Here is a 41885-nt window from a genome sequence, read left to right on the forward strand (position 1 = left end):
GGTGCACCCGTTCCTGCTCACGCAGAACTGGACGCTGGCCCCGGCCTCGGCCCTGCAGGATCCGATGACGCTGTCGATGATGGGCGAAGGCGCGGTCCGCGCGGCCTGCTACATCGTGGTCGGGCTGTCGATCGCCTACGGACGCCTCGTCACCCGGGACGGCTGACCTGGGGGTTCAGCCCACTACGGCGATCCCGTCCGGATCCGGCTGAAGCCGGACGGGATCGCCGGCCCGGTAGTCCGCTCCGGCCGGGGCGATCGCGTCCACAGTGGACTCTCCGCAGCGGACGACCAGTCGCAGATGCTCCCGACGGTGCACCGCGGCGGTCACTTCGCCGGACACGCCTTCTTTAGCGACTTTCAAGCCGTGCGGGCGCAATCCGAGCCTCACCGGGCCGTCGTCCACTCCCAGCGCAACGGTGCCCAGCTCGGTCCGCACCACGCCGTCGGCCGCGGTGCCGTCCAGGAACGTGGTGACGCCAAGGAAGCGCGCCACGTTCTCGTCCACCGGTTTGTTCCACACCGACCGGACCGCGCCCTCCTGCCGGATTTCCCCGGCGTCGAGCACCGCCACGCGATCGGCGAGCGTGAACGCTTCCTCCTGATCGTGCGTCACCAGCAGCGCGGTGATCTTGCTGCGCCGCAACAGATCCGCCAGGTCGATCGCCAGCTGCTCACGCAGTCCAGCGTCCAATCCGGACAGTGGCTCGTCCAGCAGCAGCAAGCGCGGTTCCGGAGCCAGCGCGCGAGCCAGCGCGACGCGCTGCGCCTGCCCGCCGGACAGCTCGGTCACCCGTCGCCGTTCGTAGCCTTCAAGGCCGACCAGCTTCAGCAGCTCCTCGACGCGCGCTGCGTGCCGTTCGCGAGGCACGCCGTGCATCCGCAGGCCGAACGCGATGTTCGCGGCGACATCGCGATGCGGAAACAGCTGTCCGTCCTGGAACACCAGACCGAATTCGCGCTTGTGCACCGGCACCGCGGCGAGATCAGCGCCGTCCCAGGACACCGAGCCGGACGACACCGGCTCCAGCCCGGTGATCGCGCGCAGCAACGTCGACTTGCCCGAACCGGACGGGCCCAGCAACGCGAGCACCTCGCCGTCGGCGATGTCCAGCTTCGCATCGCGCACCGCGGCGAACGATCCATAGTGGACAGTCAGATCCCGTACCGTGAGCGCCATCAGAACTCCCCGACCGTGCTGGCGCCGCGGACCGAGCCGAACCGGTCGATCAACGCCACCGCCACCACAGTCACCACCATGAGCAGGGCGCACGCGGCGTACGCCATTTGGTTGTTCAACTCCCCCGGCCTGCTGATCAGCGTCGCGACGGCCACCGGGAGCGTCGGCGCGTCCGGCCGGGCGAGGAAGCTGGTCGCGCCGAACTCGCCGAGCGCGACGACGTACCCGAAGCCCGCCGCGGCCACCACCGAGCGCGCGACCAGCGGAAAGTCGATCTCCCGCCACACCCGCGCCGGGCTCGCGCCGAGCGTCGCGGCGGCCTGGCGCAACCGGACGTCGACCGCGCGCAGCACCGGCAGGATCATCCGCACCACCAGCGGCATGATCACCAGCGCCTGGGCGAACGGCACGAGCAGCGGCGACGTGCGCAGGTCGCCGGGCAGCGCGTCGAGCGTCACGAGGTAGCCGAAGCCGACGGTCACCGCCGAGACGCCCAGCGGCAGCATCAACGCGACGTCCATGGTCTCGCCCATCCCGCGCGCGAGCCCTCCCGGCGAACGGCGGAGCGCCACCAGCACCACGCTCGCGATCAGACCGACAGCCATCGCCAGCAGCGTCGCATCAGTGGCCGCGGCGAGCGAATTCTGCGCCGCGATCCAGCCGGACACCTGCAGCGCGCCGTTCTGCCCGACGGTGTTCAGCGCGCGATATCCGGCGAGGCTCCATCCGTCCGAAGTGGACACCGACTCTAGGAGCAGCGAGACGATCGGTGTCAGCAGCAGACCGAGCACCACGACCGCGGCACCGACCGTCCACCACTCCCCGCCGCGCGGCCGACGCGCCGTGACCTGCGCGGACCGCAGCTTCACCGCGTTCTCTCGCTTCCGGCGCGCCATCGCGCCCAGCACCAGCGCAGCGACGACAGCCGCGAACTGGATCAGCGACAACGCGGCCGCACCGGAGAGATCGAGCAGGTCGACCGTCCGGAGGTAAATCTCGGTCTCGAGCGTCCGGTAGCTACCGCCGCCGAGAATCAACACCACACCGAAGCTGGTGGCGCAGAACAGAAACACCACTGCGGCAGCCGAAGCGATGGCCGGGCCGAGCGCAGGCAACGTCACCGACCGGAACGCCCGCCACGGCGAGGCACCCAGCGCCCGCGCGGCCTCGGTCGCTCGCGGATCGAGATGCGACCACAGCCCGGCGACCGTGCGCGCGACGACGGCGACGTTGAAGAACGCGTTGGCCAGCACGAGCGGCAGCACGCCGCCGTCCGGCCAGATCGCCCGGAAAGCCAGGCCGACGACAACCGTCGGCAGGACGAACGGAACCAGCACGATCGTCCGCGCCAATCCGACACCCGGCAGCTTTACGCGGGCGAGCAGGTACGCCACCGGCAGCCCGGCGAGCACCGCGACCACCGTCGACGCGGCCGCGCTGGCCAGCGTGAACCCGGCGAGCCGCCACGTCTGCGGGTCGCCGAGCACGGTGTCGACGCCGCCCGCGGAGAACCCCCGGCCGACAATCGCCACGACCGGCCAGGCGAAGAACACCACCAGGAACGCGACCGGCAGCAAGCCGAGCAGCGTGAGCCCGATGGTGCGCGCGGGGATCACGCGCCCATGAGCGAGCGCCATTCCCCGATCCACTTCTCCCGGCCAGCCTGCACCTTGTCCGCGGGCATGGTGGCCGGCGTCTGCGGCTGCGGCGCCGCGGTGGCCCAGCCCGCGGGCAGTTCGACGCCCTGGCGCGCGGGGTAGACGTACATGTTCGCCGCGACCGTCGTCTGGAACTGCTGCGACAGCAGGAAGTCGACGACCTTCTGGGCCTGCGGGATCTGCTTGCCGTTAGTGAGCACGCCCGCGTACTCGACCTGGCGGAAGCAGGTGTCGAGCAGCGCCTTGGTGCGCGGCTTGCCGTCCTCGCCGACCTCGGCGGCGGGCGACGAGGCGTAGGACACGACGATCGGCCGCGGGCCCTTGCCCGACGAGCCGGAGAAGTCCTTGGTGTAGGCCTCCTCCCAGCCGCTGACGGTCTTGAGGCCGTTGTCCTTCAGCTTCTGCCAGTAGCCCTGCCAGCCGCTCTCGCCGTACTTCGCGACCGTGCCGAGCAGGAAGGCCAGCCCCGGCGACGCGGTGGCCGGGCTTTCGGCGACGGTCAGGTCCTTGTACTTGGGGTCGGCGAGGTCGTCGTAGGTCTTCGGCTCCGGGAGGCCCTTGCTCGCGAAGTAGGCCGGGTCGATGTTGACGCAGACGTCGCCGAGGTCGACCGCCGCCAGCCGGTGCTGCGGGTCGACGGAGTAGCGCTGCGGGCCGCGGTCGGCCTCCGGGCTGGTGTAGGGCTGGAAGACGCCCTCGCTGAGCGCGCGCGAGGCGAAGGTGTTGTCGACGCCGTACGCGACGTCGCCGATTGGGCTGCCCTTGGTGAGCACGAGCTTGTTCGTGAGCGCGCCGGCGTCGCCGGACTTCAGGATCTTGAGCTTGATCCCGGACTGGCGCTGGAAGGCGTCGAGCACGTCCTGCGGGGCGGCGAACGAATCGTGCGTGACCAGCGTGACGGTCGGCGTCTTCTGGTCCGGGTTCGCGGACGACCCGCCGGAGTCGCCGCCGGAGAGCGAGCAGGCGCTGGCGAGCACCGAGACTCCTGCGAGACAGGCCACCGTGCGGACGGTCCGCGACATCATTCTTCCCCTCCTGCACTGCGCCGGATGAGGGAGAGCGATACGGCCTCCCTACGCCGGCATGATCCGGATCCAGGTGCGAACGGTCGCGGGTGCGAGGCCCGCCTCTCAGCCCGGCGTACCGGACTCCCGTGGCAATGCCGCAGCGTAGCCGACACCATGGAGTGATGACTCAGCTATTGAACGACTCGGCAGTGGACCAGGCCCTCGGCACCGTCCCGGAGTGGCGGCGCGAGGACGACAGCATCGTGCGGACGGCCGAACTCGCGTCCTTCCCGGCGGCGATCGAGGCGGTGGACCGGGTGGCCGTGCTCGCCGAGGCGGCCGACCACCATCCCGACATCGACATCCGCTGGCGCACGCTGACCTTCCGTCTCAGCACCCATTCCGAAGGCGGGTTGACCGATCGCGACTTCGCACTGGCCAGGCAGATCGACGAGGTGCTGGCAGCCCGCTGACCAGGTGTGACGTCCGCAACCCTGGCATAACAACCGGCCCCCTCGCGCGTCTCCCGGACAGACGCGACGGAAGGAGCCGGGATGGTCCAGGCACTCGTGGTAGGGATGGGTTCGTTCGGCCTGATGGTGGCCGCCGCGGGCGGGGTGCTGTGGCACACCGCGCGCAATCGGCGTGACCTTGATCACAAGCGGTAACAGTGAGCTAGATCAAGGCGCTATCCCAGCGGTAATCATCGGCACTCGCCCCGCTAGGACCCGCCATGAACAGCACATCCGCCCAGCTCACCGCCGCACAGCGCACGTGGGTCGCGGTGTTCTCGACCGCCGTCGTCCTGCTGTCGATGATCGTGCTCGGCCTGCTCGGCTGAGCGTTACGGCAGCGGGAACATCCGGATGAACCAGAACATGGCGAACCCGATGAGCCCGAGCACGACCGACGCGCAGCCGATCATCCGCATCCCGGTCGGCCCCTCGGGGACCGATTCGGCAGGGTCCTCCGGGTTCACCGCCACCTGAAGCGTCGCCCTCGCCCCCGGCGAGCTGTCGCTGACGGTCTCGGAAAGGCCCTGATAGACGCGCCCGTCAGGGCCGCGGTACTCGTACCGCGGGTAGTAGAGCGCCGCGTCGCTGTCGTCGGCCCCGCGCCGCTTCCTCTCGTACCCGGTCACCACCGCCTGGGCCCTCGGCCACGTCGCCAACGCCACCTTGCGCCGCCGGGCTTTCCTCGCCTGCACCACGACGCTGACCACGAGGGCGATCATGAGCGCGCCCCAGATGGCATAAAGAACGATCCGCACCGGGGCATCTTGGCCGGGCGAGCGGCGCGAGAGGGACGTTTCGCCGAAAATGCCCCGCGTGGGTCAGGTCACCGCGTCCCCGGGCGGCAAGGCCGGGACTCTCCGGTGCCACTGCGCGTGCTCGACCCAGCCCGGCGGCAGCCACTGCCCGGTGACGAGCTGCGGATGCCGGGGATGCACGGCGTTCGCCCACATCACGAAGAGCAGTTCGGCCCACTCCGACTGGAACAACCAGGACACCGGGCCGTTCTTGCTGTTTCCCGTCACGTGCACGACCGCCGGGGCCACCATCGCCGCGCCGGTGATCGCTTCCCAATGCCACGAGAGCACCCGCGGCGTGTAGAGGTGAAAGCCGTGCGCGCTCAGATACAGCCCGCCCTGCTCGATCGGCACCCAACGCGGAACCGCCGCCGCGGCCGCCTGCTGCCGGGCCCGGGACCGGGCGATCGCCCCGCCCACCAGCGAACCGGCCACGAGCCCAACCCCCAGCGCCCCCGTCCCGGCCACGAACGGCGTCGAGACGCTCCAGCTCCCGTCCCCGAGCGCCCGGAAATCCGAAACGACGACCGACCCGGTGGCCAAGAACCGTTCGCCGGGCACGTTCCGTCCGGGAAACGGCGCGAGCACTTCCTCGACCTGGCTGAGCTCGGCGTCGTCCGCCATCAAGCCCGCCAGGTAGCAGGTGTAGCTCAGCACGTCGTCGCGATAGGTCCAGGGCGGCGCCATCGGGGACGGCTGTTTTTTCGCCATTCAAACCCCCTCGCTGAATGAGGAGGCGATCGTAGCGAAGTGTTCAGCCGGGGGAATGTGCTGTCGCGTGGAATATTCCGCCGTTTCCGCTAACCGATCCGGAACCGCTCCCGGTATTCGTGGGGCGTCGCATTCAGCGTCCTTCGAAAAGACCGAGTCAACGTCGAAACAGTGCCGAATCCGCAGTTTTTGGCAATCCGCGACAATGTTTCGTCAGTCGTCTCCAGCCGATGCCGCGCCGCCTCGACCCGCGCGTGCTCGACGTAGGCGGCGGGCGTCATCCCCAGCTCCGCCTTGAAAACCCGCGTGATCTGCCGATCCGTCACATGGGCATGCGCGGCCAGATCGGCGACGGTCAACGGATCCGCCAGATGCGCGGCGATGTGCTGCCGCAACTCATCCACCCGCCGAGTCGCGGACGCGGGTTCCAGCGACACGCTGAACTGACTCTGCCCGCCCGGCCGCCGCAAGAACATCACCAGCTGACGAGCCACCCTCGACGCCAATTCCGGACCGAAATCATCGGCCACCAACGCCAGCGCGAGATCAAGGCAAGCACTCAGCCCAGCCCCGGTCCACACACTGCCGTCGCGAATAAAGATCGGATCCGCGTCGACAGTCACCTCCGGATGCTCCGCGGCGAGCTGCCGAGCCGTCGACCAGTGCGTGGTGGCGCGCTTGCCGTCGAGCAGCCCCGCCGCCGCGAGGATGTGCGCACCGACGCAGACGGACGCCACCCGCCGCGTCTGCCCAGCCAGCCGACGCACCTCCTCCACCACCGCCGAGTCGCAGCGCGCGACGATCTCCCCGTTCTCCCCCGCCGTCACCGCGCCCGGCACGATCAGCGTGTCGATCGCCTTCCCGGACAACTCCGCGAAAGTCACGTCCGGCAACACCCGCACCCCGGCCGAGGTGGTCACCGGGTCCGTCGTTCCGGCCGCGAGCACCACCCGGTACCCCGTCGGCTGGTCCATTTCCCGCTGCAGCAACGAAAACACCTCAGCGGGCCCGGTCACGTCGAGCAGGTCGATCCGATCGAACAAGACGACGACCAGCAGCCTCTTCATCGCGCTCCTCATGTCGGTTTCTGCGTCTTGCATGTCATTGCCGACATCCGCTGGCGAGTCTAGCGTCGATCGAGCGAACCAGAAACGAGAGGAAAACCCCACCATGGCAAGGAAAACGCTGCGGGAGCTGAACGGTCTCGACCAGACCCCGGCGACGCTGGCCGACGCGACGCTGATCATGGTCGACTACCAGAACACCTACACCCGCGGCGTAATGGAACTGGACGGCTGGCGCCCGGCGTTGACCGCGGCTCAAGGTTTGCTGGCCAAGGCCCGAGCCGCCGGAACAACGGTGATCCACGTAATCAACGACGGCGGCGAGGGCACGCCGTACGACATCCGCGCCGAGATCGGCAGCATCCACCCGGACGTCGCCCCGATCGAGGGCGAGGCTGTCGTCGTCAAGGGCGCGCCGAATTCCTTCGTGAACACTGACCTGGGCGCGCGGGTTGACGAAGCCGGGCACAAGAACGTGGTGATCGCCGGGTTCATGACCAACATGTGCGTCACGTTCACCACCGAGGGGGCATTTTTGCGCGGCAACCACCCAACCGTCGTCGCCGATGCCTGCGCTACCCGGCCGCTGCTGGCTCCCGCTGGGGAGGTTAGCGCTGAGCAGCTGCATAACAGCGCTTTGGCGACCATCGGGGATCTTTACGGCGTGGTCGTTCCCAGGGTGGCCGAACTGAACTGACTTTCGGGCCTCGGCAGGTCCGCCGTCCCGCCGAGGCTCAAAAGTCGATGAACCCCGCGACGACCTCGCGCACAATCCCGTCGGCTCCCGGGGTGCCGTAAAAGTAGACCGACCCGTATCCCCAGAGGTACTCGTCGATGACGTCCTCGAGTTCCCCGTCGACCGGCCAGCCCTCTTCGTTGACCTGAAACAGAAACTGATGCCCGTCGGCCCGCACAGCGTCGGCGTAGCTGGGTTCGTCCTGGATCAGGACCGGCTCGTCCGCGATCCGGACCAACGCGATCGAGCCTTCCTCGTCCGGCATCTCGACGAGCGCCGCCGAACGAAGCCCCGGCCACCCCAGGTCGATTCGCTCGCCGCGGGGTGCGGGCGCGTGCACCAGGGCGCGCATCGCCATGTCCGGGTATTCGAGGTCGCTGTCGCCGATGCTGAATCCGTTGCGCAGCAGGACCGAAATCTCGCTGTCGGACGCTGTGGGGATGGTCAGCAAATAGCGGTGTGTCTCGAGAAGCGGATGCGCCTCAATCGCAACCGGCGGCGCGCCACCGAGACGTCCCCCGTCCTCGCGATCCGGCAGGGACGGGGTGAAGAGCACTGGCATAAGCGGATCATACGAACTAGGACCGACAAATCGGCTTACCGCGGCGTTCCGGCCGGATCTTCACCGTGGTCCAGCTTCCCCGGCGATCCGTCACCGGGGAAGCCCTGCCGCGAGGTCAGACGTTGAAGCGGAACTCCACGACGTCGCCGTCCGCCATCACGTAGTCCTTGCCTTCCATGCGGACCTTGCCCGCCGAGCGCGCGGCCGCCATCGAGCCCGCCTCGACGAGGTCCGCGAAGGACACGATCTCCGCCTTGATGAAGCCGCGTTCGAAGTCCGTGTGGATGACGCCGGCGGCCTGCGGGGCGGTCGCGCCCTGCGGGATCGTCCAGGCGCGGGATTCCTTCGGGCCTGCCGTGAGGTAGGTCTGCAGACCGAGCGTGTGGAAACCGGCGCGGGCCAGGGCGTTCAGGCCCGGCTCCAGCTGGCCGACGGACTCCAGCAGCTCGCGCACGGACTCCTCGTCGTCCAGCTCCAGCAGTTCGGCTTCAACCTTCGCGTCGAGGAACACCGCGTCCGCCGGGGCGACGAGCTTCGTCAGCTCCTCGCGGCGCGCCTCGTCGGTGAGCACAGCTTCGTCGGCGTTGAAGACGTACAGGAACGGCTTCGTGGTGAGCAGGCTCAGCTCGCGCAGCGCCTCGCCGTCGATGTCCTTCTGCGCTTGGAACAGCGTGCGCCCGGAGTCGAGGATCTCCTTGGCCTTCTGGGCGTTTTCGAGCGCCGGCCGCGCTTCCTTCTTGGTGCGCGCCTCTTTCTCCAGCCTCGGCAGCGCCTTTTCGAGCGTCTGCAGGTCGGCGAGGATCAGCTCGGTGTTGATCGTCTCGATGTCGGACATCGGGTCGATCCGGCCGTCGACGTGCACCACGTCCGGGTCGTCGAACACGCGGATGACCTGGCAGATCGCGTTGGCCTCGCGGATGTTCGCGAGGAACTTGTTGCCGAGCCCCGCGCCCTCGGACGCGCCCTTCACGATGCCCGCGATGTCCACAAAGGACACCACGGCGGGCACGGTCTTCTCCGACGAGAAGATCTCGGCCAGCTGGTCCAGCCGCGGGTCCGGCAGCGGCACGACGCCGACGTTGGGCTCGATCGTGGCGAACGGGTAGTTCGCGGCGAGCACGTCGTTGCGCGTCAGCGCGTTGAACAGGGTGGACTTGCCGACGTTGGGCAGGCCGACGATACCGAGGGTGAGACTCACGGCCATGAAGTCTACGTGCTGGGCGGAGACCCCCGCCGACCCGGTGAGCGCGGCCGCAACGTCGTGTCGGTTTTCCGCCAGTCAGGGCTCTCACCTGCTGGCATCATCGAAGGCATGGCTACCTCGACCATCCCGATCTGGCGCGACACCGAGCGCTGCTACCGCGCGGTGACCGCCCGCGACCAGCGGTTCGATGGCCAGTTCATCATGGCGGTGCGCACCACGGGCATCTACTGCCGTCCGTCCTGCCCGGCGCTCACGCCGAAGGCGCAGAACGTCCGCTTCTACCCCACGTCGGCAGCCGCGCAGGCCGGTGGTTTCCGTGCGTGCCGCCGTTGCCTCCCGGACGCAGTCCCAGGTTCGCCGGATTGGAACGTGCGCGCCGACCTGGCCGCCCGCGCGATGCGATTGATCTCGGACGGCCTGGTCGAACGCGAGGGCGTGCCCGGGTTGGCCCGTCAGCTCGGCTACTCGGAACGCCAGCTCGGCCGAGTGTTGACGGCTGAGCTGGGCGCAGGCCCGATCCGCCTGGCCCGAGCACACCGTGCCCACTCGGCACGGTTGCTGATCGAGATGTCGCAGCTGCCGCTCACCGACGTCGCGTTCGCGGCCGGGTTCTCCAGCATCCGGCAGTTCAACGAAACGATCCGTGAAGTGTTCGCGACAACGCCGTCTCAGCTCCGAGCAGCCTCGCTTCGCCGCGGAAACCGCAACGAACCCAGCGGCGCGACGCGGCTCAGCCTTCGCCTGCCGTTCCGCGCCCCGTTCGACGCGGCGGGCGTGCTGAACTACCACGCTTCACGGGCGTTGCCAGGCATCGAAGCCGTCTCGGACGACGGCTACGGCCGCACCTTGCGCCTGCCACACGGCCCGGCGTCGGTGTGGGTCAGCCCGCGCGCCGGCTACGTGCAGTGCGACCTGGCGCTCTCGGACCTCCGCGACCTGAGCAGCGCCGTCAGCCGAGTACGGCGGCTGTTGGACCTGGATGCAGACCCGGAAGCCGTCACCCGTGTGCTGTCCGCCGACGAGGCCCTGGCCCCGTTGGTCGCAGCTACCCCGGGCATCCGTGTGCCAGGCGCCGTCGACGGTCCGGAGGTCCTGCTCCGCGCCCTGCTCGGCGACGACGTGGCCGACGTTGTCCGGCTTGGCGAGCCAGTCCCACCCGCCGACCCGCCCATGGACACCTTGACGACCCTCTTCCCGACCCCGTCCGCCATCGCCGCGGCTGACGTGAAACCGCTGGTCAAGCAGGTCGCCGCCGCGATCGTCGCCGGTGACCTGGACCTCCACGTAGGCCGCGACGCCGACGAACTGCGCACCGAAATGCTCACGGCCGGCGTCGATCCCGCCACCGCCGATTACGTCGTGATGCGTCTGCTGGGCGCTCCCGACGTCCTGTTGACCGCTGATCCAGCCGTCCGCCGCAGCGCGGCCGAGCTGGGCATCGACCTGACGACGTCCGCACGCGGCTGGCAGCCGTGGAGTTCGTACGCCAGCCGGTATCTCAGTTCCCGAACCGCTTGAGGAGACTTTTCTCGTGCACACCGCCTTCTGGTCCACTTTGGACACCAAGATCGGCCCGTTCACCGCAGTGGTGGCAGGCGACGGAGCCGTACTGGCCTCCGGCTGGACCGGCGACGTCGCCGAACTGACGCCGCTCATCTCGCCGTCCCTGGCCCCGACGACCCTGACCGAACGCCGCGACCTCGGCCCCGTGACGACCGCGATCCGCCGCTACCACGGCGGTGATGTCGACGCCGTCGCCGACATCGAGGTACGGCAGCGCTCAGGCCCGTTCCGCGAGCACGCGTGGGAGATGCTGCGCAAAGTCCCGGCAGGCAGCCCGGTGAGCTACGCGGAGTACGCCACCCTCTCGGGCAACCCCTCCGCAGTCCGCGCGGCAGCAACCGCCTGCGCCCGCAACGCAGCCGCCCTGTTCGTGCCTTGCCACCGGGTGGTGCGGACCGGCGGAGCGATCGGCAACTTCCGCTGGGGCGTGGACGCCAAGCGGTGGCTTCTGCACCACGAAGAGTCCGCCTGACAGCTCGGCTGAGTTGGCGGGTTGGCTGCGCGGGTTGGCCGGACGCAACCGGGTTGGCCCGTCTGAGCCGGGCCGGGCCGAGCCGAGCCGAGCCAGGCCAAGCCGGGCCGGGCCGGGCCAGGCCAAGCCGGGCCAGACCGAGCCGAGCCGAGCCGGGCTGAGCCAGGCCGGGCTGAGCCGGGCCAGGCCGGGGTAGCCGCGTGACGGCTGCTCCGGCGCCGCCAACAATGGTCGGCCCGCCGCCGCAGCGGCCAGCTCCAGCGACGCACTTACCCGCACCGGCTGGCCGCAGCTCGCCACGAGTCGACACGCCGCCTCGCAACCATCCCGCCGCGTCCACCGCTGCCGGGCTCCACCCCACGGTCCACGTCGGTCTTCTGCGCCCTGCCAGCCCAACGCCTCGCCCGCTTCAGGTCAAGGCCTCCGGCAGCGACTCGGCCGTCGCTCTGGGCTTCATCAAGCCATCTGCAGCTCCACTCTCGAGCCGGTGCGGGACTTCCGCACTCGCAGCCGCGTGGGGATGCGCTGGCGGAGTTCCTCGACGTGCGACACCAGGCCCACCACGCGGCCGCCGGCGCGGAGTTCGTCGAGGATGTTCATCACCACGTCCAGCGTTTCGGCGTCCAGGGTGCCGAAACCCTCGTCCACAAAGAGGGTGTCGAGCAGCGCACCGCCGGTTTCGCCTGCCACCACGTCGGCGAGGCCCAACGCCAGCGAGAGCGACGCGAGGAACGACTCGCCGCCCGACAGCGTTTTCGCTGGGCGCACCGCGCCGGAGTAGTCGTCCAGCACGTCGAGGCCAAGGCCTCCCCTCGTGCCGCGGGCACCGGCTGCGTCCGAGTGCACGAAGGAGTAGCGGCCCTGGCTCATGGTCCGCAGTCGCGCGGTCGCCGCGAGCGCGACCTCTTCCAGCCGGGCAGCAAGGACATACGAACGCAACGACATCTTCCGCGCGTTCTGCCCTCGACCGTTGACCACTTCGGACAGCGCCCGAAGTTCGGCCTGTTCCTCCTCCAGCGGCCGCAGCTCCGACAGCGCCGTGCCGAGCCGTCCGGCCAGCTTCACCAGTTCGCGGTGTTGTGCCGAAACCGCTTGCTGCGCGGCAAAAGCGGTGTCCGCACGCGCCCGCGTTTCCTTCGCCCGCTCAGCCAGCGGCGCGACCTCGACCGCATCATCCGGCGAGATCCCGAACAGTTCCGGTTGCGCGAGCATCTCCCGCGCACCGGCGGCCATCGCTTCCGCCTCGGCGAGACCCTGTTCGAGCTTTGTGATCTGCTCGTCGCTGCGGACGGCGGCGCGCATTTCCTCAAGGGTCGAGAACCCCTTGGCATGCAATGAGATCTCGACCAGATCCCGCTGCTCCGCGAGCCGGGACTCCGCTCCGGACACCGCGGTGTGCGCCTCCGCCGCCAGGTCGAGCGCTCCGGCGAACGTGAGCAGGTGCTGTCGTCGGGCGGGGACGTCCGGGAATTCTCCCCTGCCCGCGATCAGCCGCTGTTCGCGCTCGGCCATCCGCTCGGCCAAGGCCCGGATCTCACTGTTCGCCTCGGTGACCGTCTGCTCGGCGAGGCGACGCTGTTCCGCGAGTTGCTCGGCTCCGCGCTCCAGCTCGGCGACCTTCCTGTTCAGCTGGTCTTTGCGCTGCGCCTTTCCGGAGAGCTCCGCGACGACCGTGCGGGCTTCGGCCAGCGCGGTCGCGATCTCCTCCGCGGTGCGTCCGTCCAACCGTTCCCGCAATGCGACGACTCGCGCCTTGGCCTCTTCCAACGCGGACACCACTCGCTGACGCAACGCCGACGCCTTCTGTTCGGCTTCTTCGGCAGCGCGTTCTTCGGCCGCGTCGACCAACGGCGCGTCATGGTTCGCTGGTGCCGGATGCTCGGCCGACCCGCACACCGGACACGCCGTTCCATCGGCCAGGCCAGCAGCCAACTCGGCTGCCATGCCGTCGAGACGCCGTTCGCGGAGGTCGAGCCGACGTTGCCGAGCCGTCTGATGCTCGTCGACCACCTCGCGCAGTTTCGCTTCGCCACGCTCGACCCTGGCTTCAGCTGGCGGCAACTCCTCGGCCGCACGGGTGAGCGCCGTCAGCTCGTCGACACGGGATTTGGCACCGTCCAGCTTCGCCGCCGCTTCTCCGGCCACGGTCGCTTCGGTACGCGCAGCGACGATGAGACCGGGCAGCTTGTCCAGCCGTTCCGCAAGCCCGGCAACCTGCTCGGTGGCTTTTTCCGCGACTTTCTGCCGCTCCGCACGGCGTTGCTCGTCGCTCTTCTGCTGGGTCGCCTCCGCGGCCAACTCGGCAAGAGCGCCCGCCTCCTCGCGAACGGAGCCCGCACGCTCGCGAAGGTCGGCGACAGCGAGCCCGACCGCATCGAAACCGAGGTCGGCGAGGTCCCGGATCCGGTCTGCCACCAGCACTTGCGCATCACCGAGTTCGGCCGTGCGCCGGTCCATCAACTCGGCCTCGGGCACCACCGCGGCAGCGCGCCGAGCCGCGGCGATTTCTTCCGTCCACTCAGCACGTTCAGTCGCCTGCTCGGCGATCTGCGTCAGCCGGGTGTGCGCGGTGCGGACGCGGCGGATCTTGTCCGCGTCTTCTTCCGCCTCGCGAAGCGCGACCTCAGCGGTCGTCGCCGCCGAACGTGCTTGCGCTGCCTCAGTTTCCGCCGCCTCGGCCTGGGCGGCGACCTCGGTCAAGACAGCGTCGACCCACTCCGGCTGCCCCTCCTCCGGCGGTTCCTGCTGCGCTTCCTGCGCGTAGCGGGCGAGCAGTTCACGAACCTCCTGCTGCCGCTTTTCCAGCGCACGGCCGCGTTCCGCGCGAAGGTCCGCGAACCAGCGTTCGACGTCGGAGAACCGCTCGGTGCCGAAAAGCCGTTCCAGCAGCTTCTCGCGCTCCGTGGTGTCGCTGCGGAGGAACTTCGCGAATTCTCCTTGCGGCAGCAGCACAACCTGGAAGAACTGCGCCGCCGTCATGCCCAGCAGCCGCTCGACGGTGCGCGCCACCTCGTCGATGCGGATGCTTCCGTCCGGAGGCAGCCCGGCAGGCGGTTCACCGACCCAGGTGAGCGAAACCCGGGCCTGCTGCGTGGTGAATCCGTCGCCGCGCTTCTTCGGCCGCTGGTACTCCGGACCGCGCACGATCCGCAGCCGCTGACCCTGCACGGTCAGCTCCAGCACGACCTCGGTCTGCCGATCGGGTTCGGCGAGATCGCACCGCAACCGCTTGACGTCGCCGCGCGCGCCTGGAACCACACCGAACAACGCGAACGCGATCGCGTCGAGCAGCGTGGTCTTGCCCGCGCCGGTGTCGCCGTGGAGAAGGAACAGGCCGTCGGCGCCGAGGGCGTCGAAGTCCACCACCTCTCGACCCGCGTAGGGGCCGAAGGCTTCCACCTCCAGCAGATGCAGTCTCACAGCTTCTCCACCGCCGTCCGGTTCGCTGCTTCGAGCGCCAGGTGCACCAGCCGTTCCTCGCGTTCGGTCGGTGGAGCGCCGCGGCAGTCGTCGAGGAAACTGCGCGCGATCTCGATGTCACTGCGCCCGCGTACCGCCTCGGCATACTTCAGTTCGGCACCGGCGGCCCCGCCGTCTGGCCGCCAATCCATGTGCACCGCATAGGGAAAGCGGTCCTGCAGCAACCGCATCGCATCGATCGGACGGACTCGGTCAGTGACGGTGACCGAGAGGAAATGCTCGCGCCATTGCTCGTGTTCCGGGTCCTCCAGCAAAGCGGCGAGTTCGCCGGAGAGGGTCGCGAGCGGACGCGGCACCGGCAGCTCGTGCCGGCGGACCTCGGCCAGGCCGTTCGCGTCGAGATCCACGAACCACACCGATTTCCGTTGCCGCGCTTCGGAAAACGAGTACGCCAGCGGACTTCCGGAGTACCGGAGGTGTTCCGCGAGCGTCTGCGGGCCGTGCAAGTGGCCGAGCGCGACATAGTCCACGCCGTCGAACACCGAGCCGGGAACCTGCTCGACTCCGCCGACCGCGATGGTGCGTTCCGATTCACTGGCCTCGCCACCGGTGACGAAAGCGTGTGCCAGCACCACGGATCGCGTTCCCGGGCGACCGGCCAGGTCGTCGCGCACCCGCCGCATCGCCTCGCCGAGCACGCCGGTGTGGCCGCGCGCCTCCGGCACGCCCAGCGCGTGCCGCGACGGCTCGGGTTCGAGATACGGGATGCCGTAGAACGCGACCGCGCCGTGTTCGTCATGCAGCACAACGGGTTCCGCGATGCCTTCGACGGTCGCGCGGACGTGCAGCCCGCCCGCCGCCGCGAATTCGGCGAACGCGCCGAGCCGCGCGGCCGAATCGTGGTTGCCCGGCGTGATCACGAGTTCCGCGCCGGCCCGCCGGATGCGGGTCATCGCGGCCGTGGCGACGCGGACAGCTTCGGCGGACGGCACCGCTCGGTCGTAGATGTCACCGGCCACCACCACGACGTCGACCGACTCGCGGTCGACGAGTTCGGCGATGTGCGTGAGGGCGGCCTCCTGTTCGGTAAGCAGATCGGCGCCGTGGAACGTGCGGCCGATGTGCCAATCAGAGGTATGGAGGACTCTCACGGCGACCACGTTAGGAGCAGACCCCGACGAAATCCCGTAGGCACGCCGTTGCCCCACTCGAACGTGTGTACGAAGCCGATCAGGTCCACGAGGGACACGCCCAGCACCGAATCTGCAAAGTCGCAGGTCAGCTACGCAGCGCGACCATGGGTGCCGGTTTTTGTCGGTGGGGTCCGCCATGATGTCTCGCGTCCGGACACCCGACGGACCCGACGGAGAGGAGGACCGGGTGGAGACGGTGATCACCACCGCGGCCATCGTGCTCGCGCTGCTCCTGTGCGTCGCGGTCGTCGTGCTTTGGCGGCTGTACAACGACGGAATGCGCCGGGCCGACGCGGCCGCGCGGCTCGTGGCAGCAGAGCGCGCGAAAGGCGACCAGCAGCAACTCGCGCTGCGCCGGTACGAGGTGGCGTTCGCGTCGATCCACGGCCGCGGCGAACTCGGCGAACAGGTGCTCGTGGAAACCGCGCGCGCTCTCGGACTGCGGGAGGGACTGCACTTCACCCTGCAGACCGATCTGGGCGGCGGCGGAAGCGCGAAACCCGACCTGGTGCTGAACGTCGGCGGCGGCCGAGCGGTACCGGTCGACGCGAAGGCGAGCATGGCCATCTGGGCGGAGGCGGTCGAGACCGACGACCCGGAAGAACGGCTCGACGCGTTGCGCGTCCACGTCCGGCAGCTGCGCTCCCGCGCGGCGGAGCTGGCGGGCAAGGGCTACCAGCGCTGGGCGGACGCGATCTACGGCACCGTCATGTTCGTCCCGTCCGACGCGGCCGTCGTCGCCGCCCTCGACACCGATCCCGAATTGCTGCGCTGGCTGATCGACCGTCGCGTATTCCTGTGCGGCCCCACGGGATTCGGGGTGCTCGCGTCGGCGGCGCTGTTCGCCGCCAGCGACCGAGCGCTCGTCGAGGACGTCGAGCAAGTGCGCGCGGGCGCCGCCGCCGCGCACCGGGCCGCGGGCAATGCGGTCGAAGCGCTGAATCTGTCCACTACGCACCTTCAGCGCTTTGTTTCGGCCCGTCGCCGGGAACTCGAGGCACTGGAGTCGTTCCGCGCGACGGTCGCGCCGCTCACCGACGCGTCGGGCAGTCCGGCACCCGTGCCGCAGCTTCGGAAGGGAGACGAGGTGGCAGCTGGTTGAGGTCGCGGCGAGATGGCCGCGGGCTCGACAGTCGCGATCGGACGATCGGCGGCATGCTCTCGCGCCGCGCGGCTGACAACGCGGCTGACAGCGTGGCTTGGCGGGCGCAAGCGTGGCGGCACGTTCCCGACGGCTCAACGCTCGGGAGACACCGTCTGGCAGCCCGCTCCTAGGCAGACACAGTCCGACTGCTCGACCTTAGGCAGAGGCGTTCCTGCCGAACGAGCTTGGGCAGCGCGATCCGGTGAGTGGCCTGGCGGAGTGAACCCGGCAACGGAACCGCCCGGGCGTCCTGATCCCACTCGGCTCGAGCGCTGCCGTGAGCGGTGACGCATCGCGCAGGCGTGCAAGCCGAGCGCTGTCCCGGCGAGCGGGCAGTCTGCGGTCACTCGTCGGCGGCCGAGGCGATGGGCCAGTTCGCGTCGTCGTGGTCCGCCGCTGTCGACGGCTTGTGGCTCCCAGGCGGGTGCTGCGAGGCACGTCGGACGGACGGATACCGGAGTCCGGATTGCCCAGAACGAACGGCGAAGTCCAGGTTGGACGCTGCCGTCGCGACGAGCGAAAGGGCAGGGTTGCGACGTCGCGCGGGCAGGATCCGGAGGCTCAGGCGGTTCGCGGGAACGTCAATTCCCGGTCAAGTTCCAGAACGGCGAATGTTCCGGAACAGGACCGGCGGTGCCGCCGTTGCCGGGGTCGGCCGGTGGCATAGCCTGGGGCCAGCGCAGGGCCGGGAATCGGGCAGTCAGACCATACCGTCGGTATCACCGCTGGTCAGAGGTCTGGTCCACTGCTTCCCCGTCCGGCGGAGCGGGGCGGGCAGGCCGTACCGCGAGTACCGCTCGACCGAACGAAACGTCATGCGGTCGAGTGGCTGCTTCGTGCTGTCCTCGGCAGTGCCAACAAGATCGTGACAAGTACGGGCTACGGTGTGCCTCGTGACCGCGATACGCGATCGCCAGAGCGATCCCGATGCCGATGACGCCCCCGTGCCGTGGGACGAGCGTCTCGTCGTCGGCACGAGGCGCGGCCTGCCCTGGTGGGCGGCTGTGCTCGTGGGCTTCGGCTTGGCAGTGCTCGGCGCCATCATCGACGAGAAGTCCACCGGCAGCCTCGGTTTTGTTTTCAAGGCGGGCTACTTCCTCGGGGCCGTGATCGCGGTCGGCGCGGTGCAAAGACGCGGGCTGTTCGGTCCGATGGTGCAGCCGCCGCTGGTGCTCGCCGTCACCGTGCCGGGCGTGGTGCTGCTGACCGGCGGGGGTTCGGAGGCCAGCGACACCCTGTCGAAGCTCCTCAACATCGGGCAGCCGCTGATCAAGGGCTTCCCGACGATGGCGGTCACGACCGGCGTCACGTTGCTGTTCGGCTTCTTCCGGATCTACCGCGAACGCGACCCGGACGCGCCCGTCAAGATCAAGGACGGCAAGCTGCCGCGCACCCGGGACGAGGACGACGACAAAGCCGCGAACCGTCCGCGCTCGCGGCCGCCGGCCGGGCGCACCGGGCAGACGCCGCCTCCCGGCAACCGTCGCCGTCCGCCGCGGGATCTCGACGCTCCGCCGCCGCGACGTCCGCGTCCGCCGGCCGACCCGGGAGCCCGTCCCCGGCGCGAGCCGATGGACCCGAACGCTCCGCGCGGTGGCCGCAAGCCGCCGCCAGAGGGTCGTCGTCCCTGGCCGCCGGAAGGGGATCCGCGCCGTCGGGATCCCCGAGGCGACGCACCGCCGCCGCGTCGTCGGCCGCGCGGGGACGAACCGCCGCCCGGGCGTCCGCGTCCGCCTCGCCGGGAACCGCCACGCCGCCAGCGTCCTTGGGACGACGAGGGCTGAGCCAGCGCGGAATCCTCGCGCCAGGCACGGTCGCGGTCAGCGGCCGGACACAGGCAAACGACAAAGGCCGCCGATCCCTTAACCGGGATCGGCGGCCTTTTCGTTGTAGTGCAAGGAAATCCCTAGCCTGAGGTCGACAGCTGCGCGGGTCCTGACGGCTTCTCGCCGCAGCAGCCGGGCTTCCGCACAGCTTCTCGGCCAGAGCGACTGGGCTTCCGCACGGCCACACTCGGCACAGCGGCTGGACTTCCGCACGGCCCCGCTCGCGACTGGACTTCTCAGGGCCCTCGGCACAGCGGCCAGGCTTCCTCACCGCACCAAGCTCTCCGTCGAGGCAGACCCGACGAGAGACAAGTAGCGAGCCCAACGCGCGTCAGGATTCCGACTTACGCGTCAGGATTCCGACTTAACAGCCTTCCGAAGCTCCTTGGGCAACGCGAACGCGATCTTCTCGTTGGCCGTCGTCACCTCGTCAACCTGCCCGTACCCGCGCTCGGCCAGCCACTTCAGCAGGTCCATCACCAGCACGTCCGGTACCGAGGCCCCCGACGTGACGCCGACCGTCGCGACGCCCTCCAGCCACGACTCGTCGACCTCTGAGGCGAAGTCGATCAGGTGCGAAGCCGACGCCCCGGCCTTCAGCGCGACCTCCACCAGCCGCTTCGAGTTCGACGAGTTCTTCGAGCCGACGACCAGCACCAGGTCGCACTCGGGAGCCATCGCCTTGACCGCGACCTGGCGGTTGGTGGTGGCGTAACAGATGTCGTCGCTGGGCGGGTCGGCCAAAGTCGGGAAGCGGTCGCGCAACTGGTCGACGCGCTCCATCGTCTCGTCCACCGACAGCGTGGTCTGAGACAGCCAGATCACCTTCGACGGATCGCGCACGTCGACCTTGTCGACGTCCTCGGGCTTGTCGACCAGTTGCACCTTGTCCGGTGCCTCACCAGCCGTGCCTTCGACCTCCTCGTGGCCCTCGTGGCCGATGAGGAGGATGTCGTAGTCGTCCTTGGCGAACCGGTTGACCTCTTTGTGCACCTTGGTGACCAGCGGGCAGGTCGCGTCGATGGTGCGCAGGTTGCGCTCTTCGGCCTCGGCGTGCACCGCGGGCGAGACGCCGTGCGCGGAGAACACCACGAGCGCGCCCTCGGGCACCTCAGAGGTCTCCTCGACGAAAATCACGCCTCGCTCGCGCAGGGTCTCGACGACGTGCCGGTTGTGCACGATTTCCTTGCGCACGTACACCGGCGGCCCGTACAGCTCGAGCGCCTTCTCGACGGCGACGACCGCGCGGTCAACGCCGGCGCAATACCCGCGCGGCTTCGCGAGCAGCACGCGTTTGGCGGCGCCGGACCGGGAGATCGTCGGGGTACCGGCGGGTTCGGTTCCGGGACTCGCAGAAGTCATGCCTCCAGGGTACGGGCAGTGCCGATCCGGGATCGAAGTCCTCGTTCGGATGATGGCGGCGGCCATTCAGGCTGTGCCGGGCGTCACGTCCGGCACCCCTGGCCACCCGTTCGGTTGGGCAGACCGGCCCTGATACGGCACGCTGGACCTATGAAGCCACTCCCGCTCCCCCTCCGGGTCGCCGCGGGCCTCGCCGTCACCACCGCCGAGCGGGTTCGTGAGCTCCCGAAGCAGCTCACCGGCCTGCCGGTCACCGTCGTGAGCCAGGTACTGCAGCTGTCCATGCGCGTCCAGCAGCAGGTCACCGAGCTGGCCATCAAGGGCGACGACGCACTGTCGATGCTGCGCCCCGTCGAGGACACGCCCAGCTGGGCGACGTTCGACGAGGACGCCGTGCCCGAATTCACTCCGTCCCGGCCCACGCTCGTGCCGGTCGACGACCTGCCCGAGCCGCGCGACCTGCCCGAGCCGCGCACCAACGGCCACCGCGCGCAGCCGCCGGACCTCGCTGCGGACGCCGTCGACGACCCGTGGGTCGAGGAGACCCGCGCGCTCGCCGAGGAGCATTCCGAAGGCGAGAACGACAGCTCCGGCCCGGCCGGCCTTGGCAATTACGACGAGCTGACGCTGCCGCAGCTGCGCGCCCGGCTGCGGCGGTTGACCGTGCCGCAGCTGGAAGAACTGCTGGAGTACGAGAAGGCCAACGCCGACCGCGCGTCGTTCGTCGGCATGCTCGCGCGGCGGATCGGCAACGCCCGCAAGGCCGAGGAACAGCCGGGCGACCCCGCGGAAGGCCAGTGAGCAACGACCCCGCCACCAGCGCGGAGAACCCCTGGCCGGTCCGCACCGTCGCGCGCAAGATCGGCGACTGGGTCCACCGGCTCGGCGACGTCTGGGTCGAAGGCCAGGTCACGCAGATGAACGCGCGGCCCGGCACGCAGACCGCGTTCCTGACCCTGCGCGACCCGTCCGCGGACGTCTCGATGTCCGTCACCTGTCCGATGTGGCTGGTGCGCGAACTGCCGACGCCGCTGCGCGAAGGCGACCGAGTGGTCATCCACGCGAAGCCGTCGTTCTTCTTCGGCCGCGGCACGCTGAGTCTGCGCGCGGACCAGATCCGTGCGGTCGGCATCGGCGAACTGCTCGCGCGGATCGAGCGGCTGCGCAAGCTGCTGGCCGCCGAAGGCATGTTCGCCCGCGAGCGGAAGCGGCCGATTCCCTTTCTGCCCAAGGGAATCGGGCTGATCACCGGACGCGCGTCGGCGGCCGAGCGGGACGTGCTGGCGAACGCGCAGGCACGCTGGCCGCACGTGTTGTTCAAGGTGCTGAACACCGCCGTGCAGGGTACGCAGGCCGTGCCGCAGATCCTTCGCGCACTGTCTATTTTGGACAAAGACCCGGACGTCGACGTGATCGTCATCGCCCGCGGCGGCGGCAGCGTCGAGGATTTGCTGCCGTTCTCCGACGAAGCGCTGTGCCGGGCGGTCGCGGCCGCGGGCACGCCAATCGTCAGCGCAATCGGGCACGAGCCGGACACTCCCCTGCTCGACCACGTCGCCGACCTGCGCTGTTCCACCCCGACCGACGCGAGCAAGCGCATCGTGCCGGACGTCCGCGAGGAAACCGCGCGAGTGCGGCAGATGCGCGACCGCGGCCGGCGCGCGCTGCACGGCTGGGTCGACCGGGAGACGCGGCTGCTGACCCAGCTGCGCAGCCGTCCGTCGCTGGCCGATCCGCTGGGTCCGATCGAGCGCCGCCTCAGCGACGTCGAGATGCACCGCGAACGCGGCCGGCGCGCGATGCTCGGCCTGCTCGCCAAGGACCAGGCCGAGGTCGCGAACGCGCGGGGCAAACTGGCCGCGCTCGGCCCGGCGGCCACGATGGCGCGCGGATACGCCGTCGTCCAGTTCACTGATTCCGCAGGCAACCTCCACGTGCTCCGCTCCGTCTCCCAGATCGAGGACGGAGCGCAGCTGCGCGTACGGGTCGCCGACGGGGCGGTCCGCGCCGTGGCCGAATCCGTCGAGCCGACGACACCCGTACCGGAAGGAGACCGGCCGTGATGCACCGGGCCCCGGCGTTCCTCCCGCTCACGGTGGACGCCGCCGCCCGGCTCAACGCCGGTCTCCTGCTGCGGCAGGCCCTGGTCACCGACCGCGCCGCCGACGAATGCTGGACGGCCCTGCTCGCCGGCTGCGGCACCGCGGCTCGACGCGGGCTGGCCCCGCAGCTGAGGCGGCTGTCCGAGGCGACGTCGGAGCACGTCGGCGTCCGGTGGTGGTTCGCCGAAGGAACCGGGCACCGGCGACGGGTGGCGAGCGCGCAGGAGAACCTCGAAGACGCCATCGCGGACGGTGACGGGCAGGAGTTCGCGCTGGCTTTCGTCGGGTACGACCACGCGATGGCGAGCGCGGTGGTCGCTTGCCCGCAACGGGCCCGGCTGCCGCGTTAGCACGGGTTTTTGCCGGGCCCTGCGGCTTGTCACCCGATGTAACAACCTGAGTGATCAACACGTCTATTCGCTCATTCACGACGAAGAGAGCGAGCAGGACGATGACAGCCGACCCGGACACATACCCGCAACCGACTCCAGACCCGCCGCCCAGTCGCGCAAAGCTCTTCCTCTGGATCGGCGCGACGGTTGTCCTGGCAGGTGCACTCGCCGCTGTCCTGATCGCCGTGTTCGGAGCGAGCACCGGGCCGCTCAACGGCACTCTGTCCCTTCGGTGCGACATGCAATGCATCAAGTCGACCGCCGACGGATACGACGGCTACCGCGACATCAGCGACGGCGCTCAAGTGACCCTCGTAGACGAAACTGGCCGAGTCGTCGCGACCACAGCTTTGCACCGCAGTGGCGGCCCGACCGACATCGTCGACGGCGTCTGGGTTCGGGCCTTCACTTTCGAATTCACCGATGTCCCCAATGCCGAGCGCTACGGCGTGCATTTCGGCAACGACAGTCGCGGCACGATCTGGAAGGACGCGGACGATGCCGAGCGCAACGGCTGGCAGCTGAGCCTGGGAGACTGACCGAGCGTCCCCGGGACCCCGGCCGGACGCGGTAGTGTGCGCCAACAGCCCCGTGCACCACAAGGTCGGAGAACGTGAGCGAAGCAGACACCGCCGGACTCGGTTACGAGCAGGCCCGCGATCAGCTTGTCGAGGTCGTGAAGGAGCTGGAGGCCGGCGGGCTTTCCCTGGAGCAGTCGCTTGAGCTCTGGGAGAAGGGCGAGCAGCTCGCCAAGGTGTGCGAACGGCATCTGGAAGGCGCCCGCGAGCGGATCGAGGCCGCGCTGGCCTCGGTGGAGACCGACGACGACACAGAGTGACGTGCACCATGCGTGGCTGAATCGGTCAGGTGGTCTACGGATCTGACAGACTGGGCACCCGCTGACGAACCGTGTTCCGGGAGGCCACCATGACCACCGCCAGTGACCGCAGCCGACGCGAAGCGCCTGATCGCAACCTCGCCATGGAACTGGTGCGGGTGACCGAGGCAGCCGCGATGGCGGCCGGCCGCTGGGTCGGCCGAGGCGACAAGATCGGCGGCGACGGGGCTGCCGTCGACGCGATGCGCCAGCTCGTCTCCACCGTCTCGATGCGCGGCGTCGTCGTCATCGGCGAGGGCGAGAAGGACGAAGCGCCGATGCTGTTCAACGGCGAAGAGGTCGGCAACGGCGACGGCCCGGACTGCGACGTCGCGGTCGACCCGGTCGACGGCACCACGCTCATGGCGAAGGGCATGCCGAACGCGCTGGCCGTGCTCGCGGTCGCCGAGCGCGGCGCGATGTTCGACCCGTCCGCGGTGTTTTACATGGAGAAGCTGGCCGTCGGCCCGGACGCGGCGGGCAAGGTGGACATCTCCGCCCCGGTCGCGGAGAACATCCGGCGCGTGGCGAAGGCGAAGAACTCCAGCGTCAGCGACGTGACGGTCTGCATCCTCGACCGGCCGCGGCACGAACAACTGGTCAAAGAGGTCCGCGAGGCGGGAGCCCGGATCCGGTTCATCTCCGACGGCGACGTCGCGGGCGCGATCGCCGCTGCCCGGCCGACCACCGGCGTCGACATGCTGCTCGGCATCGGCGGCACGCCCGAGGGCATCATCGCCGCGTGCGCGATGAAGTGTCTCGGCGGCGAACTGCAGGGCCGGCTGTGGCCGAAGGACGACGCCGAGCGCGAAAAGGCGCTCGCCGCGGGCCACGACCTTGACCGGATCCTGCTCAACGACGACCTGGTCACCGGCGACAACGTGTTCTTCTGCGCGACCGGCGTCACCGACGGCGACCTGCTGCGCGGCGTCCACTACCGGGCGGGCGGCGCGACGACGCAGTCGATCGTCATGCGGTCCAAGTCCGGGACGGTCAGAATGATCGACGGCTACCACCGGCTCGAGAAGCTGCGGGCGTACTCGTCCGTCAACTTCGACGGCAACCTCGACCTCGACGAGGACGAGCGCGCGGTGCCTCCGCTTCCCTGATCTGCCAAGGAGTTTCCCGGTGTCGAAACGGCTGTTCGCGCTGGCGCTGACCGTCCTCGCCGGAGTCGTGCTCAGTGCGGGCAGCGCTTCGGCCGGGCCCGCTATTGTCGGCGGGACCGACGCAGACCAGCCGTACCCGTTCGCGGTGTCCCTGCACACCTCGGGCGGCGCGCTGTTCTGCGGCGGTTCGCTGATCACGCCGACGTGGGTGGTCACCGCGGCGCACTGCCTGTCCGCGAAGGACCCGGCGACCATCGGGTTGCGCGTCGGCAGCAACGACGCGGACGCGGGCGGGGAAACGCCGAAAGCGGCGGAATTCGTGCTGCACCCGCATTTCAACGCCGAAACGCAAACCGGCGACGTCGGCCTGATCCGGTTGACCGCACCGGTGCAGGCCGCCCCGATCGCGATCGGCGGTTCGGCCGCACCGGGCACGGCGGTCCGGGTAATCGGCTGGGGCCAGACGTGCGCGACACCGAATTGCGGGCCGGTCTCGAAGTCGTTGCGCCAGCTCGACACGCAACTGGTGCCGGGCGCGAAATGCACGGCGGCGTTCGACGGAACCTCCGAACTGTGCACGGAAAGCCCCGGCGGATCCGGCTCGTGCTACGGCGATTCCGGTGGGCCGGAACTGGTTCGCGACGGCGACCGGTGGGTGCTGGCCGGGATGGTGAGCCGTCCGGGGAATCGCTCGTCGACGTGTGGGTCGGCTCCGTCGATCGCTACGTCGGCGGTGGCGTATCAGCCTTGGCTGGCGGAGAAAACCGGCTGATTCACTCGACGTCGCAGCTCATCCAGAAGCCTGCCGACGCCCGACGCTCGTGTCCTCAGGCATCGCACGAAGCCGCTCGAGAGCGGCATCGATCGTCTCGCCCTTCTTCCACAGCAACGTCATCGGCACACCTTCGTGGCTTTCCCGGCCATAAATGATCGAGATGCTTCGAGAGTTCCCTTTGAGTGCCCTGTTGATAACCGTCAGCGGGTTCTTTCCATAGGACATGCAGTGGACGAAGTGACTGGCCCACCGCATGTCCCGGTTGAAGTCGACGATGACATCGACCTCTCCCAGTTCCGTCGCACCGCGCGCATACGAGCCGAAGACGTAGACGGCTTCCACGAGACGCACCGGCCACTCGTCTCCACCCACTCGCCCCAGCAAGTCCTCCAGCAGGGCCGTCGCTCTGCGCCTCTTCACGGATCCCCCGCTACGGACGTCACTCGACGTTGCTCGAATGCCCGGGGAACAAATGCGCCTCCGGATTCAACGCCACCGCGATATTGTTCACCGCCGTGGCCGCCTCCCCGAATCCGGTCGCGATCAGCTTCACCTTCCCCGGATACGCCGCCACATCCCCAGCCGCATAAACGCGCGGCCGCGCCGTGGCCATCGTCGAATCCACCGAAATCGCCCGGTGATCGATTTCCAACCCCCAGCTCTCGATCGGCCCCAAATCCGCGGTGAACCCCAACGCCGCGACCACAGCGTCCGCGCGCAGCTGTTCGTCCGCGCCGCCCTTCACCGTCACGTCGACCGCCGTCAAAGAGCCGTCCGGAGCTTCGACAAACCGGGACACCTCCGCATCGGTCACCAACCGCACGCCCAGCTCCCGCACCTGTCGCACGATCGATTCGGCAGCCCGGAACTTCGCGCGGCGGTGCACGAGCGTCACGCTCGCCGCGACCGGATGCAGCGCCAGGCACCAGTCGAACGCCGAATCCCCGCCGCCGACCACGACGACGTGCTGCCCCTCATGGGCCGCGAGCGACGGGACGAAATGGACCATCCCCCGGCCTAGCCAACCGTCTCCGGCGGGCAGCGGACGCGGCGTGAACTCGCCGATGCCCGCGGTGATCAGGACCGCTCCCGCGCGCAGTACGTCGCCGCCGTCGAGGGTCAGTTCCAAACCGTCCCCGACGCTCTCCAGCTTCTCCGCCTTGCGGCCGAGCAGGTAATCCGGCTTCCACGGTGCGGCCTGGTCCACCAGGCCCTGCACGAGATCCCGGCCGCGGACCGCGGCGAACCCGCCTACGTCGTAGATCATCTTCTCCGGATACATCGCGGTGACCTGGCCGCCCGGCTCGGGCAGCGAATCGACGACGGCCATCGAGAGGCCGCGGAATCCCGCGTAGTAGGCGGCGAAGAGGCCGGTGGGACCGGCTCCGATGACGACGAGGTCGTAATCCATGAGGCTCGCTCCATGCCAGTGGTGGGTGGCGGTGATCGAGAACACAACCGAGCGTACCGGGGTGGGCGACAACACCCGGCCGCAAACCGGAATCGGGGCCAGAATCGAAGGTATGGCTGAACAGGAATACCGGATCGAACACGACACGATGGGTGAGGTCCGCGTCCCGGTCGACGCGCTCTACCGCGCGCAGACGCAGCGTGCCGTCGAGAACTTCCCCATCTCCGGCCGCGGTCTCGAGCGCGCCCAGATCCGCGCGCTGGGCCTGTTGAAGGCCGCCGCCGCCCGCGTGAACGCGCGTCTTGGCGTCCTGGACGCCGACGTCGCCGACGCGATCGCCAAGGCCGCCGACGAGGTCGCCGAGGGCAAGCACGACGAGCACTTCCCGATCGACGTCTTCCAGACCGGTTCGGGCACGTCGTCCAACATGAACGCGAACGAGGTCATCGCGACGCTGGCCACCCGCGCGCTCGGCCGCGACGTGCACCCGAACGACCACGTCAACGCGTCGCAGTCCTCGAACGACACGTTCCCGACGACGATCCACGTCGCCGCCACCGAGGCCGTCCTCACCGACGTCGTCCCGGCGCTGGAGCACCTCGCCGGCGCGATCGAGGCGCGCGCCGAGGAGTGGAACGACGTCGTCAAGTCCGGCCGCACGCACCTGATGGATGCCGTGCCGATCACGCTCGGCCAGGAAGCGGGCGCGTGGGCCGCGCAGATCCGGTTCGGCATCGAGCGGCTGCAGTCCGGCCTGCCGCGGCTGGGCGAACTGCCGATCGGGGGTACCGCGGTCGGCTCCGGCCTGAACGCGCCGGACGGCTTCGGCGCGGCGGTGTCGGCCGAGCTGGCGCAGATCACCGGGTTGCCGCTCACCGAGGCACGCAACCACTTCGAGGCGCAGGCGACGCAGGACAGCGTGGTCGAGACCTCCGGGCATCTGCGCACGGTCGCGGTGTCGCTGAACAAGATCGCGAACGACCTGCGCTGGCTGGGTTCCGGCCCGCGCACCGGGCTTGCCGAGCTGGCGCTGCCGGACCTCCAGCCTGGTTCGTCGATCATGCCGGGCAAGGTCAACCCGGTCATCCCGGAGGCGACGCTGCAGGTCGTCGCGCAGGTCGTCGGCAACGACGCGGCGGTCGCGTTCGCCGGTGCGGCGGGCAACTTCCAGCTCAACGTGAATCTGCCGGTCATCGCGCGCAACGTGCTCGAATCGGCGCGGCTGCTCGCGGCGGTCTCGCGGCTGCTGGCGGACAAGGTGTTCGCCGGGGTCACCGCGAACGCCGAGCGCGCGCGGCAGTACGCCGAGGGGTCGCCGTCGATCGTCACGCCGCTCAACAAGTACATCGGCTACGAGGAAGCGGCCGCGGTGGCGAAGCAGGCGCTCAAGGAGCTCAAGACGATCCGTGAGGTCGTGCTGGAGCGCGGGTACGTCCGCGACGGCAAGCTCACCGAAGCGCAGCTCGACGAGGCGCTCGACGTACTGCGGATGGCACGCGGCGGCAAGTAGCAGTCAGCCGACTATAGCGGCTCGCTCGGACAATTCCGGGCGAGCCGCTTCGCGTTTCCACAGTCCACATGCGACTCCAGCGGCGACCAGAGCGACACCAGCCAGATCCTTGAGCTCGAACCGTTGCGCGCCGATCAGCACCGCGACGGCCAGCCCGGACACCGGCATCAGCCCGATCAGCACGCCCGCCCGGTCCGCACCCAGCCCCACGACGCAGCTGTACCAGAGCACGAAAGCCACCGCGGTCACCAAGACGGCCAGCAACAGCAACGCGACGAGTTCGCGCGCGTTCGGCCACCGCCAGGCTCCAGCCGGATCGACCACCGTCCCGACCACGGAACCGGCTGCGGCAGCAGTGAAACAGCTCCACGTCGAGGTCGCCAACGGTCCGAGTCTGCGCAGCAATCCCACCGCGAGCAGGGTGAACGACGCTTCGCACAACATTGCCAGCGCAGCCAGCAACAACCCTGGCGCGGAAGCGGATCCGCCACCGGACAGGACCACGATGCCGAGCCCAGCCAGTACCGATCCGACGACGGGAGCGGCGGACGGACGGCGACCGTCGAGCATCGGCGCGATCAGCGCGAGCACGAGCGGACTGGCTCCGAGAAACGCCGCTACCGCACTGGGTTCCGCGTAGCGCTGAGCCAGCAGCAGACAGGCCTGAAAGCCGATCATCCCGGTCGCGGCGAGGCCAAGCAGCGTCGGCAGATCGCCGAGTTTCGGCCGCGGCAGCGGGCTGCGCGTGACCTTCGCCCAGCCCAGCAGCAAAAGGCCGCCGAGCGCGTACCGCAGCGCCTGCCCGGTGATCACCGGATATCCGTCCAGCATGCCGGTGACCGGCACCGATCCGCCGACCAGCACCGCGCCGGCCACCCCTGAAAGCACCATCGACCGTTTCACGCAGCTCAGTCTTCAGCCGGGAGTGGTCTATTCAGAAGGACCACTCGACACTGGCCTAACTGGACCACTTAGCCGTACTGTCGTGGCCGTGGAAACGATCCGCGAGCTGCTGCTGCCCGCCGCCACCGGAGGACGCCGGGGCCGCGCCGTCGAGGCCGCGTTGCGCGACGCGATCCGCACTGGACGGCTGGCTGTCGGCACCCGGTTGCCGTCGAGCCGCGATCTCGCGCGCCAGCTCGGGGTCGCGCGCGGCACCGTCACCGCGCTGTACGAGCAGCTCACCGCCGAGGGCTATCTGCTGAGCAAGCACGGCTCCGGCACTCGGGTTGCGCCGATCGACGATCCCGCGCCGAATCCTCGCGTCAGTGCGACGAAATCGCCGACCTGGGAGTTCGACCTCCGCCCTGGGCTGCCTGCTTTGTCGGCGTTCCCGCGGGCCGAATGGCTTGCCGCCGAACGAGAAGCCTTGAACGCGACACCCGACCTCGGCCTCGGCTACCCCGATCCGACCGGCCATCCGGCGTTGCGCGCGGAACTCGCCGCCTACCTCGGCCGCGTCCGGGCGTTGCCGACGAACCCGGACGACATCGTGATCACCAGCGGGGCCGCGGAAGCGTTGTCACTGCTGGCCGATGCCTTGCCGGACCAGCGCATCGCGGTCGAAGACCCGAGCCACCACGGCCAAGCGAACCTCCTGCGCGACCACGGGCTTCGGCCAATCGGCATCCCGGTCGACGACAAAGGCATCAACGTCGACGCACTGTCTACTTCAGACTATTCCGTCGTGCTGGTGACCGCCGCGCACCAGTTCCCGCTCGGCGTCGCGCTGCATCCGGAACGCCGTCGGCAACTGCTGTCCTGGGCGGCGGAAACCGGCGGGCTCATCCTGGAAGACGACTACGACGCCGAGCATCGCTACGACCGCCCCGCCCTGGGTGCGATGCGCGCGCTGGCACCGGATCACGTCGCCTACATCGGCAGCGTCAGCAAAGTGCTCGCGCCAGCATTGCGGATCGGCTGGCTCATTCCGCCGCGACGGCTGCGCGACGCCGTGGCCCGGGTCAAGGAAATGCACGACCTCGGTTGCCCGCCGCTCCCGCAAGCCGCGCTCGCGCATCTGATCGCCACCGGTGGCTACGACCGGCATCTGCGCCGCACCCGACGCCTGTACCGCGCTCGTCGTGACGCGCTTATCGAAGCCATAACCCAGCACCTCCCGCAGTGGCAGCCGGTCGGGATCGCCGCCGGACTGCACCTGGTCGTCCGCCTCCCGGACGGCACCGATGACGTACGCCTGCAGGAAAAGCTCGCCTCAGCAGGCGTGCACGCCCCTGCCTTGTCGACTTATTCCCATACCGCGGCGGGATATCCGGGTCTCGTGCTCGGGTACGCCGCGCTCCCGCCGGACCGGCTCCGCGCCGCCGTGGAGCGGATCGCGTCGGCCGGTTGAACCGCCGGTGAACTCCTGGTGCACCGGGGAGGGGTCCCGCGACTGACGCTTAGGGTGGACAGTCTCGGAAGCGGGGGCAGGGGGAATCACCGTGAGCTTCGGGGAAATAGTGCGCACACTCGCCGACGTGCTCACGTCCAGCCGCGGCCTCGTGCCGATCGCCGTCGTCGCGGGCGCGACCATCCTCGCGCCGATCATCGACCGCTACGTCATCCGCCGCAGGCGCGTCATCTACCGGGAACTCTACAACTCCAAAATCGGCCTCAATCCAGTTACGCTCAGCGACTCGGACAACGGTGCGGTGCAAGCGGATCCGGAGCTCGTGCGCACCGTGCAGCTGCTGGAACCGCTCAGCGTCGTCGTGATCCGCATCCGTAACACCGGCAGCTTCGACATCGGCCCGGACGACTGGGAACACCCGCTGCAGTTCACCTTCGGGCGGAGGGTGGTCTGGGACGCGCGCGTGTCCGACGCCAAGGACGGGTTGCGTGAAGTGGTCCGGAACGGACTTGAATTCTTTACTCATGATCAGCCTACGCCTGATCCGGGAACCGCGCGACTGTCCGGAGTGCGAGCATTGCTGCCGCAGCGAATTTCCGCTCTGCTGCGGCAAAACGACGCCCCGCCCGCACCAGCTCCGCAGTGGCACGGCGTCCGCCTCGAACAGCTTTCGCTGAAGCGGCGCGAAAAGTTCAAACTCGTCGTCGTGCTGCGCGAGCCGGACGACTGGCGAGGCGGGCCGATGTCCAAGGAACTGGACGTCACCGGACGGCTCAGCGGCGGCCGGATCAAGGACGAGCGCAAACAGCGCTGGCTGTCGTGGCCGGTCGTCACGGGAGCGATCGGAGTGCTGCTGACCGGGGCGTTGCTGAGCATGCTCCTCGTCGCCGTGTCGCGCGGGTCCGAACCAGGCTGTGGCAAGGGATCCCTTGCGGTGCACGGATCCAGTGCGTTCGCGCGGATCATGAACAGCGTCGCGGACGAGTACCAGCGGCTGTGTCCCGGTGCGACGATCCTGACGCAGGCGGTCGGGAGCGTATCCGCGGTGCGCGAGCTGGGGCCGTTGCCAGCAGAGCAAAAGGACAGTTTGGCGGTGTTGTCCGACGGCAAGGCTGCCGATGCTGGACCGGATCTGGTCACGCAGCCGGTCGCCGTGCTCGTGTACAGCCTGGTAGTGAACAAATCGGTCGGCGTCGACCACCTGAGCGGCGAGCAGGTGCGCGGCATCTTCAGCGGGAAGTACACGAACTGGTCGCAGCTGCGGGAGGGGCCGTCGATTCCGATCCGGGTCGTCGGACGCGGGCAGGAATCGGGTACGCGCAAGACTTTCGAGGAGAAAGTGCTGGGCACGGCCGAGCCGGGGCTGTCGTCAGACGACTGCCGGACGCCCACCCGCGACCCGCACGCCGCGGTGGTGCGCTGCGAACGCGGTACGACCGACGAGCTGCTGCGCGCCGTCGGCGATACGCCTGGTGCGATCGGCTACGCGGACGTGCCGGCGGCCAAGATCGCCGCGGCTGGCGGGCGAGTCGCGATGGCGAAACTCGACGACCGCTACCCCGACGTGACCAGCATCGACGCCGGCTATCGCTTCTGGACGGTGGAGTACTTCTACACCAAAGGCGTGCCGGAGAACGACTCGCTGCTGAAGCAGTTCATCGACTACCTGCGCAGCAGCACGGCGCGGGCGGAACTGCAGGACGCAGGGTACACGCCGTGTGTGACGAAACAGGGGCTGCTGGACCAGTACTGCACTCGTCCGGATGCCTGACCAGCTGTTTTTCACCCGGTCGAGGCTGGGGCGGGAGTTTTTGTCGGTGGCGGGGGCGATGATGGCCGGGTGTTGTTCACCGACCTCGTCACCGCCTCCGCCGAACTGGCGGCCACGCGGTCACGGAAAACGAAGATCGCCGTGCTGGCCGATGTGCTGCGCGCGGCCGAACCCGGCGAACTGCCCGCGGTGATCGCGTATCTCACCGGGCAGACGGCGCAGGACCGGCTCGGAGCCGGCTGGCGCACGCTCGCCGACCTCGCCGTCGAACCCGCGGCCGAGGCTGCCGTCTCGGTGGCCGAGGTCGACGTCGCGCTCACGGACGTCGCGGCCGCGGCGGGCGCGGGGTCGGTCAAGCGACGAGCCGAGGTGCTCACCGCGTTGTTCTCCCGGCTGACCCGGGCGGAGCAGGAGTTCGTGGTCCGGCTCGTCACCGGGGAGCTGCGGCAAGGCGCGTTGGAAGGCGTGATGGTCGACGCGGTCGCGGCGGCGGCCGAGGTGGAGGTCGAGCTGGTGCGGCGGGCCTTCATGCTGTCCGGACGGCTGCCGGTCACCGGGCAGGTGGCGTTGACCGGAGGCGCGGCGGCGCTCGCGGAGTTCGGGCTTGAGCTGGGCCGCCCAGTGCGGCCGATGCTCGCGTCGCCGGCGGAATCGCTGGAAGAAGCCGTGACGGAGCACGGGAACGCGATCGTCGAGTACAAAATGGACGGTGCGCGGATCCAGGTGCACCGCCACGGTGCGGAAGTCCACGTCTACACGCGCACGCTGCGGGAAATCACCGGCAGCGTAGGCGAATTGGTCGAGCTGGTGCGGGCGCTGCCGTGCGAATCGGTGGTGCTGGACGGCGAAACCCTCGCGCTCACCGACGACGGACGGCCGCGGCCGTTCCAGGAAACGATGAGCCGGTTCGGCAGCACGCGGGACGAACAGGTGCGGGCGTTGCTGCTGCGGCCGTACTTCTTCGACTGCCTGCATCTGGACGGGGTCGATCTGCTCGACGCGCCGCTGTCCGAGCGCAACGAGGCGCTGCGCCGGGTGGCGGGCGAGCACGTGATCCCCGGCTCGGTCCGGCCGGAATCACCGGCCGCGGTGCTCGAGGCGGCGATGGACGCCGGGCACGAGGGCGTGATGGTGAAGGACCTCGATTCGATCTACGCGGCCGGGCGGCGCGGGCGCGCGTGGCTCAAGGTGAAACCGGTGCACACCATCGACCTGGTGGTGCTGGCGGCGGAATGGGGCCACGGGCGGCGCACCGGGAAGCTGTCGAACCTGCACCTCGGCGCGCGCGATCCGGACGGCGGACCGCCGATCATGGTGGGCAAGACGTTCAAGGGCCTCACCGACGAGCTGCTGGCCTGGCAGACCGAGCGGTTCCAGGAGATCGAATCGCACCGCGACCGGTGGACCGTCCATGTCCGGCCGGAGATGGTGGTCGAGATCGAACTGGACGGGGCCCAGGTCAGCACGCGGTATCCGGGCGGGCTGGCGCTGCGGTTCGCGCGGGTGGTGCGGTATCGGCCGGACAAGGAACCCGGCGAGGCGGACACCATCGACACCGTCCGGGGGTTGCTGCGCGGCAGCCGTCCGGCTGAGCAGACCGGCCCGGCAGAGCGACCCAGCCTCGCGGGAAGTGCTGAGTCGTCGAGGCAGCCGAGCTCGTCGGCGCGGCCTGATTCCGTCGGTCCTGAAGATCAGGCCGGTTCCGAGGAGGTGTCCGGATGATCGCCCGGCACGCCCGCTGGATGAGTGGGCACATTACGGACATCGGGCAGTTTTCCCCGCCGTGCTCAGGAAAACGCCCGACGAAAGTTGATGTCGCACCCGTGGCCGCGTACCCGAGAGTGGGAGCACTGGCCTGTGTCGATGGGAGAAAAGCATGACGTTCCGGGTGAAATCAGCCGTCCGGGGATTCGGGCGGCCGATGACCCTGCTGGCGGGCGTGGCGCTCGCCGCCACCGTGGTGGCGGCACCGGCCAGTGCCGCGCCGGCCCCGCCGCAGCCGTCCCGACACCACTTCTCGGCTGCCGCGCAGTCCTTCGTCGGCGCGACCACCGTGTCCGAGCGAGTGGCGCGGCTCAATGCGGCGATGGCCAAGCTGCCGAAGGAAAGCGGCGCGTACAACGCCACGAAGCTGTGGAACCAGGGCATCACCGGCGCCGGGTCCACCGTGGCCACGCTGGTGTCGTTCGGCGACGACAAGGTCAAGCAGGTCCTGGACGAGTACTCGCGGCAGCACGGCCTGCCGCCGGCGAACGTCGAGGTGCTGCAGCCGTCCGGCGCGGTGCCCGCGTGCACCGACCCCGGGGTGGACACCGCCGCCTGTCAGTCGTGGGGCGGGGAGACCGACCTCGACGTCACGATGATGCACGCGATGGCACCTGGCGCGAAAATCATCGTCGCCGCTACCCCGGTCGCCGAGACGCAGGGTTTCGCCGGTCTGCCGGAAATGATGCACGCCGTCGACTACATGACCGAGCACCGCATCGCCGACGTCGTCTCGATGAGCTTCGGCACCACCGAGGAGAACTTCCCGTCGTTCGAGTCGATCAAGACCCTCGACCCGGCGCTGGAGCGGGCGAGCAAGGCGGGCGTCACGCTGGTGGCGTCGTCCGGCGACGACGGCCCGACCGGGGCATACCTGCAGGGGCCCGGCAGGTATCCGTACCGCGTGGCGAGCTGGCCCGCCAGCGACCCGAACGTCACCACGCTCGGCGGCACCCAGCTGCACCTGGACGCGAACGGCGTCCGCACCCAGCCCGACGATCTGGTCAACGCGGCGGACAACGGGTTCAGCGAGGGAGCGGGCCTGTCGAAGGCGTACGCGCGGCCGTCCTGGCAGAACCGCGTCAAGCAGATCACCGGCAGCACGATGCGGTCGTACCCGGACATCAGCATGGAAGGCGTCCAGGGCACGTCGCAGTCGGCACCGTTGTTCGCGGGCGTGCTGGCGCTGGCGGTGCAGGCCAACCACGGGCGGCTGGGCCAGATCAACCCGGCGCTGTACTCGAAGCTGGGTCCGAAGGGTGCCGCGGCCGGGATCGTCGACGTCACCAAGGGCGACAACAGCCAATGGGACGTCGAAGGCTTCAAGGCCGGTCCGGGCTACGACGTCGCGAGCGGCTGGGGCACGGTCGACGCGTCGGTCTTCGTGCCTGCCTTGGTGAAGGCGGTGCGGTGATGCGGTAATCAGCGGACGGGCATTGCCTCCGGAGGGCAGTGGTCACTCGGCTTGAGCAAGTTCACCCGGCCCGGCGCGATCGATCCCGGTCGTGTCGGGCGGGGCGGACCGGGCCGGAACCGTAGTGTCAGCGGCATGTCCTCGAAAGCGTTGGCCCGGCTGTGGTTCGGGGTGACCGCGGTCGTCGTGCTGGCCGCGCTCGTGATCCAGATCGTCGCGCTGGTGCCGGCGCAAGGGCGGTACGCCAGCTTCGGCGGGCGGGTGGCGAACCTGTTCACCTACTTCACGATCATCTCGAACCTTCTCGTCCTCGTCATCGGCGCGGCGTTCGCTCGCGGACGCGGCACCTCGCCGCTGATGCGCGTGCTGTGGCTCGACGCGCTGGTCGGGATCGTGGTCACCGGCGTGGTCTACCAGGTCGCGCTCGCCGGGCTGTACGAACTGCACGGGCTCAGCCTCGCCGCGGACATCCTGCTGCACCGCGTCACCCCGGTGCTGTGCGTCCTCGGCTGGCTGCTCTTCGCTCCGCGCGGGCTGGAATGGCGCACGGTCTGGTGGTCGCTCGTCTACCCCTTGGCGTGGCTGGTTTTCACGCTCGTCCGCGGCGCGATCGACGGCTACTACCCGTACCCGTTCGTCAACGCCGACGACCTCGGTTATGGGCAGGTCGCGCTGAACTGCGTGCTCATCGGCGTCTTTTTCGTCGCGCTCGCCAGCGGAGCCCAAACCGTCGACCGGCGGCTCACGCGCGTACCCGGCGAAACGCGTTTAGCGGATCGCTGAGCCCGGCCTGGGCCAGCGCCCGCCACGCGCCGCGCTTGAGGTCCACCGGCTTGCCCGCGGCGACGCGGTGCATCTGCTGGGTGTGCCACTGGATCTCGAGCAGGCTGTCGGCGAGCCGGATTCCCGTGCGCGGGCACCGCCGTTCGGCTCGGACGTCCTCGCCCGCGAGCAGGCGTCCGGGCAGACCGGGGTCCACAGTGAACGGACGGCCGATCCCGAGCATGTCCAGCGCACCGGATTCCAGTGCCTCCGCCATCCCGGCGGCGGTGGTGAAGCCGCCGGTGACCATCAGCGCGACGTCGCTGATCTGCCGGGCTTTCGCCGCGTAGTCCAGGAAATACGCTTCCCGCCGCTGCGTGCTCGCCCGGCCGGCGCCCATCATCGCGGCCCGCTCGTAGGTGCCGCCGGAAATCTCCAGCAGGTCGATCCCCGCCTCGCCCAGCGCGCGAACCACCTGCAGCGACTCGTCCTCGTCGAAGCCGCCGCGCTGGAAATCCGCGCTGTTGAGCTTCACCGAAACCGGCACGCGATCGCCCACCGCGCCCCGAACCGCGCGCACCACCTCAAGCAGGAACCGGCTGCGGTCGCGCCCCCACTCGTCGTCGCGACGATTCACCAACGGCGAGAGGAACTGCGAAATCAGGTACCCGTGCGCGCCATGAATCTGGATCCCGGCGAACCCGGCGTCGACGAACGCCCGCGCCGACACCGCGAACCTCGCCACCACCGCTTCGATCTCGTCCCCAGTCAATGCCCGCGGCGCCGCGAACGCCGTCCGCACCCCTCGATCGCCGAACGGCACCGCCGACGGCGCGACCGGCTGCCGGGACAAGTACCGGGGACTCTGCCGACCGGGATGGTTGAGCTGCACCCACAACTGCGCGTCGGTCCCGTCCAGCGACTGCGCCCACGGCCGATACGCCGCCGGATCAGGCACGGTCGGCACCGCGACGTTGCGCGGTTCGCCGAGCGCGGTGGGGTCGACCATCACGTTGCCGGTCACCAGCAGGCCAGCGCCCCCGCGCGCCCACGTCCGATACAGCCGCGCGAGCTCGTCGGAAGGCGCGTTGCGACGGTCGCCAAGCTGCTCGCTGAGCGCCGACTTCGCGATCCGATGCGGCAGCACTGCCCCGCACTGCAGCTTGAGCGGTTCGGCGAGCAGATCCCGGGGATCGGTCATGAGCAGTCCCGTCGTCGCGGCTAACTTACCGCGAGTAAGGATACTCGAAAGTAAGTACCGGCGGTATGCCTCGCGGCCCACTAGGGTCTGCGGCATGACGGCGATAGTGCAGAACCTGGTCACGTCGGGCGTGTTCGAGCTCGACGGCGGCAGCTGGGACGTGGACAACAACGTCTGGATCGTGGGCGACGGCTCCGAGGTGATCGTGATCGACGCCGCCCACGACGCGGACGCCATCGCGGACGTGGTCGGAGACCGCACAGTCCGCGCGATCGTCTGCACCCACGCGCACAACGACCACGTCAACGCCGCGCCCGCACTGGCGGAGCGCACCGGCGCGCCGATCCTGCTGCACCCGGCCGACCGCGTCGTGTGGGACCTGACCCACCCGGACCGCGCCCCCGACAGCGACCTGGCCGACGGACAGGTCATCACCGTCGCCGGCACCGACCTCACCGTGCTGCACACCCCCGGCCACGCCCCCGGCGCGGTCTGCCTGCACAGCCCCGACCTGGAAGTCCTCTTCACCGGAGACACCCTGTTCCACGGCGGCCCCGGCGCGACCGGCCGCTCGTACTCCGACTACCCGACCATCGTGAAGTCCATCCGCGACCGCCTCTTCCCCCTCCCCGACGCAACCATCGTCCGCACCGGCCACGGCGAGGCGACGACCGTAGGGAAGGAAAAAGCCGCATCGGCCGACTGGCCCGCCGCCTGATCCGCGCTGAATCTCGCCGGGCGGATCAGCGCGCGTTGCTGACCCGCCCGGCGAGTTCACCAACTGGCCGCTGAGACCGCTCCGCAAACGCTTGCGGCCAGCTAGACCAGCCAATTCGGCTACCGCCTGCCCGCCTCGACACACGTCGCCAGGCCTGCTCGCATCACGACAGGCCGCGCCACGCATCGACCGCGACTCATGAGCGGCTGGAGCCTGAGCCTCAACGTCGGAGGCACCCGAGGCCCGCCAGACCTCGGCCAGCCGTCGCTCCGAGCCGCGCCGCCGAACCGGCTGCTTCGCGTTCGACCGCGACGCCGACAGCCCGCTGCCAAGAACAGCCCAGCGAACCGCCCATTCCGCAGCCATCCCGAACTAAGCCCGCCGCGTGCCCGAGCGACGCAACGAAGCCGCCTACCGAGCCAGCCGAGGGACCTCCGGAACCACCCGGACCCGCTCCCGAGCCTCGCCCGCAAGCGCTTCCGCCCACTCCTGCAACCCGGCCACATCCACCCCGTACGGCGGCTCCTCCCGGAACGGCGCGATGTTCTCCGCACCCCGCTCCAGCAGCGCGACTGCCCCGTTCCCGTTCCCCCGCAACGCGTGCGTCAGCCCCACCGCCAACTGGGCCAGACCACGCCACAGCTCCCGCTCCGGCCCGTCCGTCGCCTTCCAGGCGTCCTCGAACACCTCATGCGCGTGGAACGGGCGGCCGGCGTCCAGCAGGTGCTGCGCCTCCGCCAAGGTCTCCGCCGGGGTCCGCTGCACGCCCTCGGGCTGGCGTGGCACGCCGTCGGATCCATACGGCAGCGGGCGGCCTAGACCATCACGCGGGCGGGCGTTGCGCGCCCGTCCCTGGTCGTCGCGATCACGGCTGTCCACCCGGCCATTGTTCCACGCGCCACGCCGGGTTAGCGTCCCGCGCGCAAGCCACGTAGCCTGGTGACTCGTGCGCTTTCTGGATGGGCACGTGCCCGCTCACGACCTGACCTACGACGACGTGTTCCTGCTGCCGAACCGTTCGGACGTGGAGTCCCGCTTCGGCGTCGACTTGTCCACTGTGGACGGCACTGGCGCGACGATCCCCTTGGTGGTGGCCAACATGACGGCCGTCGCCGGGCGGCGGATGGCCGAGACGGTCGCTCGCCGCGGCGGGCTCGTCGTGCTTCCGCAGGACGTCGACACCGAGGCGGTGGCCGAAATCGTCTCCTGGGTGAAGTCCCGCCACGCCGTCTGGGACACGCCGCTGGTCCTCACCGGCGGCGACGCGGTGGCCGACGCCCTCAATCTCGTGCACAAACGAGCACACGGCGCGGTCGTCATCGTCGACGGTGACGGCAAGCCGGTCGGCGTCGTCGACGAGGCCGCCTGCGCTGGTGTCGACCGCTTCGCGCGGCTGGCCGACGTCGCCGAGCCCGCTGTCGTCGCCGTGCCGCTGGACACGCCGCCGCGCGAGGTTTTCGAACTCCTGCACAGCCACGGCGGACGGCTCGCCCTCGGACTCGACGCCGACGGCCGCCTCGCCGGCGTCCTCACCGCAGTGGGCGCGCTGCGCTCGGAGATCTACACCCCGGCCGCCGACGCTCAGGGCAAGCTGCGTGTCGCCGCCGCGGTCGGCGTGAACGGCGACGTCGCGGCGAAGGCCGAAGCGGTGCTGGCCGCAGGTGTCGACACGCTGGTCGTCGACACCGCGCACGGGCACCAGGAAAAGATGATCGCCGCGCTCAAGGCGGTCCGTTCGGTGTCGCCGAAGGTGCCGATCGTGGCGGGGAACGTCGTGACCGCCGAGGGCACTCGCGACCTCATCCACGCGGGCGCGGACGTCATCAAGGTCGGCGTCGGCCCCGGCGCGATGTGCACCACGCGAATGATGACCGGCGTCGGCCGTCCGCAGTTCTCCGCTGTCGCGGAATGTTCGGCTGCCGCCCGCGAACTGGGCAAACACGTCTGGGCCGACGGCGGTGTGCGGCACCCACGCGACGTCGCGCTGGCGCTGGCCGCGGGCGCGTCGGCGGCGATGGTCGGCTCGTGGTTCGCCGGCACCCACGAATCGCCCGGCGACCTGCGGTACGACGAGCAGGGCCGGCCGTACAAGGAGTCGTTCGGGATGGCGTCGAAGCGCGCCGTCGGAGCCCGCACGCGCACGGACAACGTCTTCGACCGCGCCCGCAAGGCGCTGTTCGAGGAGGGCATCTCCAGCTCGCGGATGCGCCTTGACCCCGAGCGGCCCGGCGTCGAGGACCTCATCGACCACATCTGCTCGGGAGTGCGCAGCTCCTGCACCTACGCGGGCGCCCGCTCGCTGCCGGAGTTCCACGAGCGCGCCGTGCTCGGTGTGCAGTCCGCGGCCGGATTCGCGGAGGGACGCCCGCTGCCCAGCGGCTGGTGACCACCGACCGACAGCGGCCGATCGGGACTCCGGTTCCGGTCGGCCGCCGTCGCTTCGCCCCGCGCCGCTGACACATCATCGATGCGGACCGATTACTATGGAGTTGCCGATCTCGGCAGCGCTTTCTTCCCCACCCCGAAAGGATCCAGTTGTCACCCGCGTCCAAGGGCGCCACACAGGAGGGTTCCTCTACGGAGCCGGGTGACCAACCCGGCGTCCTCCTTTCCGCAGCGTCCGTTCGATCTCTCGATCTCCCCACGGCATCACCCGGGTGGTGCTGAGGATGTCCATCGTTCTGACCGTGCTCAGCCTGCTCGGCTTCATCGCTCTCACCCTCGGCACCGCGCTCTTCGTCGCCGCCGAGTTCTCCCTCACCGCACTGGAACGCAGCACCGTCGAGGCCGCGGCCCGCGAAGGTGACGTCCGCTCCCGGCTGGTCAAGCAGGCCCACCACACCCTGTCCTTCCAGCTCTCCGGCGCGCAGCTCGGCATCACCATCACCACCCTGATCACCGGCTTCATCGCCGAGCCCGTGCTGGCCCGGCTGCTCGATCCGCTGCTGGACGCGGCGGGCCTGAGCCCGAACGCCGCGCACGGCGTCGCCCTGGTGGTGGCGCTGGTCCTGGCGACCTCGCTGTCGATGATCTACGGCGAACTCGTGCCGAAGAACATCGCCATCGCCAAGCCGATGGCCACCGCCCGGCTCACGGCGGGCCCGATGATCTGGTTCTCGGCCATGTTCAAGTGGCTGATCCGGTTCCTCAACGGCGCCGCCAACTGGATCGTGCGCAGGCTGGGCATCGAACCCGCCGAAGAACTGCGCTCGGCTCGCTCACCGCAGGAACTCGGTTCGCTGGTGCGCACCTCCGCGCTGCGCGGCGCCCTGGATCAGCGCACCGCGCAGGTCATGGACCGTTCGCTGGAATTCG

The 41885-nt window shown here is 69.6% G+C and carries 38 protein-coding genes and 1 riboswitch; of the genes, 22 read left to right on the forward strand and 16 right to left on the reverse strand.

All coding sequences use genetic code 11. From position 1 onward, the window contains the following. Positions 1-175: 175 nt before the first annotated feature. From ACWDNU_RS31935 to ACWDNU_RS31945, 3 genes are read right to left on the reverse strand one after another with little or no spacing between them, the layout of a single operon-like run. On the reverse strand, positions 176-1180 hold the full coding sequence (locus ACWDNU_RS31935; protein ID WP_449671608.1) for an ABC transporter ATP-binding protein: 1005 nt from the start codon (positions 1178-1180) through the stop codon (positions 176-178). Continuing rightward, positions 1180-2817 carry an ABC transporter permease gene (locus tag ACWDNU_RS31940; RefSeq protein WP_449671609.1) on the reverse strand — a complete coding sequence of 546 codons (1638 nt, stop codon included), beginning with the start codon at positions 2815-2817 and terminating at the stop codon, positions 1180-1182. The genes ACWDNU_RS31935 and ACWDNU_RS31940 overlap by 1 nt, the downstream gene beginning before the upstream one ends. Beyond that, positions 2793-3860 carry a thiamine ABC transporter substrate-binding protein gene (locus ACWDNU_RS31945; protein WP_449671610.1) on the reverse strand — a complete coding sequence of 356 codons (1068 nt, stop codon included), beginning with the start codon at positions 3858-3860 and terminating at the stop codon, positions 2793-2795. The genes ACWDNU_RS31940 and ACWDNU_RS31945 overlap by 25 nt, the downstream gene beginning before the upstream one ends. A gap of 31 nt (positions 3861-3891) precedes the next feature. Beyond that, positions 3892-4003: riboswitch (TPP riboswitch) on the reverse strand. 24 nt (positions 4004-4027) lie between these two features. Here ACWDNU_RS31945 and ACWDNU_RS31950 point away from each other — a divergent pair. Beyond that, the gene (locus ACWDNU_RS31950) at positions 4028-4318 is read left to right on the forward strand and encodes a 4a-hydroxytetrahydrobiopterin dehydratase (protein WP_449671611.1); all 291 of its coding nucleotides are present in this window, start codon (positions 4028-4030) and stop codon (positions 4316-4318) included. Between the two features lie 371 nt (positions 4319-4689). Here the strand turns inward: ACWDNU_RS31950 and ACWDNU_RS31955 are convergent, their stop codons facing one another. The 3 genes from ACWDNU_RS31955 to ACWDNU_RS31965 form a co-directional block, all read right to left on the reverse strand. Then, positions 4690-5115 (reverse strand): DUF3592 domain-containing protein, encoded by a 426-nt coding sequence (locus ACWDNU_RS31955; RefSeq protein ID WP_449671612.1) that lies wholly within the window; start codon positions 5113-5115, stop codon positions 4690-4692. A gap of 63 nt (positions 5116-5178) precedes the next feature. After that, entirely contained in the window at positions 5179-5865 is a 687-nt protein-coding gene (locus ACWDNU_RS31960) for a hypothetical protein (RefSeq protein WP_449671613.1), read from the reverse strand. An 89-nt stretch (positions 5866-5954) separates the two neighbouring features. Next, positions 5955-6932: a GlxA family transcriptional regulator gene (locus ACWDNU_RS31965; RefSeq protein WP_449671614.1), complete on the reverse strand. Its 978-nt coding sequence runs from the start codon at positions 6930-6932 to the stop codon at positions 5955-5957. A gap of 103 nt (positions 6933-7035) precedes the next feature. On the opposite strand from ACWDNU_RS31965, the gene ACWDNU_RS31970 reads away from it, so the two are divergent. Then, positions 7036-7626, forward strand: coding sequence for a cysteine hydrolase family protein (locus ACWDNU_RS31970; RefSeq protein WP_449671615.1), 591 nt, complete (start codon positions 7036-7038; stop codon positions 7624-7626). Between the two features lie 37 nt (positions 7627-7663). Here the strand turns inward: ACWDNU_RS31970 and ACWDNU_RS31975 are convergent, their stop codons facing one another. Further along, entirely contained in the window at positions 7664-8227 is a 564-nt protein-coding gene (locus ACWDNU_RS31975) for a hypothetical protein (protein ID WP_449671616.1), read from the reverse strand. A 115-nt stretch (positions 8228-8342) separates the two neighbouring features. Beyond that, positions 8343-9425 (reverse strand): redox-regulated ATPase YchF, encoded by a 1083-nt coding sequence (ychF, locus tag ACWDNU_RS31980; RefSeq protein WP_370934259.1) that lies wholly within the window; start codon positions 9423-9425, stop codon positions 8343-8345. Positions 9426-9539: 114 nt separating this feature from the next. Here ychF and ACWDNU_RS31985 point away from each other — a divergent pair, with 114 nt between their 5' ends. Together ACWDNU_RS31985 and ACWDNU_RS31990 are read left to right on the forward strand one after the other, a co-directional pair. Further along, positions 9540-10949 carry a DNA-3-methyladenine glycosylase 2 family protein gene (locus ACWDNU_RS31985; RefSeq protein WP_370934258.1) on the forward strand — a complete coding sequence of 470 codons (1410 nt, stop codon included), beginning with the start codon at positions 9540-9542 and terminating at the stop codon, positions 10947-10949. A 13-nt stretch (positions 10950-10962) separates the two neighbouring features. Then, complete coding sequence (locus ACWDNU_RS31990; RefSeq protein WP_370934257.1) at positions 10963-11466, forward strand: methylated-DNA--[protein]-cysteine S-methyltransferase; 504 nt, start codon at positions 10963-10965, stop codon at positions 11464-11466. A gap of 456 nt (positions 11467-11922) precedes the next feature. Here the strand turns inward: ACWDNU_RS31990 and ACWDNU_RS31995 are convergent, their stop codons facing one another. Together ACWDNU_RS31995 and ACWDNU_RS32000 are read right to left on the reverse strand one after the other, a co-directional pair. Beyond that, entirely contained in the window at positions 11923-14886 is a 2964-nt protein-coding gene (locus tag ACWDNU_RS31995) for an AAA family ATPase (RefSeq protein ID WP_449671617.1), read from the reverse strand. After that, positions 14883-16037: an exonuclease SbcCD subunit D gene (locus ACWDNU_RS32000; RefSeq protein WP_449671618.1), complete on the reverse strand. Its 1155-nt coding sequence runs from the start codon at positions 16035-16037 to the stop codon at positions 14883-14885. The genes ACWDNU_RS31995 and ACWDNU_RS32000 overlap by 4 nt, the downstream gene beginning before the upstream one ends. Positions 16038-16266: 229 nt before the next feature. On the opposite strand from ACWDNU_RS32000, the gene rmuC reads away from it, so the two are divergent. Both rmuC and ACWDNU_RS32010 read left to right on the forward strand, forming a co-directional pair. Next, positions 16267-17181, forward strand: coding sequence for a DNA recombination protein RmuC (rmuC, locus tag ACWDNU_RS32005; protein ID WP_344286210.1), 915 nt, complete (start codon positions 16267-16269; stop codon positions 17179-17181). A 935-nt stretch (positions 17182-18116) separates the two neighbouring features. Beyond that, entirely contained in the window at positions 18117-19007 is an 891-nt protein-coding gene (locus ACWDNU_RS32010; protein ID WP_449671619.1) for a DUF6542 domain-containing protein, read from the forward strand. 393 nt (positions 19008-19400) lie between these two features. Here the strand turns inward: ACWDNU_RS32010 and ACWDNU_RS32015 are convergent, their stop codons facing one another. Next, entirely contained in the window at positions 19401-20411 is a 1011-nt protein-coding gene (locus tag ACWDNU_RS32015; protein ID WP_354740122.1) for a 4-hydroxy-3-methylbut-2-enyl diphosphate reductase, read from the reverse strand. Positions 20412-20561: 150 nt separating this feature from the next. Between ACWDNU_RS32015 and ACWDNU_RS32020 the strand changes: the two genes are divergently transcribed. The 7 genes from ACWDNU_RS32020 (at position 20562) to ACWDNU_RS32050 (ending at position 25663) form a co-directional block, all read left to right on the forward strand. After that, entirely contained in the window at positions 20562-21212 is a 651-nt protein-coding gene (locus ACWDNU_RS32020; RefSeq protein ID WP_449671620.1) for a lipid droplet-associated protein, read from the forward strand. Continuing rightward, the gene (xseA, locus tag ACWDNU_RS32025; protein WP_370934252.1) at positions 21209-22474 is read left to right on the forward strand and encodes an exodeoxyribonuclease VII large subunit; all 1266 of its coding nucleotides are present in this window, start codon (positions 21209-21211) and stop codon (positions 22472-22474) included. Before ACWDNU_RS32020 ends, xseA begins: the two co-directional genes overlap by 4 nt. After that, positions 22474-22863 carry a hypothetical protein gene (locus tag ACWDNU_RS32030; RefSeq protein WP_377873285.1) on the forward strand — a complete coding sequence of 130 codons (390 nt, stop codon included), beginning with the start codon at positions 22474-22476 and terminating at the stop codon, positions 22861-22863. Before xseA ends, ACWDNU_RS32030 begins: the two co-directional genes overlap by 1 nt. 101 nt (positions 22864-22964) lie before the next feature. Then, positions 22965-23444 carry a hypothetical protein gene (locus tag ACWDNU_RS32035; protein WP_449671621.1) on the forward strand — a complete coding sequence of 160 codons (480 nt, stop codon included), beginning with the start codon at positions 22965-22967 and terminating at the stop codon, positions 23442-23444. 74 nt (positions 23445-23518) lie between these two features. Continuing rightward, positions 23519-23743: an exodeoxyribonuclease VII small subunit gene (locus ACWDNU_RS32040; protein WP_020664931.1), complete on the forward strand. Its 225-nt coding sequence runs from the start codon at positions 23519-23521 to the stop codon at positions 23741-23743. Between the two features lie 89 nt (positions 23744-23832). Next, a complete protein-coding gene (gene glpX / locus ACWDNU_RS32045; RefSeq protein ID WP_043828132.1) occupies positions 23833-24891 on the forward strand; it encodes a class II fructose-bisphosphatase in 1059 nt (352 codons plus the stop codon). Between the two features lie 19 nt (positions 24892-24910). Continuing rightward, the gene (locus tag ACWDNU_RS32050) at positions 24911-25663 is read left to right on the forward strand and encodes a S1 family peptidase (RefSeq protein ID WP_370934251.1); all 753 of its coding nucleotides are present in this window, start codon (positions 24911-24913) and stop codon (positions 25661-25663) included. Positions 25664-25681: 18 nt separating this feature from the next. On the opposite strand, the gene ACWDNU_RS32055 is transcribed toward ACWDNU_RS32050, so the two are convergent. Both ACWDNU_RS32055 and ACWDNU_RS32060 read right to left on the reverse strand, forming a co-directional pair. After that, positions 25682-26017 carry a nucleotidyltransferase domain-containing protein gene (locus tag ACWDNU_RS32055; protein WP_449671622.1) on the reverse strand — a complete coding sequence of 112 codons (336 nt, stop codon included), beginning with the start codon at positions 26015-26017 and terminating at the stop codon, positions 25682-25684. 88 nt (positions 26018-26105) lie between these two features. Continuing rightward, on the reverse strand, positions 26106-27077 hold the full coding sequence (locus ACWDNU_RS32060; RefSeq protein ID WP_370934250.1) for an NAD(P)/FAD-dependent oxidoreductase: 972 nt from the start codon (positions 27075-27077) through the stop codon (positions 26106-26108). 112 nt (positions 27078-27189) lie between these two features. Between ACWDNU_RS32060 and ACWDNU_RS32065 the strand changes: the two genes are divergently transcribed. Beyond that, on the forward strand, positions 27190-28587 hold the full coding sequence (locus tag ACWDNU_RS32065) for a class II fumarate hydratase (protein WP_370934249.1): 1398 nt from the start codon (positions 27190-27192) through the stop codon (positions 28585-28587). Positions 28588-28590: 3 nt separating this feature from the next. On the opposite strand, the gene ACWDNU_RS32070 is transcribed toward ACWDNU_RS32065, so the two are convergent. Continuing rightward, the gene (locus tag ACWDNU_RS32070; protein ID WP_449671623.1) at positions 28591-29490 is read right to left on the reverse strand and encodes a DMT family transporter; all 900 of its coding nucleotides are present in this window, start codon (positions 29488-29490) and stop codon (positions 28591-28593) included. A gap of 88 nt (positions 29491-29578) precedes the next feature. Here ACWDNU_RS32070 and pdxR point away from each other — a divergent pair, with 88 nt between their 5' ends. The 5 genes from pdxR (at position 29579) to ACWDNU_RS32095 (ending at position 36672) form a co-directional block, all read left to right on the forward strand. Next, entirely contained in the window at positions 29579-30940 is a 1362-nt protein-coding gene (gene pdxR / locus ACWDNU_RS32075; protein WP_449671624.1) for a MocR-like pyridoxine biosynthesis transcription factor PdxR, read from the forward strand. Positions 30941-31067: 127 nt separating this feature from the next. After that, a complete protein-coding gene (locus tag ACWDNU_RS32080) occupies positions 31068-32711 on the forward strand; it encodes a PstS family phosphate ABC transporter substrate-binding protein (protein ID WP_449671625.1) in 1644 nt (547 codons plus the stop codon). A 69-nt stretch (positions 32712-32780) separates the two neighbouring features. Continuing rightward, entirely contained in the window at positions 32781-34433 is a 1653-nt protein-coding gene (locus ACWDNU_RS32085; protein ID WP_449671626.1) for an ATP-dependent DNA ligase, read from the forward strand. A gap of 154 nt (positions 34434-34587) precedes the next feature. Further along, entirely contained in the window at positions 34588-35889 is a 1302-nt protein-coding gene (locus ACWDNU_RS32090; RefSeq protein ID WP_449671627.1) for a S53 family peptidase, read from the forward strand. Positions 35890-36024: 135 nt separating this feature from the next. Continuing rightward, positions 36025-36672: a Pr6Pr family membrane protein gene (locus ACWDNU_RS32095; protein WP_449671628.1), complete on the forward strand. Its 648-nt coding sequence runs from the start codon at positions 36025-36027 to the stop codon at positions 36670-36672. On the opposite strand, the gene ACWDNU_RS32100 is transcribed toward ACWDNU_RS32095, so the two are convergent. Then, positions 36632-37852, reverse strand: coding sequence for an NADH:flavin oxidoreductase/NADH oxidase family protein (locus ACWDNU_RS32100; protein ID WP_449671629.1), 1221 nt, complete (start codon positions 37850-37852; stop codon positions 36632-36634). The two genes, ACWDNU_RS32095 and ACWDNU_RS32100, sit on opposite strands and share 41 nt — an antisense overlap. A 94-nt stretch (positions 37853-37946) precedes the next feature. Here ACWDNU_RS32100 and ACWDNU_RS32105 point away from each other — a divergent pair, with 94 nt between their 5' ends. Further along, positions 37947-38570 carry an MBL fold metallo-hydrolase gene (locus ACWDNU_RS32105; RefSeq protein ID WP_449671630.1) on the forward strand — a complete coding sequence of 208 codons (624 nt, stop codon included), beginning with the start codon at positions 37947-37949 and terminating at the stop codon, positions 38568-38570. Between the two features lie 411 nt (positions 38571-38981). Here the strand turns inward: ACWDNU_RS32105 and ACWDNU_RS32110 are convergent, their stop codons facing one another. After that, positions 38982-39449, reverse strand: coding sequence for a DUF309 domain-containing protein (locus ACWDNU_RS32110; protein WP_449671631.1), 468 nt, complete (start codon positions 39447-39449; stop codon positions 38982-38984). Between the two features lie 67 nt (positions 39450-39516). On the opposite strand from ACWDNU_RS32110, the gene guaB1 reads away from it, so the two are divergent. Both guaB1 and ACWDNU_RS32120 read left to right on the forward strand, forming a co-directional pair. Beyond that, positions 39517-40956 carry a GMP reductase gene (gene guaB1 / locus ACWDNU_RS32115; RefSeq protein ID WP_449671632.1) on the forward strand — a complete coding sequence of 480 codons (1440 nt, stop codon included), beginning with the start codon at positions 39517-39519 and terminating at the stop codon, positions 40954-40956. A gap of 283 nt (positions 40957-41239) precedes the next feature. After that, on the forward strand, positions 41240-41885 hold a 646-nt coding region (locus tag ACWDNU_RS32120), incomplete at its 3' end, for a CNNM domain-containing protein (protein WP_449671633.1).

Source organism: Amycolatopsis sp. NPDC003676, from assembly GCF_053587275.1.

What these genes read in the sequence shown, in the direction of transcription:
- glpX (WP_043828132.1), top strand. Translation starts at nt 23,833, where the DNA reads ATGACCACCGCCAGTGACCGCAGCCGACGCGAAGCGCCTGATCGCAAC.
- ACWDNU_RS31965 (WP_449671614.1), bottom strand. Translation starts at nt 6,932, where the DNA reads ATGAAGAGGCTGCTGGTCGTCGTCTTGTTCGATCGGATCGACCTGCTC.
- ACWDNU_RS31985 (WP_370934258.1), top strand. Translation starts at nt 9,540, where the DNA reads ATGGCTACCTCGACCATCCCGATCTGGCGCGACACCGAGCGCTGCTAC.
- ACWDNU_RS31945 (WP_449671610.1), bottom strand. Translation starts at nt 3,860, where the DNA reads ATGTCGCGGACCGTCCGCACGGTGGCCTGTCTCGCAGGAGTCTCGGTG.
- ACWDNU_RS31935 (WP_449671608.1), bottom strand. Translation starts at nt 1,180, where the DNA reads ATGGCGCTCACGGTACGGGATCTGACTGTCCACTATGGATCGTTCGCC.
- ACWDNU_RS32065 (WP_370934249.1), top strand. Translation starts at nt 27,190, where the DNA reads ATGGCTGAACAGGAATACCGGATCGAACACGACACGATGGGTGAGGTC.
- ACWDNU_RS31940 (WP_449671609.1), bottom strand. Translation starts at nt 2,817, where the DNA reads ATGGCGCTCGCTCATGGGCGCGTGATCCCCGCGCGCACCATCGGGCTC.
- ACWDNU_RS31975 (WP_449671616.1), bottom strand. Translation starts at nt 8,227, where the DNA reads ATGCCAGTGCTCTTCACCCCGTCCCTGCCGGATCGCGAGGACGGGGGA.
- ACWDNU_RS32095 (WP_449671628.1), top strand. Translation starts at nt 36,025, where the DNA reads ATGTCCTCGAAAGCGTTGGCCCGGCTGTGGTTCGGGGTGACCGCGGTC.
- ACWDNU_RS32015 (WP_354740122.1), bottom strand. Translation starts at nt 20,411, where the DNA reads ATGACTTCTGCGAGTCCCGGAACCGAACCCGCCGGTACCCCGACGATC.
- ACWDNU_RS31950 (WP_449671611.1), top strand. Translation starts at nt 4,028, where the DNA reads ATGACTCAGCTATTGAACGACTCGGCAGTGGACCAGGCCCTCGGCACC.
- ACWDNU_RS32090 (WP_449671627.1), top strand. Translation starts at nt 34,588, where the DNA reads ATGACGTTCCGGGTGAAATCAGCCGTCCGGGGATTCGGGCGGCCGATG.
- ACWDNU_RS32100 (WP_449671629.1), bottom strand. Translation starts at nt 37,852, where the DNA reads ATGACCGATCCCCGGGATCTGCTCGCCGAACCGCTCAAGCTGCAGTGC.
- ACWDNU_RS32060 (WP_370934250.1), bottom strand. Translation starts at nt 27,077, where the DNA reads ATGGATTACGACCTCGTCGTCATCGGAGCCGGTCCCACCGGCCTCTTC.
- ACWDNU_RS31960 (WP_449671613.1), bottom strand. Translation starts at nt 5,865, where the DNA reads ATGGCGAAAAAACAGCCGTCCCCGATGGCGCCGCCCTGGACCTATCGC.
- ACWDNU_RS32105 (WP_449671630.1), top strand. Translation starts at nt 37,947, where the DNA reads ATGACGGCGATAGTGCAGAACCTGGTCACGTCGGGCGTGTTCGAGCTC.
- ACWDNU_RS32035 (WP_449671621.1), top strand. Translation starts at nt 22,965, where the DNA reads ATGACAGCCGACCCGGACACATACCCGCAACCGACTCCAGACCCGCCG.
- ACWDNU_RS31970 (WP_449671615.1), top strand. Translation starts at nt 7,036, where the DNA reads ATGGCAAGGAAAACGCTGCGGGAGCTGAACGGTCTCGACCAGACCCCG.
- ACWDNU_RS32020 (WP_449671620.1), top strand. Translation starts at nt 20,562, where the DNA reads ATGAAGCCACTCCCGCTCCCCCTCCGGGTCGCCGCGGGCCTCGCCGTC.
- ACWDNU_RS32030 (WP_377873285.1), top strand. Translation starts at nt 22,474, where the DNA reads ATGCACCGGGCCCCGGCGTTCCTCCCGCTCACGGTGGACGCCGCCGCC.